General features: G+C 67.9%; 54 protein-coding genes and 1 pseudogene (2 of these 55 cut by a window edge). 32 read left to right on the top strand and 23 right to left on the bottom strand.

Annotation, left to right across the window (positions count from 1 at the left end):
• The 7 genes and pseudogenes from purU to glyA form a co-directional block, all read right to left on the bottom strand.
• Positions 1-404, bottom strand: the 5' portion of a protein-coding gene (gene purU, locus ACZYZ3_RS08665; protein ID WP_463963414.1) for a formyltetrahydrofolate deformylase. 481 nt of this gene lie to the left of the window's left edge; 404 of the gene's 885 nt are visible here — the first part of the coding sequence; the start codon lies at positions 402-404; its stop codon lies beyond the left edge, outside the window.
• A gap of 3 nt (positions 405-407) precedes the next feature.
• Positions 408-1,749: pseudogene (locus ACZYZ3_RS08660) on the bottom strand (L-serine ammonia-lyase).
• Positions 1,749-2,384, bottom strand: coding sequence for a sarcosine oxidase subunit gamma (locus ACZYZ3_RS08655; protein WP_463963413.1), 636 nt, complete (start codon positions 2,382-2,384; stop codon positions 1,749-1,751). The pseudogene ACZYZ3_RS08660 and the gene ACZYZ3_RS08655 overlap by 1 nt, the downstream one beginning before the upstream one ends.
• Positions 2,377-5,325 carry a sarcosine oxidase subunit alpha family protein gene (locus ACZYZ3_RS08650; protein ID WP_463963412.1) on the bottom strand — a complete coding sequence of 983 codons (2,949 nt, stop codon included), beginning with the start codon at positions 5,323-5,325 and terminating at the stop codon, positions 2,377-2,379. Before ACZYZ3_RS08650 ends, ACZYZ3_RS08655 begins: the two co-directional genes overlap by 8 nt.
• Positions 5,322-5,744 (bottom strand): sarcosine oxidase subunit delta, encoded by a 423-nt coding sequence (locus ACZYZ3_RS08645; protein WP_463963411.1) that lies wholly within the window; start codon positions 5,742-5,744, stop codon positions 5,322-5,324. The genes ACZYZ3_RS08650 and ACZYZ3_RS08645 overlap by 4 nt, the downstream gene beginning before the upstream one ends.
• 27 nt (positions 5,745-5,771) lie before the next feature.
• Entirely contained in the window at positions 5,772-6,992 is a 1,221-nt protein-coding gene (locus tag ACZYZ3_RS08640) for a sarcosine oxidase subunit beta family protein (protein WP_463963410.1), read from the bottom strand.
• On the bottom strand, positions 6,989-8,299 hold the full coding sequence (glyA, locus tag ACZYZ3_RS08635) for a serine hydroxymethyltransferase (RefSeq protein ID WP_463963409.1): 1,311 nt from the start codon (positions 8,297-8,299) through the stop codon (positions 6,989-6,991). Before glyA ends, ACZYZ3_RS08640 begins: the two co-directional genes overlap by 4 nt.
• Positions 8,300-8,524: 225 nt before the next feature.
• On the opposite strand from glyA, the gene ACZYZ3_RS08630 reads away from it, so the two are divergent.
• The 3 genes from ACZYZ3_RS08630 (at position 8,525) to ACZYZ3_RS08620 (ending at position 12,150) form a co-directional block, all read left to right on the top strand.
• Complete coding sequence (locus ACZYZ3_RS08630) at positions 8,525-9,919, top strand: MFS transporter (RefSeq protein WP_463963408.1); 1,395 nt, start codon at positions 8,525-8,527, stop codon at positions 9,917-9,919.
• Positions 9,920-9,981: 62 nt separating this feature from the next.
• Positions 9,982-11,238, top strand: coding sequence for an aminopeptidase P family protein (locus ACZYZ3_RS08625; protein WP_463963407.1), 1,257 nt, complete (start codon positions 9,982-9,984; stop codon positions 11,236-11,238).
• Between the two features lie 84 nt (positions 11,239-11,322).
• Positions 11,323-12,150: an IclR family transcriptional regulator gene (locus ACZYZ3_RS08620; RefSeq protein WP_463963406.1), complete on the top strand. Its 828-nt coding sequence runs from the start codon at positions 11,323-11,325 to the stop codon at positions 12,148-12,150.
• A 39-nt stretch (positions 12,151-12,189) separates the two neighbouring features.
• Here ACZYZ3_RS08620 and ACZYZ3_RS08615 read toward each other — a convergent pair whose 3' ends face one another.
• Positions 12,190-13,749: a PucR family transcriptional regulator gene (locus ACZYZ3_RS08615; RefSeq protein WP_463963405.1), complete on the bottom strand. Its 1,560-nt coding sequence runs from the start codon at positions 13,747-13,749 to the stop codon at positions 12,190-12,192.
• Between the two features lie 105 nt (positions 13,750-13,854).
• Between ACZYZ3_RS08615 and ACZYZ3_RS08610 the strand changes: the two genes are divergently transcribed.
• Positions 13,855-15,381: a purine-cytosine permease family protein gene (locus ACZYZ3_RS08610; RefSeq protein ID WP_463963404.1), complete on the top strand. Its 1,527-nt coding sequence runs from the start codon at positions 13,855-13,857 to the stop codon at positions 15,379-15,381.
• 16 nt (positions 15,382-15,397) lie between these two features.
• Positions 15,398-16,201 (top strand): creatininase, encoded by an 804-nt coding sequence (locus ACZYZ3_RS08605; protein WP_463963403.1) that lies wholly within the window; start codon positions 15,398-15,400, stop codon positions 16,199-16,201.
• A gap of 355 nt (positions 16,202-16,556) precedes the next feature.
• Here ACZYZ3_RS08605 and ACZYZ3_RS08600 read toward each other — a convergent pair whose 3' ends face one another.
• Positions 16,557-17,375: a CPBP family glutamic-type intramembrane protease gene (locus ACZYZ3_RS08600; protein ID WP_463963402.1), complete on the bottom strand. Its 819-nt coding sequence runs from the start codon at positions 17,373-17,375 to the stop codon at positions 16,557-16,559.
• A gap of 279 nt (positions 17,376-17,654) precedes the next feature.
• On the opposite strand from ACZYZ3_RS08600, the gene ACZYZ3_RS08595 reads away from it, so the two are divergent.
• The 9 genes from ACZYZ3_RS08595 to ACZYZ3_RS08555 all read left to right on the top strand — a co-directional run bounded on the left by ACZYZ3_RS08595 (position 17,655) and on the right by ACZYZ3_RS08555 (position 27,902).
• Positions 17,655-18,449: an IclR family transcriptional regulator gene (locus ACZYZ3_RS08595; protein ID WP_463963401.1), complete on the top strand. Its 795-nt coding sequence runs from the start codon at positions 17,655-17,657 to the stop codon at positions 18,447-18,449.
• 185 nt (positions 18,450-18,634) lie between these two features.
• Positions 18,635-19,912 carry a cytochrome P450 gene (locus ACZYZ3_RS08590; protein ID WP_463963400.1) on the top strand — a complete coding sequence of 426 codons (1,278 nt, stop codon included), beginning with the start codon at positions 18,635-18,637 and terminating at the stop codon, positions 19,910-19,912.
• A 5-nt stretch (positions 19,913-19,917) separates the two neighbouring features.
• Positions 19,918-21,096: a PEP/pyruvate-binding domain-containing protein gene (locus ACZYZ3_RS08585; RefSeq protein ID WP_463963399.1), complete on the top strand. Its 1,179-nt coding sequence runs from the start codon at positions 19,918-19,920 to the stop codon at positions 21,094-21,096.
• Positions 21,097-21,164: 68 nt separating this feature from the next.
• Positions 21,165-23,051 carry a PEP-utilizing enzyme gene (locus tag ACZYZ3_RS08580; protein ID WP_463963398.1) on the top strand — a complete coding sequence of 629 codons (1,887 nt, stop codon included), beginning with the start codon at positions 21,165-21,167 and terminating at the stop codon, positions 23,049-23,051.
• Positions 23,044-23,850, top strand: coding sequence for an SDR family NAD(P)-dependent oxidoreductase (locus ACZYZ3_RS08575; RefSeq protein WP_463963397.1), 807 nt, complete (start codon positions 23,044-23,046; stop codon positions 23,848-23,850). Before ACZYZ3_RS08580 ends, ACZYZ3_RS08575 begins: the two co-directional genes overlap by 8 nt.
• A 47-nt stretch (positions 23,851-23,897) precedes the next feature.
• A complete protein-coding gene (locus tag ACZYZ3_RS08570) occupies positions 23,898-24,218 on the top strand; it encodes a 2Fe-2S iron-sulfur cluster-binding protein (protein ID WP_463963396.1) in 321 nt (106 codons plus the stop codon).
• Between the two features lie 2 nt (positions 24,219-24,220).
• Entirely contained in the window at positions 24,221-25,570 is a 1,350-nt protein-coding gene (locus ACZYZ3_RS08565) for an NAD(P)/FAD-dependent oxidoreductase (RefSeq protein WP_463963395.1), read from the top strand.
• A 41-nt stretch (positions 25,571-25,611) separates the two neighbouring features.
• Positions 25,612-26,385: an HD domain-containing protein gene (locus tag ACZYZ3_RS08560; RefSeq protein WP_463963394.1), complete on the top strand. Its 774-nt coding sequence runs from the start codon at positions 25,612-25,614 to the stop codon at positions 26,383-26,385.
• A complete protein-coding gene (locus ACZYZ3_RS08555) occupies positions 26,382-27,902 on the top strand; it encodes an aldehyde dehydrogenase family protein (RefSeq protein ID WP_463963393.1) in 1,521 nt (506 codons plus the stop codon). The genes ACZYZ3_RS08560 and ACZYZ3_RS08555 overlap by 4 nt, the downstream gene beginning before the upstream one ends.
• Before the next feature lie 114 nt (positions 27,903-28,016).
• On the opposite strand, the gene ACZYZ3_RS08550 is transcribed toward ACZYZ3_RS08555, so the two are convergent.
• Positions 28,017-28,232: a hypothetical protein gene (locus ACZYZ3_RS08550; protein WP_463963392.1), complete on the bottom strand. Its 216-nt coding sequence runs from the start codon at positions 28,230-28,232 to the stop codon at positions 28,017-28,019.
• Between the two features lie 133 nt (positions 28,233-28,365).
• Between ACZYZ3_RS08550 and ACZYZ3_RS08545 the strand changes: the two genes are divergently transcribed.
• Positions 28,366-28,689, top strand: coding sequence for an antibiotic biosynthesis monooxygenase family protein (locus ACZYZ3_RS08545; RefSeq protein WP_463963424.1), 324 nt, complete (start codon positions 28,366-28,368; stop codon positions 28,687-28,689).
• Positions 28,690-28,778: 89 nt separating this feature from the next.
• Here the strand turns inward: ACZYZ3_RS08545 and ACZYZ3_RS08540 are convergent, their stop codons facing one another.
• The 4 genes from ACZYZ3_RS08540 to ACZYZ3_RS08525 form a co-directional block, all read right to left on the bottom strand.
• On the bottom strand, positions 28,779-30,059 hold the full coding sequence (locus tag ACZYZ3_RS08540; protein WP_463963391.1) for a Dyp-type peroxidase: 1,281 nt from the start codon (positions 30,057-30,059) through the stop codon (positions 28,779-28,781).
• Positions 30,056-30,664, bottom strand: a complete 609-nt coding sequence (locus ACZYZ3_RS08535; protein WP_463963390.1) for a copper chaperone PCu(A)C — start codon at positions 30,662-30,664, stop codon at positions 30,056-30,058. Before ACZYZ3_RS08535 ends, ACZYZ3_RS08540 begins: the two co-directional genes overlap by 4 nt.
• A gap of 53 nt (positions 30,665-30,717) precedes the next feature.
• A complete protein-coding gene (locus ACZYZ3_RS08530; protein ID WP_463963389.1) occupies positions 30,718-31,308 on the bottom strand; it encodes a copper resistance CopC family protein in 591 nt (196 codons plus the stop codon).
• An 83-nt stretch (positions 31,309-31,391) separates the two neighbouring features.
• Positions 31,392-32,003, bottom strand: coding sequence for a hypothetical protein (locus ACZYZ3_RS08525; protein WP_463963388.1), 612 nt, complete (start codon positions 32,001-32,003; stop codon positions 31,392-31,394).
• A gap of 294 nt (positions 32,004-32,297) precedes the next feature.
• Here ACZYZ3_RS08525 and ACZYZ3_RS08520 point away from each other — a divergent pair, with 294 nt between their 5' ends.
• Complete coding sequence (locus ACZYZ3_RS08520) at positions 32,298-33,077, top strand: GntR family transcriptional regulator (protein ID WP_463963387.1); 780 nt, start codon at positions 32,298-32,300, stop codon at positions 33,075-33,077.
• Here ACZYZ3_RS08520 and ACZYZ3_RS08515 read toward each other — a convergent pair.
• The 3 genes from ACZYZ3_RS08515 to ACZYZ3_RS08505 are packed head-to-tail and all read right to left on the bottom strand — an operon-like array spanning position 33,074 to position 35,296.
• A complete protein-coding gene (locus ACZYZ3_RS08515) occupies positions 33,074-33,616 on the bottom strand; it encodes a hypothetical protein (protein WP_463963386.1) in 543 nt (180 codons plus the stop codon). The genes ACZYZ3_RS08520 and ACZYZ3_RS08515 overlap by 4 nt on opposite strands.
• Positions 33,603-34,541, bottom strand: coding sequence for a cytochrome c biogenesis CcdA family protein (locus tag ACZYZ3_RS08510; protein ID WP_463963385.1), 939 nt, complete (start codon positions 34,539-34,541; stop codon positions 33,603-33,605). The genes ACZYZ3_RS08515 and ACZYZ3_RS08510 overlap by 14 nt, the downstream gene beginning before the upstream one ends.
• Complete coding sequence (locus ACZYZ3_RS08505; protein WP_463963384.1) at positions 34,541-35,296, bottom strand: DsbA family protein; 756 nt, start codon at positions 35,294-35,296, stop codon at positions 34,541-34,543. The genes ACZYZ3_RS08510 and ACZYZ3_RS08505 overlap by 1 nt, the downstream gene beginning before the upstream one ends.
• Positions 35,297-35,551: 255 nt before the next feature.
• Between ACZYZ3_RS08505 and ACZYZ3_RS08500 the strand changes: the two genes are divergently transcribed.
• Complete coding sequence (locus tag ACZYZ3_RS08500; RefSeq protein ID WP_463963383.1) at positions 35,552-35,977, top strand: DsrE family protein; 426 nt, start codon at positions 35,552-35,554, stop codon at positions 35,975-35,977.
• Between the two features lie 37 nt (positions 35,978-36,014).
• On the opposite strand, the gene ACZYZ3_RS08495 is transcribed toward ACZYZ3_RS08500, so the two are convergent.
• On the bottom strand, positions 36,015-36,560 hold the full coding sequence (locus tag ACZYZ3_RS08495; RefSeq protein WP_463963382.1) for a hypothetical protein: 546 nt from the start codon (positions 36,558-36,560) through the stop codon (positions 36,015-36,017).
• Positions 36,557-37,891 carry an MFS transporter gene (locus ACZYZ3_RS08490; protein WP_463963381.1) on the bottom strand — a complete coding sequence of 445 codons (1,335 nt, stop codon included), beginning with the start codon at positions 37,889-37,891 and terminating at the stop codon, positions 36,557-36,559. Before ACZYZ3_RS08490 ends, ACZYZ3_RS08495 begins: the two co-directional genes overlap by 4 nt.
• Positions 37,892-38,010: 119 nt before the next feature.
• Here ACZYZ3_RS08490 and ACZYZ3_RS20540 point away from each other — a divergent pair, with 119 nt between their 5' ends.
• On the top strand, positions 38,011-38,130 hold the full coding sequence (locus tag ACZYZ3_RS20540; protein WP_498049686.1) for a DUF8730 family Cys-rich protein: 120 nt from the start codon (positions 38,011-38,013) through the stop codon (positions 38,128-38,130).
• A gap of 217 nt (positions 38,131-38,347) precedes the next feature.
• Positions 38,348-38,947, top strand: coding sequence for a LacI family DNA-binding transcriptional regulator (locus ACZYZ3_RS08485; RefSeq protein WP_463963380.1), 600 nt, complete (start codon positions 38,348-38,350; stop codon positions 38,945-38,947).
• Between the two features lie 15 nt (positions 38,948-38,962).
• Here ACZYZ3_RS08485 and ACZYZ3_RS08480 read toward each other — a convergent pair whose 3' ends face one another.
• Positions 38,963-39,343, bottom strand: coding sequence for a helix-turn-helix domain-containing protein (locus tag ACZYZ3_RS08480; protein ID WP_463963379.1), 381 nt, complete (start codon positions 39,341-39,343; stop codon positions 38,963-38,965).
• Between the two features lie 178 nt (positions 39,344-39,521).
• Here ACZYZ3_RS08480 and ACZYZ3_RS08475 point away from each other — a divergent pair, with 178 nt between their 5' ends.
• The 3 genes from ACZYZ3_RS08475 to ACZYZ3_RS08465 all read left to right on the top strand — a co-directional run bounded on the left by ACZYZ3_RS08475 (position 39,522) and on the right by ACZYZ3_RS08465 (position 42,582).
• Positions 39,522-41,045: a SulP family inorganic anion transporter gene (locus ACZYZ3_RS08475; protein WP_463963378.1), complete on the top strand. Its 1,524-nt coding sequence runs from the start codon at positions 39,522-39,524 to the stop codon at positions 41,043-41,045.
• 148 nt (positions 41,046-41,193) lie between these two features.
• On the top strand, positions 41,194-41,634 hold the full coding sequence (locus tag ACZYZ3_RS08470) for a protein-tyrosine phosphatase family protein (RefSeq protein ID WP_463963377.1): 441 nt from the start codon (positions 41,194-41,196) through the stop codon (positions 41,632-41,634).
• Between the two features lie 207 nt (positions 41,635-41,841).
• Positions 41,842-42,582, top strand: coding sequence for a Type 1 glutamine amidotransferase-like domain-containing protein (locus ACZYZ3_RS08465; protein WP_463963376.1), 741 nt, complete (start codon positions 41,842-41,844; stop codon positions 42,580-42,582).
• A 13-nt stretch (positions 42,583-42,595) separates the two neighbouring features.
• Here the strand turns inward: ACZYZ3_RS08465 and ACZYZ3_RS08460 are convergent, their stop codons facing one another.
• The gene (locus tag ACZYZ3_RS08460; RefSeq protein ID WP_463963375.1) at positions 42,596-43,702 is read right to left on the bottom strand and encodes a GTP pyrophosphokinase; all 1,107 of its coding nucleotides are present in this window, start codon (positions 43,700-43,702) and stop codon (positions 42,596-42,598) included.
• A gap of 222 nt (positions 43,703-43,924) precedes the next feature.
• Here ACZYZ3_RS08460 and ACZYZ3_RS08455 point away from each other — a divergent pair, with 222 nt between their 5' ends.
• The 10 genes from ACZYZ3_RS08455 to ACZYZ3_RS08410 all read left to right on the top strand — a co-directional run bounded on the left by ACZYZ3_RS08455 (position 43,925) and on the right by ACZYZ3_RS08410 (position 54,142).
• On the top strand, positions 43,925-44,719 hold the full coding sequence (locus ACZYZ3_RS08455) for an alpha/beta hydrolase fold domain-containing protein (protein ID WP_463963374.1): 795 nt from the start codon (positions 43,925-43,927) through the stop codon (positions 44,717-44,719).
• A gap of 43 nt (positions 44,720-44,762) precedes the next feature.
• Positions 44,763-46,154 (top strand): TrkH family potassium uptake protein, encoded by a 1,392-nt coding sequence (locus ACZYZ3_RS08450; RefSeq protein ID WP_463963373.1) that lies wholly within the window; start codon positions 44,763-44,765, stop codon positions 46,152-46,154.
• A complete protein-coding gene (locus ACZYZ3_RS08445) occupies positions 46,147-46,842 on the top strand; it encodes a potassium channel family protein (RefSeq protein ID WP_463963372.1) in 696 nt (231 codons plus the stop codon). Before ACZYZ3_RS08450 ends, ACZYZ3_RS08445 begins: the two co-directional genes overlap by 8 nt.
• Positions 46,843-46,920: 78 nt before the next feature.
• Positions 46,921-48,270: a Na+/H+ antiporter NhaA gene (nhaA, locus tag ACZYZ3_RS08440; RefSeq protein ID WP_463963371.1), complete on the top strand. Its 1,350-nt coding sequence runs from the start codon at positions 46,921-46,923 to the stop codon at positions 48,268-48,270.
• A 179-nt stretch (positions 48,271-48,449) separates the two neighbouring features.
• Complete coding sequence (locus ACZYZ3_RS08435; RefSeq protein WP_463963370.1) at positions 48,450-49,823, top strand: MBL fold metallo-hydrolase; 1,374 nt, start codon at positions 48,450-48,452, stop codon at positions 49,821-49,823.
• A gap of 62 nt (positions 49,824-49,885) precedes the next feature.
• Entirely contained in the window at positions 49,886-50,887 is a 1,002-nt protein-coding gene (locus tag ACZYZ3_RS08430) for a carbohydrate kinase family protein (protein ID WP_463963369.1), read from the top strand.
• Positions 50,888-50,896: 9 nt separating this feature from the next.
• Entirely contained in the window at positions 50,897-51,409 is a 513-nt protein-coding gene (locus ACZYZ3_RS08425; RefSeq protein ID WP_463963368.1) for a YbhB/YbcL family Raf kinase inhibitor-like protein, read from the top strand.
• Positions 51,410-51,837: 428 nt separating this feature from the next.
• Positions 51,838-52,656 carry an HAD family hydrolase gene (locus ACZYZ3_RS08420; protein ID WP_463963367.1) on the top strand — a complete coding sequence of 273 codons (819 nt, stop codon included), beginning with the start codon at positions 51,838-51,840 and terminating at the stop codon, positions 52,654-52,656.
• Positions 52,657-52,888: 232 nt separating this feature from the next.
• Positions 52,889-53,137 carry a hypothetical protein gene (locus ACZYZ3_RS08415; protein WP_463963366.1) on the top strand — a complete coding sequence of 83 codons (249 nt, stop codon included), beginning with the start codon at positions 52,889-52,891 and terminating at the stop codon, positions 53,135-53,137.
• A gap of 261 nt (positions 53,138-53,398) precedes the next feature.
• Positions 53,399-54,142, top strand: a complete 744-nt coding sequence (locus ACZYZ3_RS08410) for a glycerophosphodiester phosphodiesterase family protein (RefSeq protein WP_463963423.1) — start codon at positions 53,399-53,401, stop codon at positions 54,140-54,142.
• A 16-nt stretch (positions 54,143-54,158) separates the two neighbouring features.
• Here ACZYZ3_RS08410 and ACZYZ3_RS08405 read toward each other — a convergent pair whose 3' ends face one another.
• Positions 54,159-55,220 carry an ADP-dependent NAD(P)H-hydrate dehydratase gene (locus ACZYZ3_RS08405; protein WP_463963365.1) on the bottom strand — a complete coding sequence of 354 codons (1,062 nt, stop codon included), beginning with the start codon at positions 55,218-55,220 and terminating at the stop codon, positions 54,159-54,161.
• Positions 55,198-55,507, bottom strand: the 3' end of a protein-coding gene (locus ACZYZ3_RS08400; RefSeq protein WP_463963422.1) for a histidine phosphatase family protein. 440 nt of this gene lie beyond the right edge of the window; the window shows 310 of its 750 coding nt (coding positions 441-750); its start codon lies off the right edge, out of view; it ends in the stop codon at positions 55,198-55,200. Before ACZYZ3_RS08400 ends, ACZYZ3_RS08405 begins: the two co-directional genes overlap by 23 nt.

The raw sequence follows: 55,507 nt of genomic DNA, 5'->3' as shown, positions 1-55,507 counted from the left end.
GGATGGTTCGAAACGACCCCGACGATGTCGATGGGCAGTTCCCCGATGCGGGCGCGGAACAGCAGGTCGTTGAGGCAGTGCTCGAATTTGGAGACCATGATCAGGACCCGGCGTTTCATCCCGTGGGGACGCAATTGCCACTGCATGCCGAATTTCTCGGCCACGGGCACGAAGGCCTCCTGGAGCGACTCTTGGGTGGCCGGTCCTCCGGGGGAGTCGTCGGCCGAGGCGAAGTGGATCCGCATGAAGAAGTGGCCGTCGTCCTGGGAGTCGAATTGCTTGCTTTCGAGGATGTCGCAGCCTTGTTCCAGCAGGAATCCGGACACGGCGTGGACGAGGCCCCGTGTTTCCGGGCAGTCGAGGGTCAGGACGTATTCGTTGGCGCTGCTAGTGAGGGTATTCACAGTTCAGCACTCGATCACGTTCACGGCGAGGCCTCCGCGGGAGGTTTCCTTGTACTTGGTTTTCATGTCCGCTCCTGTTTCACGCATGGTTTTGATGGCTTTGTCCAGGGACACTTTGTGGCTGCCGTCGCCGTGCAGGCAGAGGCGGGCGGCGTTGATGGCCTTGACGCTGGCAATGGCGTTGCGTTCGATGCAGGGGATCTGCACGAGTCCGCCGACGGGGTCGCAGGTCAGCCCGAGGTTGTGTTCGATCCCGACCTCGGCGGCGTTTTCCACCTGGGCGGGGCTGCCGCCAAGGACTTCGCATAGCCCGGCTGCCGCCATGGAGCAGGCCGATCCGACTTCGCCCTGGCAGCCGACCTCCGCCCCCGAGATGGAGGCATTTATCTTGAACAAGATCCCGACGGCGGCGGCTGTGAGCAGGAAGCGGATGACGCCGTCGTCGTTGGCCCCGGGGACGAACTTGACGTAGTAGTGCAGGACGGCGGGCACGATCCCGGCGGCACCGTTGGTGGGGGCGGTGACGATCCGGCCCCCGCGGCGTTCTCCTCGTTGACGGCCAGGGCGAACAGGTTCACCCATTCCATGGCGAGCAGTGGGTCCGCGGGCACCTGGACTGGGGACGGGTTCCTCGCTTCGGCTTCGGCGCTGACGGCGAATGCTGCCAGCGTCCGGAACAAGGCCGGGGCACGGCGTTTGACGTTCAGCCCGCCGGGCAGGATTCCCTCGGCCGCGCAGCCGTTCTCGACGCACTGGCGCATGACCGCCCAGAGGGCCAAGAGCCTGTCCCGGAGTTCGGCTTCGCTGCGCCAGACGAGCTCGTTGGCGAGCATCACGTCGGCGATGGACATGTTCTCGCGGGCACAGATTTTCAGGAGCTCGTCGCCCGAAGTGAAGGGGTAGGGCAGCAGAAGCTTCGTTCGCTGAGGACCGTCCCGCCGTGGTCGAGGGCCCGGAAGGTCATGCCGTTGGGGTGGGCTGGGAGGGACTTGCGGCGGTGCAGCACCACGTCCTCGTCCCAGTTGAAGTCCACCCGATGCTCTCCGCCGATCCGGAGTTCGGCATCGAGCGCGGCGGCCGCGACCTGGTCATCGGCGGTGGAGGTGTCTACAGTCTCCGGGTCCAAACCCTGGAGTCCGAGTACCACGGCCTTGTCGGAGCCGTGGCCCCGGCCGGTGGCACCGAGGGAGCCGAACAGTTCGGCCTGGACGCGTTTGGTGGCGCTCAGGTGGCCGTCGCCCTTGAGTCCGTCGGCGAACAGCTTTGCCGCCCGCATCGGGCCGACCGTGTGTGACGACGAGGGCCCGATGCCAACGGAAAAGAGATCCAGGACGCTGAGCGCCATCAGGGGACCTCGGGGGAGGCGTATTCGCGCATGGCGTCCAGGAGCCAGCGGCCCAGGAAGTCCGCGAACGATGCCCGGGGGAAGATCCGGAAGCTGTCCTCCCCGGTCTTCTGCAGCACCACGGGGATGTTGCCGACTTCGGTGGTCAGCGCCGTTCCGTGGGTGAAGCTGCGGGGGTGCAGGTCAAGGGCGCAGCCCTTTTCCAGGACGGCCCGGGCGCGCGGGCCGGAGAGCTCGAACGTGGTGCGGTTGGCGGAGAGGTCCACTACCTGGCCCGGGGCGTCGCCCAGTGCTTCCACGAGGGAGCCGATGAGGTTGCCGCCCAGGGAATCGTGGGCGGCTTCCGGTGCCACTGCCATGAACTCGGACGGTCCGAGCCAGAGGACGCTGATGCTGTCCGTGCCGGTCACTTCGCCGCAGTGTGCCGGCAGTCCGCCGGTCACGGCGGCGATCCGTGCGCCTGCCTCGGAGCGGGGGTCCACGCGGATTCCGGCCATGGTCTGGAAAGGGCCTTCGGTGAGGACGACCTTGCCCGGTACGGAGCCGGCCGCCAGCGCGTCGGCCAGGTGGGAGGCGGGGCTGCGGCGGATGTCCTGGAGTCCATTGATGCCTGTCAGTGCTGCTGTATTAGCCATCTTTGCGGGTCCCTTCGGGGTCAAAAAGTACGGTTTCTGCGATAACGACATCAACCAGCTGGTCGCCGGCGGCGGCCACGAGGGTCTCGCCGATGCGGTTGCGGCCATTCTTGATCAGTGCCAGCGCAAAGGAACGGCCCAGGGCCGCGCTGTGGTAGCTCGAGGTCACGAAGCCCTGCATGGGGACGGGGCCGTAGGCGGGGCTGGTGGGGATGCCCTTTTCCACCAGCTGGGTGCCTTCGGGCAGCCGGATTGTGCCGTCCACGGGAAGGACGCTGACCAGGTGCCGGCGGTCCTCGCGCTTGGCATCGGCGCGGGCGTAGGATCGCTTGCCGATGAACTCTTTAGCCTTGGAAACCACCCAATCCATGCCCGCGTCCTGCGGGGTGACGGTGCCGTCGGTGTCCTGCCCGACGATCGGGTAGCCCTTTTCGGCGCGGAGCACGTGCATGGTTTCGGTGCCGTAGGGGGTGATATTGAATTCGGCCCCTGCGGCGGCCACGGCCTCCCAGGTGTTCAGCCCGTACCAGGACGGGATGTTGATTTCGTAGGCCAGTTCGCCGGAGAACGAGATCCGGCAGACCCGGGCCTGCACGCCGGAGGCGAGGGTGGTTTCGCGGAAGGTCATGAACGGGAAGGCTTCCGCTTCCAGCCCGCCGTCCGCGGCAAGCTGCGGTGCCAGCTTTGCGAGAACGGCGCGGGATTTGGGCCCGACGACGGCAATGGTGCTCCACTGTTCGGTGACGGAGGTGCAGTGCACGTCCAGTTCAGGCCATTCGGTCTGCAGCCATTCCTCCAGCCAGTCGAGCACCTTCGCGGCGCCGCCGGTGGTGGTGGTCATGAAGTAGCGGTCCTCGTCGAGACGCAGGGTCACGCCGTCGTCGAAAATCATGCCGTCTGCCATGCACATCACGCCGTACCGGGCGGAACCCGGGGCGAGTTTTTTGAAGGCGTTGGTGTAGATCCGGTTGAGGAACTCACCGGCGTCCTTGCCGCGGATTTCGATCTTGCCCAGCGTGGTGGCGTCCATGAAGCCCACGGAGTCGCGGACGGCGGCGCATTCGCGCAGCACTGCGGCGTCCATGTCCTCCCCCGCCTGCGGGTAGTACCAGGGGCGCTTCCACTGCCCGACGTCCTCGAACAGGGCACCCTGGGCGACGTGCCAGGGGTGGATGGAGGTGACGCGGGCGGGGTCGAACAGTTCGCCGCGCTGGCGTCCGGCGAGTGCCGCGAACGCCACCGGGGTGAACGGAGCCCGGTAGGTGGTGGTGCCGATGTCGCCGATTCCGCGCGAGGCTTCCCCTGCCTGGCGGAGCGCAGCGGCGATGACGCCGATCGCGTTGACGCCGGAGGTTTTACCCTGGTCGTTGGCGGTGCTGATCGAGGTGTAACGCTTGATGTGTTCCACGGACCGCATGCCGGCTCCGGTGGATCGCAGCACGTCGGCCACAGACTGGTCACGCTGGAAGTCCACGAAGTGGTGGTGCCAGTTATCCGGGGTGCCTTCCTGGCCCGGGACCAGCCACAGCTGCCGGGTCGGGGCGGACGCCTTGGGTTCGCCGATGGGGGCGGGCTCGACGGAGGATGCGAAGCCTGCGGCGGTGGCGGCAGAGGCTCCGGCGGAGATGCCCTCGGCCACGCAGTCCTCGAGTTCGAAGCTGCCGCGGCCGGAACCGATGCTCTGCTGGTTCGGTACCACGGTGCTCGGTACGAAAGCGGCGAGCTCGTCGTCCCAGCGCAGCTTGCCCTGCCGCTGGGAGTGGAGGTGGACCAGCGGGCTCCAGCCACCGGACACGGCCAGCAGATCGCAGGCGATCTCCTCGACGCCGGAGGTGAGTTCGCCGTCGGCGTTGATGCTGCGGACGGTGACGGCGTTGAGCCGGCCGTCGCCGGAGCCCGGGGCGGCGGTGTTGGCAACGGCGCTGCCGATCAGCACCCGGGTGCCGGTTTCGACGGCGGCCGCAGCAACGTCCGTGAGCTTTTCACGGGCGTCGACGACGGCGGCGACCTTGACGCCGGCGGCCTGCAGGTCCGCCGCCAGGGCGTAGGCGCTGTCATTGGTGGTGCTGATGACCACGCGCTGCCCCGTGGCAACGCCGTAGCGGTTGAGGTAGCTGCGGACGGCCGAGGCCAGCATGATGCCGTTGCGGTCGTTGTTCTCGAAGACCAGCGGGCGTTCGTGGGCGCCGGGGGCAACCACCACCTGGTTGGCGCGCACGTGCCAGATCCGCTGCCGGGACACGCCGGGGGCGGCCGGGCTGGACAGGTGGTCGGTGCGGTTCTGGACCGCGATGACATAGTTGGCGTCGTAGGCGCCGAAGGCGGATGTCCTGTTCAGGACGGTGCTGTCGGCTCCCGAGACGAGTTCCGCTTCCACGTCCGCTACCCATTCCAGGGCCGGTTTTCCTTCGATGGTCTCAGCCAGCCCGGGCGCGGTGGCGCCGGAAAGGAGGGACCCGCCCAGTTCGGGCTGGTCGTCCATGAGGATCACGCGGGCGCCGGTGCGGACGGCCTCGCGGGCCGCAGCGAGGCCGGCGGGGCCGCCGCCGATCACCAGGACGTCGGTGTGAACGTACTTCTTGTCGTACTCGGCACGGTCCTCCTCCGGGTCCAGCTTGCCCAGGCCGTTGAGGAGTTCGGCTTTCAGACCGTCCACCAGGGTGACCGTGGTGGCGGGGAGCATGGACTCGGCAACGTCGCCGGGGAAGCGCGCAGCAATCTTGACCATGGCGTTGGATTCCTCCACGCCGGCGGACATGATGCCCCGGGCCCGGTCCTCGTAGAGGGAGTTGCCGGCAGAGATGCGGCCGTTCGCGATCAGGGCCGAGGCGAGGGTGTCGCCTGGGTGGCCGGTGAACTCCTCGCCGTCCACGGTGAAACGCCAGGAGATGGTGCGGTCGATTCGTCCACCGGCGGCGAGGCGGGCGTTCTGGGAAGTCACTTGGTTGCTCCCTTCGGGGCGGTGGTGCTGGCGGGTGTTGCGGCCGGGGCGATGCTGGAAGCCGAGATGCTGGGCGCCGAGTCCCCGGTGGTGGTGCTGTCAGCAGCGGTGCTGGCAGTGCCGGATTCATTGGCGGCCTGGACCGTCACATCGGGCCGGGGCGTGCCCATCGGGTAGATGGCCTGGATGTCGTAGGTGAGCGTGTCGCGGAGCATGTTGAACCACTGGCGGCAGCCGGTGCTGTGCAGCCAGCGTTCGGCGAAAATGCCTTTGGGGTTTTCGCGGTAGAACAGGTACTGGGCCCATTCCTGGTCATTCAGGTCGTTCGGGTTCTCCGGGTACGGGACGTGGGCCTGGCCGCCGTAGTGGAACTCGGTCTCGTCGCGCGAGCCGCAGTTGGGGCAGGAGATAAGCAGCATGTGCGTCTTCTTTCTAAGGGACGGCGGCTAGTGGGCGACGGCGGCGGCGCCGTGTTCGTCGATGAGGGCCCCGGTTACGAAGCGTTCCAGGGCGAAGGGCTTGTTCAGGGCGTGCGGTGTGCCGGTGGCGATGGTGTGCGCGAACGTCAGCCCGGCGGCGGGGGTGCCCTTGAATCCGCCGGTTCCCCAGCCGCAGTTCACGAACATGTTCTCCACCGGGGTGGTGCCCACGATCGGGGAGGCGTCCAGGGTGGTGTCCACAATCCCGCCCCAGGTCCGGAGCACATGTGCCCGGGCGAAGATCGGGAAGAGTTCGACGGCGGCTGCCATCTGGTGCTCGATCACATGGAAGGATCCGCGCTGGCCATAGCCGTTGTAGGAGTCCACGCCGGCGCCCATGACCAGTTCGCCCTTGTGCGCCTGGGAGACGTAGACGTGGACGTGGTTGGACATGACCACCGTGGGGTGGACCGGTTCGTGCAGTTCGGAGACCAAGGCCTGGAGCGGGTGGGACTGGATGGGGAGCTTGAAGCCGGCCATTTCGGCCAGGACCGAGCTGTGTCCGGCGGCGCAGAGGCCCACCTTTTCGGTGTTGATGGTGCCTTGGTTGGTTTTGACGCCGACAACGCGGTTGCCGTCCTTGAGGAAGCCGGTGACCTCGCAGTTCTGGATGATGTCAACACCGAGTTCGTCGCACTTGCGGGCGAAGGCCCAGGCGACGTGGTCATGCTTGGCGATGCCGGCGCGCGGCTGGTAGGTGGCGCCCATGACGGGATAGCGGATGTTGTCGCTGATGTTCAGGATGGGGCAGAGTTCCTTGACCTGCTGCGGGTCCAGCCATTCGGCGTCCACGCCGTTGAGCTTGTTCGCCCCCACGCGGCGCATGCTTTCGCGGACGTCGCCCAGGGTGTGGGCGAGGTTCATCACGCCGCGCTGGCTGAACAGGAAGTCGTACTCAAGTTCCTCCGGCAGGATTTCCCAGAGCTTCAGGGCGTGCTCGTAGATCGCCGCACTCTCGTCCCAGAGGTAGTTTGAGCGGATGATGGTGGTGTTCCGGGCCATGTTGCCGCCGGCAAGCCAGCCCTTTTCCAGGACGGCGATGTTGGTCATCCCGTGGTTCTTGGCCAGATAGTAGGCGGTGGCGAGGCCGTGCCCGCCGCCGCCGACAATCACGGCGTCGTAGGAGGACTTGGGCTCCGGGTTGCGCCAGAGGAAATCCGGGTGCTCCGGAAGCTGTTCCGTGCTCATTGTGCAACTCCGTTCGGGGTGGTTCCGGCTGTTCCGGAAAGATTCGGGTAGAGCGGAAGTTTCTCGGCGAGGACCAATACCCGGTCGCGGAGCAGTACGGCCGACTCGTCGCTGAGCTCGCCCTTGATGGCTTCGGCGATGATGTCGGCAACCTCGGTGAATTCGGCCGGCCCGAAGCCGCGGGTGGCCAGGGCCGGTGTGCCGATCCGAAGCCCGGAGGAGACCATGGGAGGGCGGGGGTCGAACGGGACCGCGTTGCGGTTCACGGTGATGCCGATTCGGTGCAGGCGATCCTCGCCCTGCTGCCCGTCCAGCGCAGAATTGCGCAGATCCACCAGGACCAGGTGCACGTCGGTGCCGCCGCCCACTACGGAGATCCCATATTCGGCGACGTCCGGTGCGAGCAGGCGCTCTGCCAGGATCTTGGCCCCTTCTAGGGTGCGTTGCTGCCGGTTCTTGAACTCATCGCTTGCGGCGATCTTAAAGGACACGGCCTTTGCGGCGATCACGTGTTCCAGCGGCCCGCCCTGCTGGCCCGGGAAGACGGCGCTGTTGATCTTGCGGGCGTACTCCTCTTTGCTCAGGATCACGCCGCCGCGCGGGCCGCCGAGGGTCTTGTGCGTGGTGGTGGTGACGACGTCGGCGTACGGCACCGGGTTCGGGTGCAGTCCCGCGGCGACGAGGCCGGCGAAGTGGGCCATGTCGACCATGAGGTAGGCGCCCACGGCGTCGGCGATCCGGCGGAACTCCGCGAAGTCGAGCTGGCGCGTGTACGCGGACCAGCCAGCCACGATCATCTTCGGGCGGTGCTCCAGGGCAAGGGCCTCGACCTCGGCCATGTCCACGGTCATGTCCGATTCGCGCACATGGTAGGGGACGACGTTGTAAAGCTTGCCGGAAAAGTTGATGCGCATCCCGTGGGTGAGATGTCCGCCGTGCGCCAGCGAGAGTCCCATGATCGTGTCGCCCGGATCCAGCAGGGCAAACATCGCGGCGGCGTTAGCCTGCGCACCCGAGTGCGGCTGCACGTTCGCGGCTTCCGCGCCGAACAGAGCCTTGACCCGGTCGATCGCGAGCTGCTCGATCACGTCAACGTGCTCGCAGCCACCGTAGTAGCGCTTGCCCGGGTAGCCCTCGGCATACTTGTTCGTCAGGACGGAGCCCTGCGCCTCCATGACCGACGCAGGAGCGAAATTCTCCGAAGCGATCATCTCCAAGGTCGACTGCTGGCGCGCCAGCTCGTGGTCAATGGCCCGGGCGACGTCAGCGTCGACGCTGGCCAGGGGTTCATTCAGGGTGCCCGTCATGGCGGCCTCTTTCGGTTCAAAAAACAGTAAGGGGAATGCAACAGTGTTGCGTTGGTTGCAACTTTAGATCGCCAGCGGTGTTGCGTCAATGGCTTTTTCGGCGCGAACGTTTTAAACATATTTCTTACCAGGCGGGTAAAAATCCCTTGACTGTGCTTCAGCTCACGCATAATCTGATGCAACAGCGTTGCGTTCAGTGCAACCCAAATTTTCATTGGTGGACATATGAGTAACGAACCAAGCAAAGCGTCAACCATCCCGGATCACACCTCACGGCGGGCTCCGGACCCAGGCTCACAGCCTCCGACGGCCGGGGGGTCCGGCCCGGGTGGGGAACACTCCGCGGTCAGCAAGGAAACCCGGCGCCGGGTGGTCGCGGCGAGCTTCATCGGAAATTTCGTCGAGTGGTTTGACTACGCCGTGTACGGCTACCTGGCCGTCACCATCGCCGCGGTCTTCTTCCCCGAATCCGATCCCCAGACAGGTCTGCTGCTGACTTTCGCCCTGTTTGCTATCTCGTTCCTGGTACGGCCCCTTGGCGGCTTCGTGTGGGGCCACATCGGCGACCGGGTCGGGCGCCGGACTGCCCTCTCCCTGTCAATCCTGATCATGTCCGGAGCGACGTTCTGCATCGCACTGATACCTGGCTACGACACAATCGGTATCTGGGCGCCGATCCTGCTCCTGATCATCCGCGTCGCCCAGGGCTTCTCGGCCTCCGGTGAATACGCCGGCGCATCCGCCTTCCTCGTGGAGTACGCCCCCGCCAACAAGCGCGGCCTCTACGCCGCCGTCGTGCCCGCCAGTACCGCCGCCGGCCTGCTGCTCGGCTCCCTGCTCGCGGGGCTCCTGACCACCCTGCTCAGCACCGACGCAATGCAAAGCTGGGGGTGGCGCCTGCCGTTCCTGCTAGCGGCCCCGATGGGCCTCATCGGACGCTACATCCGCACCAAGCTCGAAGACACCCCGGTATTCCGCGAGCTCGCAGCAGAGGACCAGACCGTCAAGGCCCCCGTATTCGGGCTCTTCCGCAACCACTGGCGGCTGCTGCTGAAGGCTGTAGGGGCGGTGCTGCTCAACGCCGTCGGCTTCTACGTGATCCTCAGCTACATGCCGACCTACCTGTCCTCCGAACTCGGACTCGGGGCAACCGAATCCTTCCTCGCAACCACCATCGCGCTGCTGACGTACATCGGGTTCATCTTCCTCACCGGAATGCTCTCGGACCGCTACGGCCGCAAGAAGGTGCTCATCGCCGCATCCCTCAGCTTCATCGTGCTGACCGTTCCCGCCTTCGCCCTGCTGGGCACCGGAAACTTCCTGGTCATCGTCCTCGTCCAGATCCTGCTGGGCGCCATGCTCACCCTCAACGACGGGACGCTCCCGAGCTTCCTGGCGGAGATGTTCCCCACCCGGGTCCGCTACAGCGGCTTCGCCGTCAGCTTCAACCTCTCCAACGCGCTCTTCGGCGGCACCGCGCCCTTCATGGCCACCCTCCTCATCGCCACCACAGGCAACGACCTGGCCCCGGCCTGGTATCTCGTCGCCGCGGCCGTCATCTCCCTGATCGCCGTCGCACTCTCCCGTGAAACCAGCAAGGAACCGCTGACTCACGAATAAACCCAGTCCGCTCCCAAACTTTCCTCACGAAAAGAACAACACCGAAGAAAGGCACCACCATAATGACTGTCACAACATCTGCCAACGCCTCATCGATCTCCGATCTGGAGCGACTGAAAGTCCTGCACAACGGACAGAAGGAAAAGCTGACCTTTTCCGACGCCGAGTTTGAACGCCGGCTGTCCGGCCTGCGCCGCATCATGGCGGAGAAAAGCCTGGACGCCGTCGTCCTGACCAGCTACCACTCCATCAAGTACTACTCCGACTTCCTGTTCACTTACTTCGGCCGTTCCTACGCCATGGTGGTCACCAAGGACGAAACCGTGACCGTCACGGCCAACATCGACGCCGGCATGCCCTGGCGCCGCAGCTACGGTGACAACGTGGTCTACACGGACTGGCGCCGCGACAACTACATCTTCGCCATCCAGGAGGTGCTGCGCACCCGCGGCATTTCCCCGCGCCGGATCGGCGTCGAAGACGATTCGCTCCCGCTGGACAACCGCAACAAGATCCAGGCCGCCTTCGAATCCGCCACCCTGGTCGACGTCGCCCAGGCAGCCATGCGCCAGCGGATGATCAAGTCCGCTGAAGAGATCGAGGTCATCAAGCACGGGGCCCGCATCGGTGACCTGGGCGGGGAAGCCATCCGCAATGCCATCACCGGCGGGATCACCGAATACGAGGTTGCACTGATCGGCACCGAAGCCATGGTCCACGAAATCGCCCGGACCTTCCCGGATTCCGAAATCCGGGACACCTGGGTCTGGTTCCAGTCCGGCATCAACACCGACGGCGCCCACAACTGGGCGACCACCCGCAAGATCCAGGAACACGACATCCTGTCCCTGAACTGCTTCCCGATGACCTCCGGCTACTACACGGCCCTGGAACGCACCCTGTTCTACGGCGAACCCGATACCCGCTCCCTGGAGCTGTGGAACATCAACGTGGAAGTCCACAAGCGCGGCCTCGAACTCATCAAGCCGGGCGCGGTCTGCAAGGACATTGCCGCTGAACTCAACGAGATCTACGTCGGACACGGCCTGCTGGCCAACCGGACCTTCGGCTACGGGCACTCCTTCGGCGTCCTCAGCCACTACTACGGCCGTGAGGCCGGACTCGAGCTCCGCGAGGACATCGACACCGTGCTCGAACCTGGCATGGTGGTCTCCATGGAACCGATGATCACGGTCCTGGATGGACAGCCGGGCGCCGGCGGCTACCGTGAGCACGACATCCTGGTGGTCGGCGACGACGGCGCAGAGAACATCACCAAGTTCCCGTTCGGTCCCGAACACAACATCGTGGGCGCCTGACCATCTTCTGACCCGCACTGAAGCGGCGCCACGTTCGACGTGGCGCCGCTTTTCGGGCCCCCGTAAGGAATGATGGAAGTCACCATGAGTCCAGAAGAATCTGCTGACACCACCGGAAACGGCGACACCAAGGGCACCTCCGTCATCGTCAACGCCATCGCCGTGCTGCGGACTTTCACCGCCGACGAGCCGCTGCTCGGGGTCACCGAGATCGCCAGCCGCGTCGGCCTGCACAAAAGCACCGTGTCCCGGATCCTGGCCACGTTCGAGCAGGAACACCTCGTGGAGCGGGATCCGGAGACCCGCCGGTTCCGGCTGGGCCTGGGCCTCATCGCCGTTGCCGGCCCGCTGCTCGCGGAACTGGAGGAACGGCGCGTGGCCTACCCGGTCCTGCGGGAACTCACCGAACAGACTGGCGAAACCAGCGCCCTCATGGTCTGGAACGGGTCCGAATCGATGTGCGTGGAACAGATCGCCAGCCACCACCAGATCAAGCACACCACCCCGCTGGGAGCCCGCTACCAAGACGCCATGAGCGCCTCCGTGCAGGTGTTTCTCTCCGCCGAACCGGCCGAGCGTGTCCGCGGCCTGCTCCGAAGCGGAGCCATCACCTATCCGGGGCTCGATGATGCCAGCCTCGACGGCTATCAGATCAAACTCGGCGATGTGGCCCGCCGGGGCTGGGCCATCAACTACGGTGAATCATCCATCGACGAAGTCGGCGTGGCCGCGCCCGTCTATGACCACCGCGGCGACATCGTGGCCGCCGTCCTGATCCCGGCCCCCCGCTTCCGCGTCTCCCGCGAGCGGCTGCAAAGCCTGGGCGAGGCGTGCGCGGCTGCGGCAGGCCGGGTCACCACGCGGCTCGGCGGACGTCCGCCGAGGAGGCCGGAGCAGGCCGGCCCCGGGTAGGACCCCGGCCGGCCGGGCGACACAGGGCAGCTTAACTAGTCAGGCCAGCCGGGCCAGCCGGGCGGCCAGATGCAGTGCCGCCAGCCGGCCCGAGTCCCGGGGGTCACCGCCGCACAGCTCGAAGATCCGCCGCAGCCGCTGGTGCATCGACTGCCGCTCCACATGAAGCTCGCGGGCCGCGTGGGCGGTGTTGCAGCCGCAGTCCAGCCACGTGGCCAGGGTGTCGAGCAGCCTCGAATTTCGCTGTGCATCGTGATCCAGGAGCGCGCCCAGTTGCTGGCGCACGAAGTTCCGCCGCTGGTACGGGTCCAGCGATTGAACGGTGAGACGTTCCACCGCGAAAGCCTCGGCGTCGATCACGGGACCGTGCACGCCGCCGCTTCCCGGGCGGGCCTGCTCCGGGGAAGCCGCCAATTCCAGCGTGAGCTTGGCTTCGGACAGCGACCAGGGAGCGTCCGAAATGCCGGCCACCAGGGGGCCCACGGCGGCGAGCGTTCCGTCCATGGCGGGCAGCTCCGAGAGGTCTGCCAGGAGCCGCTGCCGGCTCTCTTCCATGGCATCCCCGGCCAGGCTGGCTATGGCGAGAAGCTCGGCGTTGTCGACGTAGGTGGCGTGGGACTGCGCCGCCCGGGACAGGTGCTGCTCCAGGGATGTCCGCAGCTGTTGGGAGATATCCGAGCGCACCACCACGGCCACGAGCGGGGCGGAGACCGGAATTCCGGCGGCTGACGCCAACTGCTGCAGCCGCCAGGGCTGGCTGCCCGAATCGATCGCGCGGATCAGCGCAGCTCCGGCAACCTCCCGCAGTCCGGGCGACATCCGCTGCAGCATGGCCAGAGCCAGAATGTCCACGGAGCGTTTTCCGGCTGTCCGGGCAAGGTTCTCGTCCTCGTCCGCCGGGACCCGGAGCAGGAGCTGCGCGGCAAGGATGCCACGGACCGGAACGTCGATGTGGATCAGGCGTGCATGTTCCGGCATCGCGGGTTCGTTCGTCCCGGGCTCGGGCGCGCCGTCGTCGGCGGTCTCGGCGTGTGCTGGCGCTGCACTGGCCAGGGGCGCGCCGGTGAGGGACGCCAAGGTCACCTCACTGTGGGTGATTTCGGCGAGCACGGCCAGGATGCGGTCCAGGCTGCCGCCGTGTGCGAGCTCGACGGCCATCGCGTGACTGGCCTCATCGGCCCGCCGCAACTGCGAGACCGACTCGCTGACCAGTGACGAGTTGATGGCCTGCATAACACTGACAAACGGCACGACCTTGCGCAGTTCGATCAGCGGAAGGCCGGCAGCCTCGGCAGCGGCAACCATCGAGGACGGGAGTGATGGGAGGGCGACGCCGGTTTCGATGGCCAGGGCCGCCACCCCGCGCTCTGCCAGTTGGCGGATGTAGGTGACCCGCCGTTCCTCGGAGGCGAGGGCGAGGGCCTCCCCTCCCGTCAGCAGGAGCTCCCCGCCGTCCAGTAACGGCGCGATGTCCAGAATCTCACTGGAGTGGATCCAGCGGAGCTGGGTCCTGGCCGCGGTACCGGCCGCCGCCCGGACCACGGGATCAGCGGCGGAGAGAGTCGGGTGGGCTAAGACATCTTCAAGACGTATTGACATGACACTCCGTCGCGTAAAGCAAGGATTAGATAGACAGATCATATATAGCCGGATGTGGCATGCGCCACATAATCTTGAAGGACCCACTCACTCACGGAGGCTCCAATGCGTGAAAAACCCCCTTTGATTTCGGCCAGCCCCGCTCCCGCAGTTGACGAAGACTGCGAAGCCTGGCTCCAGCCCATCCCCGAATCCCAGCGGACGCGGAAGGTCTCAGGCCAGTTCTGGATTTGGGCCGGTGCCAACCTCGCCCCGATCAACTGGGTGCTTGGCGCCCTCGGCATCCACCTCGGCCTCGGCTTCGCCGACACCGTCACCGTTCTGGTTTTAGGGAACCTGATCGGCATGCTGCTCTTCGGCTGCTTTGTGCTGCTGGGCCAGAAGACGGGGGCGACCGGCATGGTCCTCGCCCGGGCCGCATTTGGCCGGCGCGGCAACTACCTTCCGGCAGCCATCCAGGCACTGCTGGTCATCGGCTGGTGCGCGGTCAACACCTGGATCATCTTGGACCTGGTGATGGCGCTGTTCGGAACCCTCGGATGGGTTGACCCGACGGCCCAAAACTACGCCTGGAAGATCGGCGTCGCCACGGCGATCATGGCCGCGCAGGTCGCCATCGCATGGTTCGGCTATAAGGCCATTGCGGCCTTTGAAAAGTGGACCGTGCCGCCCACCATCATCATCCTCGCCGTGATGTCCGCCGTCGCCTGGTTCGGCATGAAGATCAATTGGTCCTACGCCGGACCGGCCGGCAATATCCTAGAAGGCTCCGAGCGCATCGCGGCGATGAGCGCGGTCATGACGGCGATCGGCATCGGCTGGGGCATCACCTGGTTCACCTACGCCGCCGACTACTCCCGCTTCGTCAGCACCGAAGTGCCCAAGCGCAAGGTCTACCTCGCCTCGGTTCTGGGGCAGTTCATCCCCGTCGTTTGGCTCGGCATCCTGGGCGCCAGCCTGGCCACCAACAGCGGCGAGATCGACCCCGGCAAACTGATCGTCCAGAACTTCGGCGTCTTGGCCCTCCCGGTACTCCTGATGGTCCTGCACGGGCCCATCGCTACCAACATCCTGAACATCTACACCTTCTCCGTCGCGACGCAGGCCCTCGACATCACCATCAGCCGCCGCAAGCTCAACCTATTCGTCGGAGTGTTCTCGCTCGCCGCCGTCGTCTTCTTCATTTTCCAGGAGGACTTCGCCGCCGTCCTGGACGCGTGGCTGATCGGACTCGTAGCGTGGGTGGCCGCCTGGGGCGGTGTGATGCTGGTGCACTACTTCTGGATTGAGAAGCGTTGGCCCAGCGACCCGGCCCGGCTGTTCGACGCGGTGGGCACTAAGCGCCTCCCGGGCGTGAATCCCGCCGGCATCGCATCCCTGCTCATCGGAATCTTCGCCACCTGGCTGTTCATGTACGGACTGGTACCGGCAATGCAGGGCCCGATCGCCGTCGCCCTCGGGGGATGGGACCTGTCCTGGCTGGCCGGCGGACTGTCCAGCGCCACGGCCTACGCCCTGATGGGGCCGCGCTTCCACCGGAAGTACCTCACGGTGCTCGGCGCCGACGAGGCTGCCCCGGTTTCAGCCCAGCCTCGCGTCAGCGACCTCTCCGCCGCCACCACAGCCCTCTGACCAGGAGTTCACCAGCATGGACAAGTCAGTATTTCTGGAAGACCTGGATGCATTTGCCTATCGCGAAGCCTTGGCATCCGGGGAGGCGCTCGTCCTCATTCCCGTCGGGTCCCTGGAGCAGCACGGCCCTCATCTCCCGCTCGGAACGGACACCATCCTGGCCTCCCACTTTGCGGAGGGTGTCGCCCGCCGGCTGGGTGCACTGGTTGCCCAGCCGATCGCCTACGGGTACAAGTCGCAGCAGAAGTCCGGCGGCGGCGACCACCTCTCGGGTACTGTCAGCCTGGATGGCACCACCCTCATCGGCGTGGCGCGCAACCTGGTCAAGTCATTCCTCAAGCAGGGCGTCCGGCACCTGGTCTTCGTCAACGGCCACTTCGAGAACTACCAGTTCCTGTACGAGGGAATCGACCTGGCCCTGGCCGAACTGGGGATTGAGCCCGGGGCAGAGCAGAGCGTGCTGCTGCTGTCGTATTGGGACTTTGTCAGCCAGGACACGCTGACGCAGGTCTACCCCGATGGCTTCCCGGGCTGGGACATCGAGCACGGCGGGGTCCTGGAAACCTCGCTCATGCTCCACCTCGAACCGGCCCGGGTTGCCATGGACCGCCTGATCGACGGTCCTGCCGCGGTCCTGCCCCGCTTCGACAGGCTGCCGGTAGTGCCGGCGCGGACACCCGCCACCGGTTGCCTGTCATCGGCCGCGGGCTCCAGCACTGCCAAGGGCGGGCTGCTGTACGAGCGCGTGGTGGGAGATCTGGCCGTCGACCTCGCAATCGAACTTGTCCGTGAACCCGCGCCCGCAGTTGTTCCGGCGTAGGGCACAACGATCCACATGGCAACGCGATTCAGACAGTAGACAAAGGCGCCGCGGGGAGACTTCCCCGCGGCGCCTTTCCTGTCACGGTGGAACTGCGCTCCTGCCCAGTTACCATTTCGGAGGAGGCCCGGCCACGGCGTGTCGCCTGGTCCGGACCGCTTCCTGGGCTAGTAACTGGGCGGGAGCGCGGGATCCTCCGCTCACTCTGAGTTGGCTGCCCGGCTGCCCGGCCGCCCGGCTGCCCGGCTGCCCGGCCGCCCGGCCGCCCGGCTGTCCGGCAAGCCGCGACCACGCCCTCGAGGTGCTCGCCGACAGCCGGTACCACCTGCTCTGCGACGAAGGCTAAAGGCAGCGCTCAGTACAGGAAGATCGGCAGCCAGTCGCGGTTGTGCGCGTGCACCAGCGCGAGGAACAGGACGAAGTCGAAGGTCAGGTGCACCGTCACGACGTAGGTGAGGGACTTCGTCAGCTTGAAGGTGTAGCCCTGCAGCAGCGCGAACGGGAACGTCAACAGTGGCCCCCACGCCTGGTAGCCGATCTCCCACAGGAACGACGAGAAGACCACGGCCTGCAGGATGTTGGCCAGCCAGTCCGGAAAGTGCCGCCGCAGCAGTGCGAACGTGGTGCAGATAAAAAACAGCTCATCCCAGATGCCAACGGCGTTCACGCCGAGAAAAAGTTTCCAGAAGATGGCCGGGTCGGAGGCGTCCGGCCAGTTTTGGTAGACCCCGGTGCTGATCAGGTACACGGGCAGAATGAAGTATCCGAGCAGGACCACGCCGATCAAATACAACCTCGCGGTCAACGGCCATTTACGGCCGGTGTTCACCGGAAATGTGATGATGTCCTCGCCGTAGACGAACCGCGACACCAGCCATGGCACCAGCACGGCCAGGGCGAGGGCGCCGCCCATGAGGACCATATGCCGGGTGCTCAAATCAGCGTTCAGCGGAACCACGCTGATGATGACCATTCCCGCCGCGATCAGCGCGAGGTGCCGCATCAATTCGCGGTCGATGAAAGCCGCCGTGGCCACGCCCATGGCCAGCAGGCCGTAGCCAGGAAGGTCATTCTCGGCGCCAAACAGCAGCACGCCGGACACCGAGACAAGCGCCGCCGGCACCAGCTTCCAGCTGAGCGCCGTACGTTGACTGTCCGTCGAGGTCGAAGTCACCTCACCAGCATGCCAGTGCCGTCCGCGGTGCGGAACGGTTTGCGGGCCGTCACCTTGGGGCGCGGGCGGCTGGCTCCCCGGTCCATCCCTGGAAGAACGACGGCGGCGCGCACCGAGAAGGCCGCATGCCGCCGTCGTCGTCGCTGTAAGTGACCCCGCGTTGCTTGATTGGGGCGGCTCCGAGCCCTTTGACGCCACTCCGGACTAGACTCCATTCCGGGTGGCCACCGGCCTCACGACGGCAGGGAATGCATCCAGCACCCGCGACAGGAGGTCAGGATGGCCGGCGGCAGCCGCGAACCCGGCAGGACCGTGGCCTCGAAGGTCCTCGCCATCCTGGAGGCCTTCGAGAAATCCCGGGGCGCCCTGAGCCTGACCGACATCGCCGAAAGATCCGGGCTGCCGCTGAGCACCGCGCACCGCCTGGTCAATGAGCTCACCGATTGGGGATTCCTCTCCCGCGAACCGAACGGCCGCTACCAGCTGGGCATCCGGCTCTGGGAACTGGCCCAGAACACCGGGCGGCAGCTCCGCGACGCAGCCCGGCCCTACATTCAGGACCTCTTCTCGCTCACCGGCGAAACCGCCCACCTGGCGGTCCGGGCCGGCCACGAGGTGCTTTACATTGACCGCGTCTACGGCTCCAAACGGGTACCCCGCGCCAGCAGGGTCGGGGGCCGGCTTCCCATGCACGCGACCGCTGTCGGGAAGGTCATCCTGGCCTTCGAGGAGGACTGGGTCCGGGACGCGTACCTGAACCGGCAGCTGGAACGGCACACGGCCCATACCCACGTGGACCCCAAGAAGCTGGCCGCGGAGCTGACCCAGATCCGCGAACAGGGCTACGCCACCACGCTGGAGGAGGTCCGGCTGGGATCCTGTTCGATCGCCGTCCCGGTCTTCCACACCGGCAGGATCGGTGCCGCAATCGGCCTGGTGCTGCCCACCAGCCAGGCAGCCACAATGACCCGCCACCTGCCGGTCCTGAAGGGCATCGCCGCCCAGATTGAGCGTGCCACGGCCAGGATTCCGCTGGAGACGCTGCTGGGCAGTCACATCGCCGGCACGGACTGAGCCGGCAGCCCTCGACTTGCGGCCCGGACCGCGGCCAGCACCCGCGCCACGGGGCACGAAAACAACTGGTTTCCACTCAGTGGAAGCCAACCCTGCCCTCGGAGAGTGATCGGGGCCACACTGGGAAATAAGAACCCCCGGCAGGCACCGCCGCCGCCGGCGGGACCGAAAACCAAGGAGCCCAGATGTCATCGTCGACTGAAACGGCCGGCCGCTGTCCCTTTGGCCACGGCGCCGAAGCCCCCGCCGGGCACCACGGCTACGAGCCGTTCCAGATGAAGGATCCTTTCCCCGCCTACGCAGAACTCCGGGCCGAGCAGCCCGTCATGTTCGACGAGCGGGTCGGCCTCTACGTCATCTCCCGCTATGACGACATCAAGGCCGTCTTCGATGACTGGGAGACCTTCTCCAGCGAAAACGCCCAGGCCCCCGTCCGCGAACGCGGCGCCGCAGCGAAGAAGATCATGGAAGACGGCGGCTTCACCGCCTACTCCGGCCTGTCTGCCCGCCGCCCTCCGGAGCACACCCGCATCCGCGCCGTGGTCCAGAAGGCCTTCACGCCCCGCCGTTACAAGGCCCTGGAACCCTTCATCCGGCAGAACGTCGTCGAGCTGCTCGAAACGATGCTTGCCCGCCCGGAACACCGCGGCGACATGGTCAAGGACCTTGCCTACGACGTCCCCACCATCACCATCCTCACCCTGATCGGCGCGGACGCCTCCCAGGTGGACACCTTCAAACGCTGGAGCGATTCCCGCGCCGCGATGACCTGGGGCGACCTCAGCGACGAGGAACAGATCCCGCACGCCCACAACCTCGTCGAGTACTGGCAGGAGTGCCTGCGCCTGGTCAAGGTGGCCCACGAGGAAGGCGGCGACAACCTCACCGCGGACCTCGTGAAGTCGCAACAGGAAGGGGCCGAGATCTCCGACCACGAGATCGCCTCCGTCCTCTACAGCCTGCTCTTCGCCGGCCACGAGACCACCACCACGCTGATCTCCAACGCTTTCCGCGAGCTCCTGGCCCGCCCCGAGCAGTGGAAGCAGCTCGTCGAGGACCCGAAGAAGATCCCTGCCGCCATCGACGAGGTCCTCCGCTACGCCGGCTCGATCGTCGGCTGGCGGCGCAAAGCCCTCAAGGACACCGAAGTCGGCGGCGTCGCGATCGAAAAGGGGGCGCAACTGCTCCTCCTGATGGGCTCCGCCAACCGGGACGGGAACAAGTTCGACGCCGGCGAGGACTTCGAGATCACCCGCCCCAATGCCCGCGAGCACCTGTCCTTCGGGTACGGCATCCATTACTGCCTGGGCAATATGCTCGCCAAGCTCCAGGCCAAAATCGCCCTCGAGGAAGTCGCCCGGCTCGCCCCGGAGCTGCAGCTGGAGAAGCCGGAAGCCATCAGCTTCCGCGAAAACCTCTCCTTCCGCGTCCCCGAGACCGTCCCCGTCAGCTGGAAGGCCTGAGAAATATGCAAAGCAACGAATACATCCAGTTCTTCGACGGCGGCATCGAACCGAAGCTCGAGAACCTCGGCGGCAAGGGCGCGTCCCTGGTCACCATGACTGAGGCGGACATGCCCGTCCCGCCCGGCTTCGTCGTCACGACGGCCCAGTTTGATGCGTTTATGGAGGAGGCCGGCATCACCCTGCATATCCACCAGCTCCTCGCCGATCTGGACCCCGAGGACATGGGCCAGGTGGACAAAGTCTCCGCCGCCATCCGCGAGGATATCTGCTCCCGGGCGGTGCCGGAGGAGATGCGCGAGCTCACAGTCGGTGCCTACGAGGCCCTGATGTCCCGCTTCGAGGCACCCGTCCCGGTGGCTGTCCGCTCCAGCGCCACCGCCGAGGACCTGCCGGACGCCTCCTTCGCCGGGCAGCAGGACACCTACCTCTGGCTCGACGGCGTCAAGGCCGTCACCGAGCACATCCGGCAGTGCTGGGCCTCGCTCTTCACCTCCCGCGCCATCATCTACCGGCTCAAGAACAACATCCCCAACGAGGGCCTCTCGATGGCCGTCGTGGTGCAGAAGATGGTCAATGCCCGCGTCTCCGGCGTCGCAATCACCATGGACCCCACGAACGGCGACCGCTCCAAGATCACCATCGACTCCTCCTACGGGGTCGGCGAGATGGTGGTCTCGGGCCAGGTCACCCCGGACAACATCATGCTGGACAAGGTCACCCTGACCGTCATCTCCGAACACCTCGGCGACAAGCACGCCGAACTGGTCCCCGTCGCCGGGGTTCGCGGCCTCGTCGAACGGGAGGTCGACGCCGAACGCCGCGGCCGCCGCAGCCTCACCGACGCCGAACTCACCGCCGTCGCACAGATGGCCAAGCGCGCCGAAAAGCACTACAAGTGCCCGCAGGACATCGAATGGGCCCTCGACACGGACCTGCCCGACGGTGACAACCTGCTCCTGCTGCAGTCCCGCCCGGAAACCGTCCACTCCTCCAGACCGACGGTGGTCACTCAAACAGCCCCGTCCTCGGCGGCCGCCGGCGGCTACTTCAGCGGACTCAGCCCCGCGCCCGCAGCACCCGCGCCCGGCTCCCCGACGACGGCGGCCGGCCCGGCGCCGTCGTCCGCGTCCGGCTTCAGCCTCGGAAGCATCACCGCTTCCCTGCTCAAGCCCTCCGTCTGAGAAGTTTTGACCCGCTCGTCCGCTCCGTCACCCAGGCTCAACGCCGAGCCCGTATTGAAAGGACCGCCATGTCCCTGAAGTCCTTCCCCAAACCCTCCGAGCTCGCGGTACCCGCCGGGGCCGAGGGCTGGGAAAAGATCTACCCGTACTATCTGGTCTTCCAGGACAAGCTCAAGGAGCAGGAGGACGCCAAGTTCTGGTTCTGCGACAGCCAGCACTGGCCCACCGTATTCAAGCCCTTCGAGACCATCGGCGGCGAATTCGCGGTCAAATGCCTGGGCCAGTACAACGCCCGGCACCTGATGATCCCCAACGCCAACGGCATCGAATTCCGCATCCACCTCGGCTACCTCTACATGTCGCCGATCCCGGTGCCGGAGGACCAGATCGCCGCGCGGGTGCCCCTCTTCGAGCAGCGCGTGGGCCACTACTTCCAGAACTGGGAGCAGCTGCTCAAGCAGTGGCACGTCAAGGTCAAAGGCACCATCGACGAGATGGAAACCATCTCCTTCCCCAAGCTCCCGGACGTGGTCCCGATGGAGGACATCCTCTCCGGCAAGGGCAAGGACGGCTCCGAGAAGCTGCTGGAGAGCTACGACCGGCTGATCCAGCTGGCGTACCAGAACTGGCAGTACCATTTCGAGTTCCTCAACCTCGGCTATATCGCGTACCTGGACTTCTTCAACTTCTGCAAGCAGGTCTTCCCCAACATCCCGGACCAGTCCATCGCCACCATGGTGCAGGGCGTGGACATGGAGCTCTTCCGCCCGGATGACGAGCTTAAGCAGCTCGCCAAGCTCGCCGTTGAGCTCGGGCTCCAGGCGCACTTCGGGAACCCGGACGACGTCGACGCCACCCTGGCCGCCATCGCCGCGGCCCCCGGCGGGGACCGCTGGACGGCCCAGTACGAGACCGCCAAGGACCCGTGGTTCAACTTCACCGTGGGCAACGGCTTCTACGGCCACGACAAGTACTGGAACGAACACCAGGAGATCCCGCTCGGCTACATCGCGGACTACATCCGCCGTGTGGACGAGGGCCAGGAAATCATGCGCCCGACCGAGGCCCTGATCATTGAGCGCGACCGCATCATCGAGGAGTACCGGGACCTGCTGGAAGGCGAAAACCAGGCGCTGTTTGACGCCAAGCGCGGGCTCGCCGCGACCGCCTATCCCTACGTGGAGAACCACAACTTCTACATCGAGCACTGGACCATGGGCGTGTTCTGGCGCAAGATCCGTGAACTCAGCCGCATGATGCAGGCCGAGGGCTTCTGGACCGAGCCGGACGACCTGCTCTTCCTGGGCCGCAACGAGGTCCGCGACGCGCTCTTCGACCTGGTCACCGGCTGGGGCGTCGGCGCCAAACCAATCGGCCCGGACTACTGGCCGGAGGAGATCGAACGCCGCCGCGGGATCGTGGACGCGCTCAAAACCGCCCGTCCCGCCCCGGCGCTGAACACGCCGCCGGAGATCATCACCGAACCCTTCACCCGGATGCTCTGGGGCATCACCACCGAGCAGGTCCAGCAGTGGCTGGGCGCCGGCGAAGCGGTGGAGGGCGGCGGACTGCGCGGCATGGCAGCCTCGCCCGGCGTCGTCGAAGGCCTGGCCCGCGTGGTCACCGACGCGGACCAGCTCTCCGAGGTGCAGCAGGGCGAGATCCTCGTCGCCACCGTCACGGCACCGTCCTGGGGTCCGATCTTCGGCAAGATCAAGGCCACGGTCACGGACATCGGCGGCATGATGAGCCACGCGGCGATCGTCTGCCGCGAGTACGGACTCCCGGCCGTGACCGGGACCGGCTCGGCCTCGACCACCATCAAGACCGGCCAGCGGCTGCGGGTGGACGGGACCAAGGGCACCGTCCAGATCCTCGACGCGCTGATTCCCGGTGCCGGGGATCCGGAGCTGCAGGTCGCCGGGCCCGGCGCGCACAGCCACAGCCATGTCTGACGCGAATATGCCTGCTGCGGCATATGACGGTGCGGGCCAGTTGGGCCAACCGGGCCAGGCCGCCCGCACCGTCCTGATCACCGGAGCAGCCGGCGGCCTGGGCCGGGCATTCGCGCTCGGCTTCGGCCGCCGCGGCTACCGCGTGGCGGTGGCGGACGTGAACCTCGACGGCGCCGAGGAAACCGCCAAACTGGTCCTCGACACCGGAGCCGACGCGGCCGCCTTCCACGCCGACGTCACCAGCGTCGACTCCACCGAAGCCCTCGCGAAAAGCTGCGCGGACTTCGGCAACGGACGCATCGACGTCCTGCTGAACAACGCCGCGGTGTACGCGGGGGTGACCCGCAGCCCGTTCGAGGACATCGATCCGGCCGAATGGGACCTGGTGATGAACGTGAACCTCAAGGGCCCCTGGCTCGTGACCCGGGCCGCCAGCCCGTACCTGCCCGAGGGTGGGCGCGTCATCAACCTCTCCAGTGCCACGATCTTCAGCGGCTCGGAGCAGTGGCTGCACTACGTCGCCTCCAAGGGCGGGGTGGTGGCCCTGACCCGGGTGATGGCCAAGGAACTGGGCCGGCGGGGGATTACGGTCAACGCGATCGCCCCCGGCTTCACCCTCACCGAGGCCAGCTACGGGCTGATGGAGAACGCCGAGAACTACGGTGTGGACCGCGGTGCGATCAAGCGGGCCAGCCAGCCGGAGGACATTGTGGGCGCGGCACTGTTCCTGGCCGGGCCGGACAGTTCCTATTACACGGGGCAGACCATGGTGGTCGACGGCGGCCGCCAGTTCATCTGACTATGCCCTCTTTGCCAACTTTCCGACTTCAACCCCAAGGAGAACCAATGCCAACGGTTCATTTCACCGACGCCGAGGGCGGCATCCGCGACGTCCAGGGCAATCCCGGCGACTCCGTCATGGAAACCGCGGTGCGCAACGGCGTCCCCGGCATCGTGGCCGAATGCGGCGGTTCGCTGTCCTGCGCCACCTGCCACGTCTTTGTCCGCGAGGACTGCCTTTCGAAGCTCGCCCCGATGGAGGACATGGAGGACGAGATGCTCTACGGAACCGCCGTGGACCGCGAGGACAACTCCCGGCTGTCCTGCCAGCTCCGCCTGACCGACGAGCTGGAACTGTTCGTCACCACCCCGGAAACCCAGGTGTAGTGATGGGCACCCATGTCGCTGCTGCCGCGAACACCGCCGCTGCACAGGCCGCCGCCGGCGGCGCAGCGCAGCCGCACAGCCCCACCCGCACCGGCCTGCTGATCATCGGCGCCAGCCAGTCCGGCGTCCAGCTCGCGGTGTCCCTGCGGGCGCTCGGCTTCGACGAGCACATCACCTTGCTCGGCGACGAGGACCACCGCCCCTACCAGCGCCCGGCACTGTCCAAGGAGTTCCTGCAGGGCACGGTGGAGAGCGAATCCCTGATTTTCCGCTCCAATGACTACTGGGCCGAGCACAACGTGAAGCTGGTCAAGGGCGAATACATCGTCAGGATCGAGAAGGAAGCGGACGGCTCCGGCGTCGCGCATTCCTCCTCCGGCAAACAATTCCCCTTCAAGCGCCTCGCCCTCACGGTGGGCGCCCGCGCCCGGAAACTGGAGATCGAGGGCGGGGACCTGGACGGCGTGCTCTACCTGCGCAACGCCGACGACGCCCTGGCGCTTAAGGCCCGGGTGGGGGACGCGCAGGACGTCGTGGTGATCGGCGGCGGATTCATCGGCCTCGAAGCCGCATCCAGCCTGCAGAAGATGGGCAAGAACGTCACCGTGCTGGAATTCGGCCCACGGCTGGTGGGCCGCGCCGTCGGCGAGGAAACCGCCGAGTACTTCCTGCAGGCCCACCGCGCCCGCGGCCTGGACATCCGGCTCAACACGAGCGCCAATCGCTTCACCGCAGCCGCCGCCGCGGCTGGGGACGGTCCCGCCGCCGTTGTCGGCGTCGAACTGCAGGACGGCACCGTGCTGCCCGCGCAGATCGTGCTGGTCGGCATCGGGGTGATCCCCAACATCCAGCTGGCTGAACAGCTCGGCCTCACCGTGGACAACGGGATCGTCGTGGACCGCTTCGCGCTCGCCTCGGACGGCACCACGGTGGCGATCGGCGACTGCGCCAACATGCCCAACCCGGTGCCCGGCGCGGAACCCGGCGAGCGGATCCGGCTGGAAAGCGTCAACAACGCGATCGAACACGCCAAGGTCGCCGCCTACTCGCTCACCGGCCGGCGCGAGGAATACGCCGGCATCCCGTGGTTCTGGTCCAACCAGGCCGACCTCAAACTCCAGATCGCCGGACTCTGCAACGGCTACGACCGGACCGTGCTGCGCCGGGACGAGGAACGCGGCAAGTTCAGCGTCCTCTACTACCGCCAGGGCCAGGTCATCGCCGCGGACTGCGTCAACGCCCCGCTGGACTTTATGGCCGTAAAGAACGCCCTCGCCAAAGGCCAGAACGTCCCGGCCGACGCCGCCTCGGACCCGGCCACACCCCTCAAGACGATCACCACGGACAGCTAACTCCACTCAGACAGTAAGTTGGCCCCACCCGAAGGAGCATTATGAGCACCCCCAAGACCCCGGTAGCCGGCACCGGCACCGCGACGCCGGTTTCCGGCAACCCGGCGGCTGTTGATTCCGCGACAGTTGAATCCGCGGGCGCGGAGTTCGACGCCGCGTACCCGGTCCGGCCGGTTCCGGCGCCGGGACCGGTGGACACCACCCCGATCGCCACCACCCCGGCGGCGCTCGTGGACCTCGACGGGCTGTGGCGGGCCGTGGTGCACGAGACCCGCACCCGCGGCAACGACATCCACCTGCCGATCTCCCTCGCCTTCGCTGAGCGGCTCTGCCGCGCCTACCCCGAGGCCGACGCCGAACTGGTCCGGGTGGCTACCCTGCTGCACGACACCGGCTGGGCCCACGTGGACGAATCCCGCATCATCTCCGAGGGCTTTACTGGCGACTGGCGCAAGGCCACCATCCGCTACGAACACGAAAAGCAGGGCTGCGAGGTGGCCCGCCGGGTGCTGCCGGGTCTGGGCTACTCCACGGAATTCATCGAGCGCGTCTGCGGGATCATCGACGGCCACGACACCCGGCCGGTGGCCCAGTCGCTGGAGGACGCGCTGGTGCGCGACGCCGACCGGCTATGGCGCTTCGACCAGGCCGGGATTGCCCTGGCCTCGTCCTGGTTCAAGATGGACCCGGCCACCTACACGGACCGGCTGGCCACGGAAATCGTGCCCGAACTCATCACCCAGGCCGCCCACGACATGGCCACCGCCGACCTGGACCGCTCCACCGCCCTGCTCAAGACGGGGGTCATCCGGTGACCGCCGCGACACACGACACTCCGGCCCGGGCCGCGCGCGCCGCGCTCAGACTGCCGTACACGCATGTGGACGACATCTTCGTCGACGGTGCCTGGACCCCGGCTCGGGGCGCGGGCCGGAACCCGGTCACCGATCCCGCCACCGGCGAAGTCTGGGGAACCGTCCCGGACGGCGCCCCCGAAGACGTGGACGCCGCCGTCGGCTCCGCCCGCCGGGCCTTCGACGACGGCGGGTGGCCGCGGCTGGCGCCCTCCGAACGGGCTGCGTACCTGCTGCGCGTCGCCGAGGAAGTGGAGAAGCGGGCCGAGGAACTCTCGCTGACGAACACCCGCGAGAACGGATCGCCGGTCTCCGAATCCGCCGGGGCCGCGGCCAACGCCGCGGGCATCTTCCGCTACTTCGCCACCCTCGCCGACTATCTGGAGCGCGAGGACGTGCGGGCCTTCCCCAAGGGCGGCGGCGAATCCGTGGTCCGGCGCGAACCGATCGGGGTGTGCGCGCTGATCGCTCCCTGGAACTTCCCGATCAACCTGGTGGTGATCAAGCTCGCCCCGGCGCTGCTGGCCGGCTGCACCGTGGTGATCAAGCCGGCGTCGCCCACCCCGCTGTCGCTCCGGGTGATCATCGATGCGGTGGCCGCGGCCGGCGTCCCGGCCGGCGTCGTCAACCTCGTCACCGGGTCCGGCCGGCTGGGGGATGCGCTGGTGAAGCACCCGGGCGTGGACAAGGTGGCGTTCACCGGTTCGACGCCGGTGGGCCGGAAAATCGCGGCCGCCTGCGGCGAGTTGCTGCGCCCCGTCACGCTGGAGCTCGGCGGCAAGTCCAGCGCGATCGTGCTGCCGGACGCGGACCTGGACGCGATGTCCAAGGTACTGATCCGCTCCTCCATGCGCAACACCGGGCAGACGTGCTACATCTCGACCCGGATTCTGGCCCCCGCCAGCCGCTACGAGGAAGTCGTGGACATGGTCACTTCCACCATTGCCGCCGGCAGGCAGGGCGACCCGCTGGACCCGGAAACGGTCTTCGGGCCCTGTGCCACGGAATCCCAGTACCGCACCGTGCTGGAATACGTGGAGTCGGGGCTGGCCGAAGGCGCCCGCGCCACCACCGGTGGGCGCGCGGCATCACTGGGCGGCGGGCTGGAGGGCGGGTATTTCGTGGAACCCACGGTCTTCGCCGACGTGACCCCGGACATGCGGATCTCCCGGGAGGAGATCTTCGGCCCGGTGATCTGCATCCTAAAGTACAACGACGCCGACGGCGGCGCGGACGAGGCCGTTGCCCTGGCGAACAACACGGAGTTCGGGCTCGGCGGGCTGGTGTTCGGCGGCGATCCGGACGCGGCGCTCGCCGTGGCGGACCGGATGGACACCGGCTCCGTGGGCATCAACTTCTTCGCGTCCAACCACGCCGCACCGTTCGGCGGCCGGCACGACTCCGGCCTCGGCACCGAATACGGCATCGAGGGCCTCAACGCGTACCTGAGCTACAAGTCGATCCACCGCAAGGCCTGAGCTTCGCCCCCGCCCGGAGACTCCACCGCCGAACCCCAACGCGGGGTCACCTAGCGCCCATCCCACGGCCTCGGATGGGCGCTAACTGACCCCGCGTTGCTTCATTGGAGGTGCTCAGGCCATCAGCGTGAGCACTGGAATCCGGTAACCCTCGGCCGAAGCAAAGAACTCCCCGGTCTGGCGCGAGTCGCGCACCGGGATCGACGTACCGGGGAACAGGATGAGCGAGGGCACCGCATACATGCCCGCGATCGCTGAGGAATCGCGTGCCAGCGGCGCCGCGGCGTAGCGCGCGAAGAACCCGTCCACCTGCTCCTTCGTCTCACTCATTGCATCCCCTGCAAATCCGCCGGGTCCCGCGCGGGGGACATTCTGCAGCCGGGACGGCCCTCCCACGGGTAAATCGGCACTACCGGCGTCTCGGGCCGGGGCCGATAATCGGGGTATCCACCCCGTGCAGACTATGGAGGCGATCGACGTGTCGGTTTATACGCTGGGAATCTGGCTGGTACACCCGGGCCGCGAGAACGATTTCGTGCAGGCCTGGCGGGATCTGGCCCGCAAAACCCAGGAAGACTTCCCGCACGCGAAGGCCGTGCTGATGCATGACCACGACGTCCGGAACCGGTTCATCAGCACCGGCCCGTGGGAATCCCTGGAACAGGCCGAGCAGTGGCGGGCGTCCGCTACGTTCAAGCAGAGTATGGAGGGAATGCGTGACATGTTGGAGCATTTCGAGGCACGCACCCTGGACGAGGCCGCCAGCATCGGCTGGGATACGCCCTAGCCCGCCCGCTTCCCAAACCCGACGCGGGGTCACTTAGCGCCCGTCCGAGGCCTCGGGATGGGCGCGGAGTGACCCCGCGTCGGGGTGGATCAGGCGAACAGGCCTTCGCCGACGAACCCGCCCTCTCGGCACCCCGGCGGGATGGCGAACACGGCCGAGCCGATCGGCGTCGTCCATTGATTGAGCATGTCCATTGCATCGAGCCGGCGCTGGATGGGCGTGAACTGCCTGTCGACGTCGGCCTGGTAGGACACGAAGATCAGCCCCGAGTCCGAGACCCCTCCGGCGCCGGGGGCGGCATCGTAGTTGTACGCCCGCCGGAAGATCCGCTGGGAACTGTCCTCGGGCCGGGCCCGGCGCAGGTGCGAGACGTCCGAGATCACCGGGAACCCGAGCTTGGACACGGCGGCGAAGTCCGGCTCGTCGTGCTCCTGCGACCCGGTCAGCGGTGCGCCGTTGGACAGCCGGCGGCCCACGGATTCCTCCCGGCCCACGCTATCCACCTCATCCCACTTGTCCAGGTTCATCGCGATCCGTCGAATGACCACCGAGGTGCCGTTGTCAGTCCACGCCGGGATATCCCCGCCGCCCCAGACCACGCGTTCTGAGTCCGTGGTGTCCGGCGCCGGGTTCGAGGTCCCGTCCACCTGGCCGAAGAGGTTCCGCATGGTGGTCCCGGGCTTCTCGCTGCCATACGAACGCCGGAAGCCGGTCTGCACCCAGCGTACGGTCGCGAAGCTCCGGCTGTCCTTGAGCAGCATCCGTTGGGCATGCGCCACGGTCAACGGATCATCCGCGCAGATCTGCAGCAGCAGGTCACCGTCGGAGAACCCGGGCTGCAGCCGGTCGATACTGAAGGACGGCAGCGGCTTCAACCAGCCCGGCGCCCGGGCGGGGTCCACCGCGGCAACCAGCCCGGGCCCAAAACCGAACGTGACGGTCAGCCGGGCCGGCACCTGGGCGAGTTCGCCTTCAGTGTCGGCCAGCGCCGGTTTTCCCGCGGAGAGATTCGCGGCATCGTCGCTGAGGAGCCCCAGCAGAGCCCTGACCCCGGCGCGCGTCGTTCCCGGCAGCAGATCCAGCGCAACAAAAACGCCGTGGGACTGCGCCGCCGTCGTAATTCCCGCCTGGCGGGCGCCGTAAAAGGGGACGACCCCGCCGCCGTGGACGCTCTCCGCGGGCTGGGCCGCTGCAGATTTCCCGGCCCCCTGGGCGCCCGCCCCGGCGAGGTGGGCGCCGGCCGCGGCCAGCGCCCCGAGCCCTGCGGCGGCGCCGCCGAAGAGCAGTCCGCGCCGCGGCAGTTTTCTCGGGGCGCCGGGCCCGTCACTGCCCGCGGTTGGACCCGCGGGCTGCTGGTCCCCGGCCGTCACTTCGAAGTCGGCGTCGGCGCGGAACTGGTGGCGCCGCCGGGGGTGCCGGAGGGCTGGCCGTGGGACATGCCGGCGCCCCCCTCTTCGACATAGTTCTCATTGGCGCCGCTGAAGTCCTTCGCCACGGCGGAGAATTCGAAGGTTCCGCCGTCCGCCAGAACCAGCGTGAACGTCACCTCAGTGCCGGCAGTAATGGGCTCGGCAAGACCCATCAGCATGAGGTGGTTGGCGCCCGGCTTCAAGGCCAGTTCGCCGCCGGCCGGGATGACAAAGCCGCCCTGTTTCGCCTGCATCTGCATGGCGCCGGTGGATCCCGCGACCGTTTCGTGCAGTTCGACCATCCGGGCCGCGGCGGTCGAGGCGCCGGTGACGGTGATGTCGGCGGCGGAGGTGTTCTTGATGACGCCGAATCCACCCGTCATGCCGGAAGCGGCGACTTTGACCCAGGGCTGGCTGACCGCCAGTGCGGCGGAGGAACTGGACGGGGTGGCGGCGCCGGCAGACGCGGACGGTGCCGGCGCCGAGGCTGAGGGGGCGCAGCCGGTGAGTGCCAGGGCCGCGGCGGCGAGAACGGAAAGGGCGGGGTACATGAGCTTCTTGGACATGGTAGTGCTCCTGAATCGTGGCAGGCGGGCCCACGGGGCCGGCCTGGAAAGTGCTATTCGCTGGGGGACTGGGTGTTGCGCTTGATGCGCCGGAGGCCTGCAAAGACCAGGAAGAGACCAAGACCTGCGGCCGCAGCGATCCCGGTGGCCGGCAGCCAGCCGGGCATACCGGCACCGTCCCCGGTGCCGGTGGCGGCAGCCGGGGTGGTTTCCACGCCGGCCGTGGGGCTGGCGGAGGCTGCGGGTGCAGCGGCGGCAGGATTGCCGACGTGGAACGCGTAACTGCCGCTGATCGGGTGACCATCCGCGGAGACCACCCGCCAGCTGACCTGGTAGCCGCCGTCGGGGAGTTCCGGGAGCGCCTGGGTCAGCGTTTCCCGGCTCAGTACCGCGGCGCCGCCGACCCAGTTCTTGGCGTTGTCATCGACAACACGGACCTCGTGGCCGAGCTCGAGCAGGGGCGAACTAAAGGCCAGGATGATGCTGGCAGGGGTCTTGTCCAGGCGCTCATCGGGCGCCGGGCTGGACGAAATCAGCTGGTCGTGGGCGAAGGCCGCCGGTGCTGCTGGGAGGCTGGCGCCTACGCAGAGCAGGAGGGCGGCGAGCAGGGTTGCTCCCAGACCAGGATTCCGCCATGTTTTCAAGGGTTTTCTTGTCATGGCTGCTTCCCGCCCCGGCGCTGTCTTGACAGCGTGGCGGGGCTTATCGGGTGAAAGGCGACGGGCGCCTAGGACACGAGCGGAAGCAGGGGAGGCCCGCGGTGGCGCATCACCAGCAGAGGCGCGCCGAGGTTGCGCAGCGGCCTGACGGGCCGGTTGGCGGGCAGGGTGGCCGGGGCCGGGCGCACCGGCAACGGCTGGAAAAGTGGGAGGAAGAAGGCCGTCACGCGCAGGCGCATCGCCTGAAGCAGACGGACGACGGCGGACTCGCCGCGGCGCAGGATGGCCACGGTCAGGACGGCAGCAACGGCGTGGCCCAGCCACATCAGTGGCGACGCATGGTCCGCCGCGGAGGAGAGGAGCGTACCGGCAGGTTCCAGCGCGGTCGAGTGGGCCAGGTGGCCGCCGGCCGGGGCGCTGGAGCCATGCGGCGCCGCCGCTCCGCCGAACAGCCAGTGGAAGAGTCCCTGGCTCAGGCCCACCCCCGCCGAAAGCCGCCACAGGGACAGCCCGCGGCCGGTAAGGGCGGTACAGGCAAGACCGGACAGTGCCAGGGTTAGCAGGAGAAGGGGAAGTTCGGGGGCGTTGCCGCCGGCCAGGACGTGCGACCCGGCCGCGATGGAGGTGGCGACGACGGCGCCGATCCAGCCGCGAACAAGGCGCAGGCCGCGTGCCGTCATATTTCCTCCTTGCTCACGGGTAATTCTACAGGCTGTCGAAGATGCCTTTGAAGCCACCGGGGGTCAGCGACGTCACCGCCGGCGCAGGGAACTGGGGGCCGCCGGGGATTGTCCCGTCGGCGCCGAGCGGTGAAACACAGGTGGACGCCAGTATCTCACATACCCTTGGGGGTATAAAAGCTGCCGGGGCGGAATCGGACACGAGCAGGGGCATCCGGCGCGGAGGCCAAGGCTGTGTCATGCAGTAACGTCGTAATGCCAGCAGCTTTGTGGAGTGGATCGGTCGGGAGCGATGTGAAGGATGACCAGGGGCCAGCGCGCGATTCCCGCGCGAAGGGTGCTGCTGAACGGACCAAGGGCAGCCCGCTCTGGAGAACCGTCAGCGCCGAGCTCCTGCAGGAAGTCCTCGCTGGGGAGTTTGTGGCAGGGTTCCCAGGCGAACTGGAACTGGCCCAGCGCTATGGAGTGAGCCGGGGCACGATCCGGGCCGCCCTCAAGCCCCTGCGCGACGCCGGCCACATCACCGCCCACCCCGGAAAGAAGCCCACGGTGGTTGCCGGAAGAAGTACGGCTTACGGGCCGATCTACAGCGTCCTGGCGTCCATCCGGGAGTCCGGAATGACACACCGCAGTGTGGTTCTGGAGCAGCACCTGGTGGTGAACCCGGAGGTGGCGGCAAAGCTTTCCCTGCATTCGGACGCGGAGCTCTTCCACCTCTCGCGGGTCCGCCTCGCCGACGGTGAACCGGTCGGCCTGGACCAGGTCTGGCTCCCCGCAGCGACCGCCGAGAACCTCCTGGAAGCAGACTTCCGGGACGCGTCCCTTTACGGGGAGCTCGACCAGCGCTGCGGCGTCGTGCTGGACGGCGGTACGGAGCAGCTCACTGCCGTGCTCGCCACTCCCGAACACGCGGCACTGCTCGGGTGTCCGGAGGGTTCCCCGCTGTTGTTGATCGAGCGGACCGGCTGCCACCGGGCGCGCGACCTCGAATTCCGGCGCAGCTATGTCCTGGGCGACCGCGTGGCAATTGCGACCGCCTTCGGCTGCAAGGCCACTCCGTCCCGTCGGGACTAAGCGGCCGCAGGCGTGCGAGGCACGGGGCAGCGATCCTCAGAGGTTGCCCTCTTCACGAACGCCCACAGCAGCAGGGCGATGGAGAGTCCCGCCAGCAGGGGCTGTATCGGTTCGAAGTACTGCATGGCCCCGGAAGTGCCGAGTGCCAGCAAAACGAGCTTGTTGCAGACCGGGCAGCCCACGGCAAAGAAGGAAACGATGGTGCCGGCAGCCCCGAACCGGCCGTTGCTGTCGGACTCGCCGGCGGCCGCCCCGCCGCCGGCGGCCGCCCCGCCGCCGTCCGTCCCACCGCCGGCCGAGGGTTCACGCAAAACATAGGTGGCCAGCAGCAATCCGGTGAGGACGGCCGTGACGCCAAGGACCGGGAAGGACCACCAGGTCGGCGGGACCTCGCGGCTGAAAAGCGGCGTGTCGATCAGGTCCGTGGGCACAGCCACCACGAGGTAGGTAAGAGCGGCGGCAACAGCCGCGGCCAGCCAGCGCCGCGCAGGCCACTGCGCCAAGGCGGGTATCAAGGCTTCGTATTTACTGCGGATCATCGGGCATCCCTGTCTTTTGTCGGCCCGGGCCAACGGCACTGGCGGCCCGGGGGGTCGAGGACTCCGGCGCACTCTGTCGGTCGACGGCTCCGGGGGCGTTTCGGGGGGTGATCGCCGGTTCGTTTCGCCGGCTCTTGAAATACAGTGCGACGCCGATGGCGAGAACGAGGGTTGCGGCCCCGGCGACGACAAGGTCGGGGATGCCGGCGGCAGCCTCGGTGGCGGCCGACTCTGCCCGGAACTGCTCCTGGACCGTCAGCACGCCGCCTAGCCCCGCCGTCCCGTCGCTGACCAGCAGGAGCACGCCGATGCCGACGGAAATGAGCCCGGAAATGATCATCAGCCAGGAGTTCGACCACGGCCCGATGGTGAACGGACGCGGCCGCAACCAGCGGCGGCCGGAGATGCCCAGCCGGTCCCACACGAGGGCCAGGACAAAGAGCGGCAGGGCCATTCCGAGCGCGAAGACGGCCAGCAGCGCGCCACCGTAGAAGGCGTTGCTGCCCACTGCCGCCACGGTCAGGATGGAGCCCAGGATGGGCCCGGTGCAGACCCCGGCGACGCCGTAGACCGTTCCCAGGGCGAAGACGGACAGCCGGGATGACCCGGTGCCGGCAGTGGGCGTGAGGGCCGAGGGCAGCCGGATTGCGGCGATCTGGGCGACGCCCAGGAGGATCACCAGGGCCGCTGAAACGCTGATCAGGACTGGCCGGTGTTGCGTGACGAGGGAACCGAGCACCCCGGCAAAGATGCCCAGCGGCACCAGGGTGCTCAGCAAGCCCAGGTAGAACAGCCCCGTCCGTGCCACTAGCCGGCTCTTGGTGGAGAAGGCGTAGGCAAAGAAGGCCGGCAACAAGAGTGCTGAACATGGGCTCAGCAGGGTAAGGACGCCGCCTAGGAACGCGCCGGCGTAGCCGATATCCATCAGTTGCCCCCGGCCGATTTCAGGGCGGCTTCGACCGCCTTCTCAAAGGTGGCCAGCGGCTGCGCACCAACGAGTGGGGTGTCGTTGACAAGGAAGGTGGGGGTGCCGGTGGCGCCCAGGGCCGCGGCCTCCTGGGCATCCTTTGACACAGCGGCCTTGAGCTCTGCGGAGTCAAGGTCCGCTTCGAACTTCTTCAAGTCAGGGACTCCGGCGTCACCGGCAAGCTGGATCAGCCGCTCCCGGGGCAGCTTGGCGTGGCCGCGTTCCGGCGCGATGGCGAAGACGGCCTTGTTGAATTCCCAGAACCGTCCCTGCTCGCCCGCCGCGCGTCCGGCGACGGCGGCGGCGGATGATTCCGCCCCAAAGACCGGCAGGTCACGCCACTCCACTCTCAGGTCGCCACTGTCGACGTATTTCGCCACCAGCGGAGGAAGGGTGTCTTGGGAGAAGAGCGCGCAGAAGGGGCAGCGGTAGTCCGCGTACTCCACCAGGACCACCGGGGCATCCGGGCTTCCAATCGCAGTCGGATCGTCCGCTATCCGGCGGGACATGTCCAGTTTTTCGCCGGCGGGGCTCTTAGGGTCCTGGGACCCCTGCTGTTGTTCGGTGGCGTCTCTTTGGGCCGCTCCACCTTGGTAGGACAGCAGTCCCACGAACAGCAGCAGCACTGCGATGCCCAGTGCCGGCAGGACGAACGATGCGGTGCGGCGGCGTGGCTTCGCGGCTGCAGCCTCGGGCTTGATCAGCGTGGGCATCCGGGCTCCTCAAGCGTTCCGGTGACGGAACGAAATGTTTAGACATTTAGTAATGTGCGAGGCTACGTCACCTGCGCGCCGTTGTAAAACGCAGGAAATCCCGCGGCAGCACCCCGGCCGGGAGCCTGGACCGCTCACGGCCTGCCCGCCATTGGAGGAATGTTTGTACATTTCCGCACCGCGGCCGCTAGCATGCAGGAAACGGCCCGGACCGGCTCTGAAGCGGGCGGGTCCGTCCGCGCCAAAGGAGATTATGTGTCTGATGTTGCAGCCGACAACCGTTCCGGGGGCGCCGCTGAAAACGGCCGGCCCCGCCCGGCGGATCATCCAGACCCGGGCCGGCCGGGTCTCGTGGCCCATTCGGCCGGCCCTTTGCCGGACGGGGCCCTGGCCGGGGCGCTGAGGAGCAGCCAGAACGCCGTTGCAGCGCTCGGACCAAAGGTGCCCGTCGAGGCTGTCTTCCAGGGACCCGGTGTGGCCCTCCTGGCGGAGGGCTCGGCCTGCGGCGATGCCATCTCCAGTGCTGTCGCCAGCGGCGTCCGGGTGCTGGCCTGCGGGAACAGCCTGCGTTCGGCGGGGGTCCCGGCAGAGGGCCTGCTGCCCGGCGTCGGAATAGTTCCGGCGGCCATCGCCCATCTCGCCAAACGTCAATGGGAGGGCTGGGCCTACGTCCGCCTCTAACCAGTGACCGGCCGTCCAGCGCCCGGCGGCTGCCGGATTAGCCCCGGGGCCGCGGTTTGGTCGGGAACAGCGGGCGGCAGTCGGTGCAGACGTCGACGTCGGCATCCGGTGATCCGCTGCGGCCGAGGGTGACCTTGCGCTCCAGCTCCAGGCGGCCGTGCAGGGCCCATGCCATCACGGCCAGGGACAGGATGCCGACGGCGATTTGGGCTGCCGGAAGCGCCTCCCTCGCTGAGCTGGCCCACACCACGCCGAAGAGGCCCAGGACGGGCCAGCGCAGATCGCACAGCGTGGCGGCTGCGCCGATCGGCGCGTTTACGTAGCTGCCCGCCAGGAGGCCAACCACAACCGACCCCGCACCCACCAGGGCGTAGCCCGTCCAGCCGGTGCCGGTGCCGGCAATCATGCCGTTGGCGGCCATCAGGAAGACGGCGGCGATGCCGGCGGCGACGACGGTCGCCGCCACCCGTGACCGGGACCAGCTGCGGAGCACCTGCGGGAGCTGCCGGACGCGGTTTGGTTCGGCGGGTGCCTGCTCCGTGCCCGGGGGGAGGCGCTCTTCGGGCTTGCTGTTGACTGTCATGGCTGTTCCTGTTCCTGTTCCTGTTCCTGTTCCTGGACGGGGCGTCGTGGTTGCCGTGCGGTCCAGATGATCACGGTGACCACCAGGGCGATGGAGAGGAAGCCGAGCCCGGAATACCCGACGGCGGCCAGTACCGGGCCGGCCAGCGCGCCGCCGGTCGCCCCGGCTGCGTTCATGCTCAGGTCCGAAACGCCCTGGATCGCCGGCCGGTCCTGCACATGGGCCGACTCGGCCACCAGGGCAGAACCGGCAACCACCGAGGCGGACCAGCCCAGCCCCAGCAGGATCAGGCTCGCGGTCACGGCGGTTCCGGAATCCGGTGCGACGCCGGCCAGCACCAGCGAAACCAGCAGCATGCCCTGGCCCAGCAGGATGGTTGGCAGCCGCCCTGCCTTGTCCGCCATCCAGCCGAAAACGGGCGACAGGGCGTACATGCCGGCGATGTGCAGGCTGATCGTCAGGCCGACCACCGTCAGGCTCGCCCCGTGGTCGCGCAGGTGCACCGGTGTCATGGACATGAGCGCCACCATCGTGGCGTGGCTGAGGGCGACGGCTGCCACGGCGTACCGCGCCCTGGGGTTGCTTCGCAGAATCCGCAGGCCGCTCTTGGGCTGCGGTGCTTCCAGGTCGGGCACGCGGGAGGCCATCGCGGTGAGGAGGGGGTCAGGCCGCAGGCCGGTCGCATAGACGACGGCGGCCGCGAGCTGGGCTGCCACGGAGAAGGCAAACGCGCCGGTCAGCGGGGGCAGGCCAAGGGCGGCGCCGACGCTCTCGCCGGGGCCGAAGAGGTTCGGGCCCAGGACGGCGCCGATCGTGGTGGACCACACCACGATCGAGAGGTCCCGGCCGCGGGACCCGGGGCGGGAAAGGTCGGTGGCGGCGAATCGGGCCTGCAGATTCACGGCGGAGCCCGCACCGAGGAGCATGAGGCCCAGCAGCAGCAGCGGAAAGACGCCCAGCGCGGCTGAGGTGATAGCCGTGACGGCGCCCGCGCCGGCAATCAGGGCGCCGGTGGAGAGTGAGATCCGCCGGCCGCGGGCCTGGGCAAGCCGGGCCAGGGGGACGGCGGCGAAGGCGGCGCCGAGGGTGCTCATGGTGGCGGCCATGCCGGACCACGCGTTGGACCCGGAGAGCTGGGCGGCCAGCAGGGAGCCGAGGGAAAGCGTCGCTCCCATGCCGATGCCGCCAAGGATCTGGCCGCCGACGAGGACGGAGACCACACGCCGCTGGAGGCGCTGGTTTTCCAGTCCGGGCGGGGCGGTGGGGGCGATGTGCCCGGGCGTGTTGGCCTGGTCCGGCGTCGAGCCTTCCGGCAGTTTTTGCGTATCCATGCTGGTCCTTCGGGCTCCCGGGTAGCTCCCCTGCGGCCGGGGACTCCTTCAATATACCCTATGGGGTATTATTGCTGTATCAGGTGCGGCACCCGCTGCACCCCGAAATTGGAGTTCATATGTGCGCTGCAGTTCGTTGTAATCGTTGTGGAAAAATCACCTGGGCCGGCTGCGGCGAGCACGTCGACTCGGTCATGGCCGATGTGCCCCAGGACCAGCGCTGCACTTGCGGCAACTAAGCCAACAAGCCTCTCAACGGTAAGGCGCACGCGCCGCCGCCGTCCGGATAAACACCAACGCGGGGTCACTTCGCGCCCGTCCAAGGCCTCAGGATGGGCGCGAGGTGACCCCGCGTTGGGGTTGGGGGATAGAGTTCACAGGGGGCGTCCACCCCCAGAACGAAGCTTTTCAGCAACCGCCGCTAATCCGTGGCGAAGAAGTACCCGGGAGTCACCAGTGCGGCACGGATCCAAGCCCACCATCCGCGACGTTGCGGAGATGGCAGGAGTGTCCCTGACCACGGTCTCCTACGTGTTGTCCGGCCGCCCCGGCGGGAATACTCGGATCAGCCAACCCACGCAGGACCGCGTCCATGCCGCGGCCCGCGTGCTCGGGTATGTGCCCAACCGGGCCGCCCGCGGGATGCGTCGCGGACGCACCGACGTCGTGGCCGTGGCGATCACCGACCTCGACGATTCCCGGGACCGTGCGCTTGCCGCGGCGGCCGCCAGGATCCTGCCCCCGCACGGCTACCAGCCGGTCATCCTGGTGGGCGCAAGCTGGCGGCAGTTCATGCTCGCCGGCGGGGCCGACGGCGTCATCCTCGGCTCGGTGCCGGCGGACCGCGCCGCCGTCGACGTCGAGACGATGGCGGAACTCGTCGGGCGCGGCGTCGCCCTGGTGGTGTTCTCGGACGCCTTGCAGCCGGACGGTGTCGATATCCTGGCGCAGGGGACTGCCGGGACTGCCGGGACTGCCGGGACTGCCGGGACGGCGGAAGCCGAAGCGCTCGTCGAGCAGGCCGTCGCGGCGTTGATCGGCCGGTTGCGTGCCTGAGCTGAGTCGTGGCTGCTAGGCGCCGAGGCGGCGCAGCATGGAGATGAAGTCGTCCGCCTGTGCCAGGTTGCGGGCCATTTTGGCGCGCTGGTGTGCTGCCTGTTCCAGGATTTCCGCGATCCGGACGGCGGACCCCGGTGCGCCCGGTCCGTCCGTGAGCAGGCCCAGGATCTCGGCCATTTCCTCCAGTGGGAACCCCAGCGGCTTCATCTGCTTGATGACCATAAGCCGTTCGAAATCATCCTGCGAGTACACCCTGAAGCCGCCGTCCGTCCGCGCTGTCGCGGGCAGGAGTCCCACGTCGTCATAGTGGCGGATGGTCCGCAGGGACAGTCCGGTCCGCTCGGCCAATTCGCCGATGTGCATGGTGCTGGCGCTGCTGGTTTTGGCCGTCATCAGGGTCTCCGTCCTGTTCGGATTTAAACCCTACCATCACGTTAGGGTAGGGTTTGGATAGTGGGGTTGAGAACTTTCAGACTGGTTTCCCCCTTGCCGGCGCGGCGCTGCGCCCCTCATTCATTAGCAAAACGGAGCCGCTGACGCGCGTCTTCTTGACCATGATCGGAGCCAGAAAATGGCCGTCACCAAAGCCGAACACCCCCCGGTGTTCACCCCGGAACAACTTCAGTCCGTCCGGGGAACCCTTAAGTCACCGCGCCGGCTGAAGACCGAGGTCCTCGCCGGATTGGTCGTCGCCCTGGCCCTGATCCCGGAGGCGATCGCGTTCTCGATCATTGCCGGAGTCGATCCGCGCCTGGGGCTGTTCGCCTCCTTCACGATGGCCGTCACCATCGCCTTTGTCGGCGGCCGCCCGGCGATGATTTCCGCGGCCACCGGTGCGATTGCCCTCGTCATCGCCCCGCTGGTGAAGTCCCACGGGGTGGATTACTTCATCGCCGCCGTGATCCTCGCCGGTATCTTTCAGATCGTCCTGGGCCTCTCCGGCGTCGCGAAACTCATGCGGTTCATCCCGCGCTCGGTCATGGTCGGCTTCGTCAACGCCCTGGCCATCCTGATCTTTCTGTCCCAGGTTCCTGAGCTGCTGGGTGTCCCGTGGCTGGTCTACCCGCTCGTTATCCTTGGCCTGGTCATCGTGTTCGGCCTGCCGAAGCTCACCAAAGCCGTGCCGGCCCCGCTCGTCGCGATCGTGGTCCTCACTCTGATCACCGTGTTCGCCGCCGTCGCGGTTCCGACCGTGGGCGACAAAGGCGAACTCCCTGATTCCCTGCCGTCACTGTTCATCCCCAACGTGCCGTTCAGCCTCGAGACCCTGCAGATCATCTTCCCCTTCGCCCTCGCCATGGCGTTCGTTGGGCTGCTCGAATCCCTCATGACGGCCAAGCTCGTCGACGACGTCACGGACACCCGATCCCACAAGACCCGCGAGGCCTGGGGCCAGGGCGTCGCGAACATTGTCACCGGCTTCTTCGGCGGCATGGGCGGCTGCGCGATGATCGGCCAGACCATGATCAACGTCAAAGCCTCCGGCGCGCGGACCCGGATCTCCACGTTCCTCGCCGGTGTCTTCCTGCTCATCCTGGTGGTGGTCCTGGGTGACATCGTCTCCCTGATCCCCATGGCCGCTCTGGTGGCCGTCATGATCTTCGTCTCGGTCGCGACCTTCGACTGGCACAGCATCCACCCCCGCACCCTCAAGGTGATGCCCAAGAGCGAGACCATCGTCATGGTTGCCACCGTGATCGTCACCGTCGCCACCCACAACCTCGCGATTGGCGTCGGCGTTGGCGTGCTCGTGGCCATGGTGATGTTCGCCCGCCGGGTCGCCCACTTCGTCACGGTCGAACGGTCCGTCAAGACCATTGGCGGCCACGAAACAGCAACCTACGTGGTGGACGGCGAGCTGTTCTTCGCCTCCTCCAACGACCTCTACACGCAGTTTGAATACGCGCTGGACCCCGAGCACGTGGTCATCGACATGCACGCCTCCCACCTCTGGGATGCCTCGACGATCGCCGCCCTGGACGCCATCACCGCGAAATACCGCCACCACGGCAAGGTCGTGTTGATCATCGGGCTCAACGACGCCAGCATCCTGATGCGCGAACGTCTCGGCGGAAAGCTCGGCGCCGGCCACTAGGCTGCGCTCCAGCCCAGTTACTTCTGTCAGGACCCGGAAAAGTCCGGCTTGCCCCCGGATTCGCAGTGTTTTCCGGGTGCGGCCGTGGAGTAACCGGGCAGGAACGCAGGCGGTGCGTGTTGCCGGCGGAAGGTCTACGCTCAGAAACATGACGCAGACCTGGGACCCGGACCGGGGCGGAGTCCTGGAACTGCCGTCCGGCCGACTCATCCGCGGCCGCGGGCTGCTCAAGCCGCTTCCTGCGGGGCCGCGACCCGAGTTTGGCCTGTACCTGCTGGGACGGCGCCCGGCCCCGGTGCCGTGGGATTCGCGGTGGGTCCGCTGGCGGGACCTGCGCCTGCCGGTCGACGACGCCGACACCCTGGACGCGCTCCAGGAGGCCTGGCGCCGGGCCGAGACCGAGCGGGTGGAAGTCGCCTGCTGGGGCGGCCGCGGCCGGACCGGCACCGCCCTGGCCTGCCTCGCGGTCCTGGACGGCGTGCCGCCCGCGGAGGCCGTCGCCTTCGTGCGGGAGCGCTACCGCCGGGGCGCCGTCGAAACTCCGTGGCAGCGAAAGTACGTCGCACGGTTTCAGGGCCCCGGGGCATAAGATGCCAGCTGCAACCCGGCGACAAGGCCACACGATTGGCGCCGACGATCATGCCTCCTGGGTCGACAACGCCGCTTGCCTCACCTACGCCCGCAGTTAGGGCAGCCGCCGACTTTTTCCGGCTGGCTCGCCGGAAACCTGCCGGGCGATTCCGCGGGCTTGGGTAGTCTCAGAGCCGAGACAGTATTCCCGACCCAGGAGAATTTCATGGCTGCCGGAAGTCCGACCATTCTTGCGACCTCCGGGGGATACAAGCCGGGGGAGCGGACCCGCCTGGAGTTCAACAAGCTGGTCCATCACGCCGTGGATTTGTCCGGTGTCACCGGGCGGACGCCCAGGGTTGCCCACGTCGGCACCGCCAGCGGCGATCAGCGGTGGTTCAACAACGAAATCAGCGAAGCGGGCAACGCTGCCGGCTTCCAGCTCACGCATCTGAACCTGTTCACCATGCCCAACGTTGCCAACGTCGAGGAATACCTGCTCGGCCAGGACCTCGTCTGGGTCAACGGCGGTTCCGTCGTCAACCTCCTCGCCGTCTGGCGCGCCCATGAGTTGGACTCGATCTTCCGGCGCGTCTGGGAAGCCGGGGTGGTGTTGGCCGGCGTCTCGGCCGGGTCGATCTGCTGGTTCAATGGCGGGACCACCGACTCATTCGGGCCCGAGCTGCGCGCCGTGGACAACGGACTGGGACTGCTTCCCTACGACAACGGGGTCCATTACGACTCCGAAGCCGCACGGCGCCCGCTCGTGCACCGCCTGGTGGCGGACGGAACCCTGGGGGAGACCCACTGCACCGACGACGGCGTGGGCCTGCTCTACCGCGGGACCGAACTGGTCGGGGCGGTCACCGAAACGCCCGGCAAAGCCGCCTACCGGGTTCGGCTGGTCCACTCCGGGGACTCAACCGCTGACGTGCTCGAGGAACGCCTGGAGCCAACCGAACTGTAGGGACGGCGTTCCGCTACCCCTGGGTCAGGCGGTAGCGCTCGATCTGCTTGAGCCGCCGCTGGAGGCTGTCGCGCCGCGGGTGCGGGACGGCGTCGGCCGCTTCGGCGGTGAGTTCGATGTGTTTGGTGCCGTACTGCCACAGCAGCAGGTCATCGAGGAGCCGGTCCGGTCCGGGGGAGTAGCGGTGGTCCAGGGCCCTGCGGACCTCGGTGATCCGGTTGGCGCTGAGCAGCCCGGCCAGCTGCATGGTCTGGTTGAGGCCGTGGGCGGCCATCAGTTCGGCAGCCCAGCCCCAGTCGTCGTCGACCTTCCGGTCCACGTGCGGCAGCAGCGTGCGCCAGACGTCGCGGATCCGGTTCGGCGTGAGCTGCGTGGCGCCTTCGCCGTCCATGTCCCAGTAACTGCGGACCTCTTCGTAGCGTTCGTGAAGGTCAGCGAACGCACCCTCCACGGTTTCCAGCATTGCGGCGGTGGCGGTGAACTGGCGGTCGAAGTGCGGGGTCCAGGCCCGCGGGTCCTCGGCCTTGAAGCGGATGTCGTGCTCGATCTCGCTCCAGGCGTGCGCGAACACGGTGCGGATCTGGCATTCGAAGAAGTAGCTGCCGTTCGACTGGACCTCCGAGTTGAAGACCTGTTGGTACTCCTTGACGGCCTCGTTCTGGATGGTCCGCAGGATCAGGTGGCGGCTGGAATAGCCGTAGGTCCCCGACTCGATCGAGCCGATGTCCTTCTCGCGGTCGCCGCGGCAGTCAAAGAGCTGGCGCTGGCGCTTGATCAGGTTGGCCACCACCGCGTTTTCCGCCGGCAGCTTCGTGATCACCCGGATCCCCACCATGTCATTCAGGGTCCGGAACGGATCCGGGAACTTCAGCACGGGCGGGCCGCCCGGTTCCAGCGGCTCCTCAATGCGGGAGATCTTTTCGCGGAAGGATTCGACCGTCTTCGTGCGGCCGGTAACGAACAACGGCGTCACCTCGGTGCCCTTGAGCATGCTCCGCAGCGTCAGCAGGACCTCGCGGGTGACCAGCTTCAGGGCAGGGCGCACCCGCTCGTAGAGTTCCACGTTTTCCTGCACGGACTCGCGCAGTTTCGGGTCCAGTCGATCCCAGTTGCTCGCCATGCATCCAGCTTACGGCCGGGGTGCGACGGCGGAGGGGGTGACACCCCCGCACGGATAGGCCCGGGAACCCGGGCCGGTGCCGCCTTACGCCGTGCCGCGCAGCGCTCAAGGTAGGCTCCTCATATGGCTGATGTGCGGCGTCGGGCTTTGATCGCGGCCGCAGCGACGGTGACTTTGGGGGCAGCCACCGCCGCCTGTTCACCGGGCCCCAAGGAGGACACTGTGAAGCGGCATAGGTACAGCTACGGCGACGATCCCAGCCAGTGGGGGGAGCTCTTCCTGCCGGCGGCCGACGGCACCAAGGGCGTGGTGGTGGTCATCCACGGCGGCTACTGGCGCTCGCAGTACGGCGCGGAACTCGGCGAACCCCTGGCCAAGGACCTCGCGGCGCACGGCATGGCCGCCTGGAACCTGGAGTACCGCCGGGCCGGGAACGGCGGCGGCTGGCCCCATACCTTCTCCGACTTGCTCGCCGGAATCGACAAGCTCGGCGACGTCGCCGGCGAACATGGCCTCGGCCTGGACCGGGTCGTGGCGCTGGGACACTCCGCGGGCGGGCACCTTGCGGTCTGGGCTGCGGGACGGGCCCGACTCGCCCAGCTCGGCGCCCCGGACGCGGACCGCCAGTTGCTGCGCAGGGGCGACGCCGGCGCGGTGCACCTGACCGGCGTCGTCAGCCAGTCCGGGGTCCTCAACCTCGCCGAAGCCGAACGCCTGAACCTCAGCAATGGCGCGGTCAGTAACCTGCTGGGCGGCTCCTCCGAGAGATACCCGAAACGGCATAAGTATGCGGACCCGATGAGCGCAGTGCCGCTGACGGTCCCCGTCTATGCCGTCCACGGCACGGACGACGACGACGTTCCCGCCAGCCTGTCGGACACCTACGCGGCAGCGGCCAAGTCCGCCGGAGCCCCGATCCAGCTCCTGAAGGTCCCGGGCGACCATTTCGCCCTGATCGACCCGAAGGCCGCCGCCTACCGGAAGTGCCGCGAACTCGTGCAGCTGCTGCTCGGCTGATTCCCGTCCGCAGCGGCCGGTGCCCGGTGGTAGCGTGGCGCCTATGCAAGTCGAAGTTCCCGCGGTTCCGCGCGCCCTGGCTGCGGGCCTCACCCGGTTCCTCCGCGTGTTCGCGCCGCGCCACCCGGCCCAGGTGATCGTAATGGGCTTCGCCGCTGCCGTCGCCGTGGGGACCGGGCTGCTGCTGCTCCCGGTGGCCAAGGCAGGCGGAGGCGGGGCCAGCCTGCTGGAGGCGCTGTTCACCGCCACCTCCGCCGTCTGCGTCACCGGCCTGATCACCGTGGACACACCCGTCTTCTGGAGCGGCTTCGGCCAGGTGGTCATCCTGGTCCTCATCCAGATCGGCGGCTTCGGCGTGATGTCCTTCGGCACGCTACTCGGGGTCCTGACCGCACGCCGGCTGGGCCTGAAGTCCCGGATATCCGCCGCCACCGAAACGAAGAGCAGCGGCTTCGGTGACGTGCGCCGTGTGCTGGTCGGCGTCCTGCTCATCAGTGTGGCCGTGGAAACCGCGCTGGCGCTGATCCTCACGGTCCGCTTCATGGCCGGGTACGGCTATGCGCTGGGCGAGGCGCTCTGGCATGGCGTATTCCACTCAATCTCATCCTTTAACAACGCAGGGTTTGCCTTGTACTCGGACAACCTGATGGGGTTCGTCGGCGATCCCTGGATCTGCCTGCCGATAGCCGCCGCCGTGATCATTGGCGGACTCGGGTTCCCGGTCCTCTTCGAACTCGGCCGCCAGTACCGGCGTCCTATCCACTGGAGCATGAACACCAAACTCGTCCTCGTCGGCTCGGGGCTCCTCCTGGCCGGCGGGACCGTCTTCCTCACCGCCGTCGAATGGGCCAACCCGGCGACCCTGGGCGGCCTCCATCCTGCCGAGCGCATGCTGGCCGGCTTTTTCCAGTCGGTCATTACCCGCACCGCAGGCTTCAACAGCATCGACATCGCCCAGATGAATCCCGTGTCCTGGCTGGGCATGGACATCATGATGTTCATCGGCGGCGGCCCGGCAGGCACGGCCGGCGGCCTGAAAATCACTACGTTCGCCGTTCTGTTCTTCATTCTCAGCACCGAGCTGCAGGGCGGAACGGCCGTGAACGTCTTCGGCAAGCGGCTTTCCCGCGCGGTGCACCGCCAGGCCATTACCGTAGTGCTGCTGGCGATCGCCCTCGTCACCGGCTCCACGATGTTCCTGATGCTGATCACCGACTTCGGACAGGAACGGATTCTGTTCGAGGTCATTTCGGCCTTCGCCACGGTCGGGCTCTCCACCGGCATCACCGCCGGCATGCCGCCCGCCGGCCAGCTCGTGCTGATCCTGCTCATGTTCGTCGGGAGACTGGGTCCGGTCACGCTGGGCGCAGCCCTGGCCCTGCGCGAACGACCCCTGCTCTTCGAGTACCCCAAGGAAAGGCCCCTCATTGGCTAGGAATATCTTCTCGTCCCACTCCGCTGCCGCCAGTGACAAGGCGTCCTCGGTGGTGGTCATCGGCCTGGGCCGCTTCGGCGGCTCGCTGGCCCTGGAACTGGAGGCGCAGGGTACCGAGGTGCTCGGCATCGACGCCAGCGCAGAAATTGTCCAGTCCTACAACGGGCGACTCACCCACGTGGTCAGGGCCGACTCCACCAAGGAAGAGGTGCTGCGCCAGCTCTCGGTCCATGAATTTGACCGTGCCGTGGTCGGCATTGGCTCGGACATCGAAGCCAGCATCCTGACCACATCGCGGATCCTGAAGTTCCAGCGTCCCCAGATCTGGGCGAAGGCCATTAGCGAACCGCACGCCGAGATCCTGGGCCAGCTCGGCGTCGAGCACGTTATCCGGCCCGAACACGACATGGGCAAGCGCGTCGCACACCTGGTCCTGGGCTCGATTCTTGACTATGTGGAATTCGAGGACGACTTCGTCATGATCCGCACCAGCCCGCCGGCCGCCGCCCGCGACCGGCCGCTGGGCGTGCTTGCGCTCCGGGACAAGTTCGGCGTCACCATTGTGGCCGTGAAACGACCCGGCGGCACTTGGGGCCATACCACCGCTCAGACGGTGCTTTACGACGACGACCAGATCATCGTCCAGGGCAGGAAAGCCAAGGCCGAACGGTTCAGCACCATGCAATGACCCACTAGACTGGGTTGCAGGTGCGCCGGGAAGTCTGGTCGGCATAGTTCTGTCGACCCAACTTTTAGGACTCCCCGCATGAGCCCCACGCCTCCCCCCACCCGGCCGCGCATGACGATCTTCGGCCGTGGCAGCTACGCCGAATCCCTCCGGATCGGAGAGATCCTCCGGAAGGAGACCGTCGGCGGCGCCCTTCTGGTTGCCGCCGCCGTGATCGCCCTGGTCTGGGCCAACTCGCCGGTTTCCGAGAGCTACTTCGCCCTGCGGGACTTCAAGTTCGGTTACGAACCGTGGCATCTGGAACTCAGCCTGGGCGCCTGGGCGGCCGACGGGCTGCTGGCGATCTTCTTCTTCCTGGTCGGACTCGAACTCAAACGTGAGTTCGTCGCCGGGGACCTGCGGCAGCTGAACAAATCGATCGTTCCGGTTGCAGCGGCCGCCGGCGGGGTGATTATCCCGGCGCTGATCTACATGGTCGTCAACCTCGCAAGCCCGGAGACCCTGCGCGGCTGGGCCATCCCCACCGCCACGGACATCGCCTTCGCCGTCGCCGTGCTGGCCATCATCGGCTCGCATCTGCCCAGCGCCCTGCGGATCTTCCTGCTGACCCTTGCCGTGGTGGATGACCTGATCGCCATCACCATCATCGCCGTCTTCTACACCAGTGACCTCCAGCTGGCACCGCTGCTGCTCGCCCTGATTCCGCTGGCCCTTTACGCCTTCCTGGCGCATAAGTACCGGCGTTTCTTCGGGATGAAGGCCCCGGCCGCGTGGCTGATTCTGCTGCCCATCGGTGCGGTTGCCTGGGCCCTCGTCCATGCCTCGGGAATCCACGCCACCGTCGCCGGTGTACTACTCGGCTTCGCGGTTCCGGTCCTTCGCTCCCAGGCCAGCGGCGGCCCGGAGGCCGGTCCGGGACTCGCGGAGATCTTCGAGCACCGGTTCCGCCCAATCTCGGCCGGCGTCGCCGTGCCGATCTTCGCGTTCTTCTCCGCGGGTGTGGCCGTAGGCGGCTGGAACGGGCTGGTTTCGGCGCTGACCGACCCGGTGGCCGTCGGCATCATCATGGCGCTGGTTCTCGGCAAGCCCATCGGCATCATGGGCACCACCTGGCTGCTCACCAAGGTCACCAAGGCCCGGCTGGACACCAGTTTCAAGTGGATTGACGTCTTCGGAGTGTCCCTGCTGGCCGGCATCGGCTTTACCGTCTCGCTCCTGGTGGCCGAGCTGAGCTTCGGCCAGGGCAGTGTCCCCGACGACCACGCCAAGGTGGGCATTCTGGCGGCATCCGTGCTGGCCGCCCTGCTGGCCATGTTGGTGCTGCGGACCCGGAATCGGCAGTACCGGGAGGTCCAGGAAGCGGAGAGCGTCGACGCGGACATGGACGGGATTCCCGACGTCTACCAGCAGGACGACCCCGCACGGTAGCCCCGCCGGGCCGCGCCGGTTGGGCGGCACGGTTGGGCGGCACGGTAGCCCCGCCGGGCCGCGCCGTTCTGCTGTGACGGACCAAGGGGTTGCGTTCATACCCCAGGGGGTTTGATCATGGAGTGTGCGCAGCCGGCCGCCCCGCGGCCGACCGTTCCTTGACCAGCCAGGAGTGAATCATGGACGTCATTGTCATTGAGACCACCGAACTCGGGGACCGCAGCTACCTCGTCCATGACGGCTCCGTGGCGCTGGTCATCGACCCGCAGCGGGACACGGACCGCGTCGACGAGGCCGCCCGCGAAGCCGGCGTGATCATCACGCATGTCGCCGAAACGCACATCCACAACGACTACCTCACCGGCGGCCTCGAACTGGCCCGCACGCACGGCGCGATGTACCTCGTGAACGCCGCCGACCCGGTCGAATTCGAGCGGCAGCCGATCACGGACGGGCAGACCGTCCGGGTCGGTGCGCTGACGGTCAAGGCCGTCGCTACCCCCGGGCACACCCACACCCACCTGTCCTTCATCGTTGACGACGGCCGGCAGCAGGCCGTCTTCTCCGGCGGAAGCCTGCTCTACGGCTCGGTCGGACGTACTGACCTTGTCGGCGCCGGGGACACGCTCGGCCTGACGCATGACCAGTACACTTCCGTGCGCCGTCTCGTCGGGGAGGCCACACCCGAAGCCGCCTTGTTCCCGACCCACGGGTTCGGCTCGTTCTGCTCCTCCGGCCCGGCCAGCGGCGCCGGATCCTCCACCATCGGCGAGCAGCTCACCAGCAACCACGCCCTGACGGACCCGGACGAGGACCATTTCGTCCAGGAACTCATCGCGAACCTCACGGCCTATCCGTCGTACTACGCCCACATGGGCGTCGCCAACACCGCCGGCCCCGGCCCGGCGGACCTGACCGTGCCGGAGGCCCTCGACGCCACGGAACTCATGCGCCGGCTGGAGGACGGCGAGTGGGTGGTGGACCTGCGCCGCCGCGTGGCCTTCGCCAGCAACCACCTGCTGGGCAGCGTGAGCTTCGAATACGGCACCAACTTCAGCACCTATCTGGGCTGGATCCTGCCGTGGGGCGAGCAGCTGACTCTCGTGGGATCCCGCGAGGACGTGGAAAACGCCATCCGCGACCTTTCCCGGATCGGCATCGAGTCCCCGGATGCCGCGCTTGGAACGGACCCGCATGCCCTGGCGCCCCGCGCAGCGCTGGCCTCCTACCCCCGCGTGGACTGGGACGGGGTACTCGCCGGCCGGTCTCCCGGCGACATGGTCGTCGACGTGCGGCGGGCCGACGAGTACGCCGCCTCGCGGGTGGCCGGAGCGGTCAATGTCCCGCTGCATGAACTGCTGCGGCGGCTCGATTCCGTCCCCGCAGGGAAGCTATGGGTGCACTGCACCTCCGGCTACCGGGCAGGCATCGCGGCCAGCCTGCTGCAGCGCGCCGGCAGGGACGTGGTCCACATCGACGCGGATTTCGACGAGGCCGGGCCCGCCGGCATCCCGGTGGACAGCGCCCCCGGCTCCGCTGCCTTCCCGGCCTGAACGGAACAGCCGCGCACCGAAACACTGGGGCGCCGTTCCCCGTTCTCTGGCAGAGTATGAGCATGCTCACAGTTATTGGCGAGGGCCTGGTCGATGTGGTCCAGCGTTCCTCCGGTGTCCAGGCCCATGTCGGCGGCAGCCCCCTTAACGTCGCCGTGGGGCTGGCCCGGCTGGATCATCCGGTGCAGTTCATCGGCCGCTACGGCCGCGACGCCTACGGCGAATCGCTGGCCGCCCACCTGAAGTCCAGCTCGGTACTGCTTCCGCTGGCCCCTGACGGGCTCCCGACGTCCGTCGCCACCGCCCTGATCGACGACGACGGCGCCGCCAGCTACACTTTCGAGCTCGCCTGGGAACTGCCCGGACTCGCGGACCGGCTGCCGCTCATGCTGCAGGCAACAACGCTCCTGCACACCGGCTCGATTGCCACCATGCTGGCTCCCGGGGCCGCAGAGGTGCTGGCCGCCGTCGAGCACGCCCATCCCTCGGCGACCATCAGCTTCGACCCCAACTGCCGACCCAGCATCATCACCGACGTGGACTACGCGCGCCGGCAGGCGGAGAAATTCGTCACCCTGGCGGACGTGGTCAAGGCCTCGGACGAGGACCTCGAATGGCTCTACCCGGGCGAGAATCCGCTGGACTCGGCCCGGCGCTGGCTGAAACTCGGCGGCTCGGAGGGCCCGGCGATGGTGGTGGTCACCCGCGGCGCCGAAGGCCCCTGGGGCGTGAATGCCGCCGGCGAGGCGCACTTCCCGGCGCCGTCCGTGATGGTCGCGGACACCGTCGGCGCCGGGGATTCCTTCATGGCAGCGCTGCTCTCCGGCGTGGTGGACCTGGGCCTGGCCGGGGCGCAGAACCGCAACGACCTGCGCGAGCTTTCCGCCGAAAGCCTCCGTGGCCTCCTCGCCCACGCCGCGCGTGCTGCCGCCGTCACGGTGTCCCGGGCCGGCGCCAACCCGCCCACCCGTGCGGAACTGACCCGGACGGAGCAGCGCGCGCAGGCTCCCCACGCCACGGACTCCCGCAGTGACCCTCAAAGTGCAGAACTCCCCAGCAACTGAAAGGCAGCCATGGCACACCACGATGCCCCGTCCTTCCGCGTCAGCAGTGAGTCATTCCAGGACGGCCAAACCCTGCCGACGGCCCAGCGCGGCGCCTCTACCGGGGCCGGGGCCAAGGACGAGTCCCCGCAGCTGACCTGGCGAGGCGCGCCGGCCGGAACGCGGGGCTACGCCGTCACGGTGTTCGACCCCGACGCCCCCGGCCACGGTGGCTTCTGGCACTGGGCCGTGCTGGACCTCCCCTCGGACATCACGTCCCTGCCGGCCGGGGCAGGCTCACGCCAGGGCGGACACCTGCCGCCGGGCGCCTTCCAGCTCAAGAACGACGGCGGCAGTACCGGCTATCTGGGGGCTGCCCCGCCCCGAGGCCATGGCCCGCACCGGTACATCGTGACGGTCCACGCCCTCGACATCGCGACTTCCGGGTTCGATGCCGGAGCCCGCCCCGCCAAGCTCGAAGCGCATCTCGCCCCCCACACCCTGGCCAAGGCAAGCCTGACCGGCATCTTCGAACGCCACTAGCCCCGGGCCGCCGTCTACGTCGGTCGCAAGCGCCCCAGCCACGCCGGCGCCGCAGCCACCCCATCGCCGCTGCCCCCGCCCTGGCCGTCGCCGCAGCCACCCCGGCCCCGGCCGTCGAATTCGCCGCTGCCGCCCCCGCCCCGGCCGTCGAATTCGCCGGAAGCCTGCCCGCTCGCCGTAACGTTCCGGCGACGGGGCACCGGTCCCACGATTTCGACGTCGGCCGGCCGCCACGCCAGCCGCCACCACTACCTGCCCCCTCCACCGAATTCGCTGGAGACCTGCCCTGTCGCCGTAACGTTCCGGCGACGGGGCACCGGTCCCACGATTTCGACGTCGGCGCGCGCCGGTTCGGGCAGGCGCGGGCCGCTGTAGGCGACGTCGCGCGCCGGGAAAGCGCCCCGGCACCGCCAACGTAGACTGGCAGTATGCGGCTGGTAGCAAGTGACATCGACGGAACGATCCTCGGCCACGACGGCAAGATCAGTGACCGGACCGTCCGGGCGTTCCACGCGTGCCGGGACGCCGGCGTCGAACTGGTCTTCGTCACGGGCCGCCCTCCGCGTTGGCTTCACCCGCTGCAGGACCGGCTGGGCCACTCCGGAACCGTCATTTGCTCCAACGGCGCTGTCGTCTGGGACCTTGAGGCCGACCGCCTCGTTTCGTCCCGGGGCCTGCAGCTCGACGCCGTCTTTGAGGCACGCCGCATCATCCAGCGGCTGCGCCCTTCGGCCGTCTTCGCCGCCGAGACCCTGACCGGCTTCCACCTGGAACCGGGGTTCCTCAACACCGGCAGCAGCCCGTCGCTGGCCGAGCTCACTCCCGCGCCGCTGCACAGCACCCTTACGGCCTCGGATTCCGTGGTGAAGTTAATGGCCATCGTCCGGGAGGGCACGGCCGATGAGTTCCTGGCTGAGGTGACCCCCGCCGTCGCCCACCTGGCCGCCGCGACGCACTCGGCGCCGAACATGGCCCTCCTGGAGCTGTCCTTGCCCGGTGTGAACAAGGCCGTCACCCTCGCCGAATACGCGGCCACCCTGGGCATCAACGCGGCCGACGTCGTGGCGTTCGGGGACATGCCCAACGACATCGAGATGCTGCGCTGGGCCGGAGACGGCTACGCGATGGCCAGCGGCCACCCGGAGGCAATCCTCGCCGCCGGACAGCAGGCCCCGCACTTCGACGACGACGGCGTCGCGCAGATCCTCGAGGCCAAGCTCGCAGCACTAGGCGCCCGGCTTCGCTGACCAGGGCTTCGCTGACCAGCTTCCGGGATCCAGCGCCCCTGGCCCGGCACCCCCGGCCCGGCTGCCATGACCAGCGCCCCAGCCCCGCACCTACGCCCGCCACCTCGCCAACCCGCCCCGCAGGAGCCGGCCCGCGCAGGCACCGTACTCCCAGCTGGCGGTCAACTGGCGTTCATCTTGGCGTCCTACGTTGGAATCTCACGACGGATCAGCTGACTGACGGTGGGACATCATGGCCAGGTACCGCACGAAAAACATGGACGACACGCCCCTGCGCCCGGCGGCGCCTGACGCGCACTGGAAGAGCCTGCAGCAGGGCGACCGCGTCAGTGTCCGGCTGGCGCCCGGCTACGAAACCGGGGGCCGGGTGGACGCCGTCACGGCGGACCGCACCGCGGTCTGGGTGGACCTCGACGGCGGCCGGGGCCGCACGCTCCTGCACTGCAGCGACGGCGTGATGATCCTCCCGCCCGCCAGCTGATCCAACCCTCCAACGGATCCAGCCCTGCCGGCCCCTTCGCCGGCCGCCCTGCCGGCCCCTTCGCCGGCCGCCCTGCCGGCCCCTTCGCCGGCCGCCGCGTGCCGAGCCGAGCTTTGCCCTGCCGCCCCGCGCCGAGCCGAGCTTTGCCCTGCTGCTCCGTGCGCAGCCGCGCTCGGCTCCGCAGGACTCGGATAGGCTTCAGGAGTGAGCACCCCGCACCCCTTTTTTGCCTCCGGTGACGGTCCGGTACGTCCCGTGGCCATGGCGCACCGGGGCTTCTCCCGGGACGGTCTGGAGAACTCCATGGCGGCGTTTAGCGCCGCCGTCGACCTGGGTTTCCGGCATCTGGAGACGGACGTGCACACCACGGCCGACGGTGTGTTGTTGGTGTTCCACGACGAAACTCTGGACCGGGTCACGGACGGACGCGGCCGGATCTCGGAACTCCCGGCCGAGGCTGTGGCGCGGGCGAGGATAGGCGGCGCGGAACCCATCCCGCTGTTTGAGGAACTCGCCGCGGCGTTCCCGGACGTCCGTTTCAACCTCGACGTCAAGGACTGGAATTCGGTGGACACCGTGGCCGCGGCGATCGAACGGTTCGGCCTGCATGACCGCATACTGATTGCCAGCTTCTCGGACCGCCGGCGCCGGGCCGTGCTGAAGCAGCTGAGCCGCCCCGTTGCGAGTTCGGCCGGCCTTGTGTCCAACGCCCTCTTCGTCCTGCTCGGACCGGTGCTCCCCGCACCCCTGCTTCGCCTCACGGCCGGTCGTGCGCTCCGCGGCGTCGACGCCCTGCAGGTTCCGGTCCGCTACGGCGCCGTGACCGTGGTGACCCCCGGCTTCGTCCGTCGCGCCCACCGGCACGGGCTGCAGGTGCACGTCTGGACCGTGAACGACCCGGTGGAAATGCACCGGCTGCTTAACCTCGGCGTGGACGGGATCGTCACCGACCGCGCGGACCTACTTAAGGAAGTCCTGCAGGAACGCGGCGACTGGAGCGGCTGAGCCCGGTCGGGAAGGCTCAGGAGCCGAGCTCCACCATCAGCGGCGGCAGTTCCTCCGTGAGTTCCCGGGCGAGATAGCCGAGGCCGCCCAGACGGCTCGCGAGCCGGTCGCCGGCGCTCGCATGCAGGTGGGTGCCCCAGCAGGCGGCCTGCCCGTCCGTGGCGCCCCGCGCCCGCAAACCGGCAATCGTCCCGGACAGCACATCGCCGGAGCCCGAGGTGCCCAGGCCGCTGTGGCCGGTGGTGATTTCCCACAGCGATGCCCCCGCTCCAGAGTCCGCCCCGCCGGCAGCCCTGCCGCCCGCCCCGCCGGCTGCCTTGCCGCCCGGCCCGCCGGCAGCCCTGCCGCCCGCCCCGCCGGCTGCCTTGCCGCCCGCCCCGCGGGTTGCCTTGTCGCCGGCCCCGCGGGGCCGCGCGATCACACCCTGGCAGCTCACCACCGCGCCGTACTTCTCCGCGAGTTCCGGCACGTCCCGGGCGAGGTGCCCGGCGTCGCGCCCCAGCAGGATGCCCGCCTCGGTGACGTTCGGGGTCAGGATCAGCCGGCCCGCCCAGGGGCCCAGCTCGCCGGCCAGCTCGGGCAGGCTGCCCAGGGCGAAGGCGTCGAGGATGATGGCCGGCGGCTGCTTCCCCGCGGGCACCTTGAGGAGCCCGCGGAGCAGGGCGGTGGCCTCGTCCTTGTCGTCGAGGCCAGGGCCGATCAGGACCGCGTCCGCGGACTCAACCGCGGAGGCCAGGACAGCGGCTGCCGCGGAGCCCTTGACCGTGCCCGACGCGGTTTCAGGCAGCCTGAGCACGCCCGCCTCGGGCAGCGCGACTGCCAGCTGCACGGCCACGGATTCCGCCACGGCCAGGGTGAGCCGGCCGGCGCCGGAGCGGAGCGCGGCCACTCCGGCGAGCAGCGCGGCGCCCGGCGTCATCCGCGCCCCGCCGATTACCAGCACCGATCCGCGGTCGTCCTTGCCGGAGCCCCCGCCGGGCAACGGCCAGGCCCGCAGCAGGGTCGGCGTCACGGATTCGGGGCGGGCCGACTTCGGCCCGGACCCGGAGGCAGTCTTACCGCGGGTGGACACTGGCATCTCCGGCATGTTCGGTCACGGGGACTCCCTCGCTCATCAGGTGGTCTGCCACGTTGAAGCTTTCCAGCTGCCACGGGCCGGTGCCGCCGGGCCGGACAAAACGGCTCACCGACGCATTGAGAATGGCGGTCGTGGCGGCGATGTCCAGCAGTTCGCGCTCCGTCAGTCTTTCCAGGACGTAGCGGATCAGCAGGATGACCGCGTCGTGGCAGACCAGCAGCACCCCCTGGCCGGGGTACAGGCGGTCCAGATCGGCCAGCAGGGAGCGCAAGCGGAGGACGACGTCG

Source organism: Pseudarthrobacter linnaei (assembly GCF_055412825.1).
This window is presented reverse-complemented; position numbering and strand designations above follow the sequence as displayed.

Excerpts from the sequence above, each read along its gene's own strand:
- ACZYZ3_RS08655 (WP_463963413.1), bottom strand. The coding sequence starts at position 2,384 with ATGGCTAATACAGCAGCACTGACAGGCATCAATGGACTCCAGGACATC.
- ACZYZ3_RS08645 (WP_463963411.1), bottom strand. The coding sequence starts at position 5,744 with ATGCTGCTTATCTCCTGCCCCAACTGCGGCTCGCGCGACGAGACCGAG.
- ACZYZ3_RS08640 (WP_463963410.1), bottom strand. The coding sequence starts at position 6,992 with ATGAGCACGGAACAGCTTCCGGAGCACCCGGATTTCCTCTGGCGCAAC.
- glyA (WP_463963409.1), bottom strand. The coding sequence starts at position 8,299 with ATGACGGGCACCCTGAATGAACCCCTGGCCAGCGTCGACGCTGACGTC.
- ACZYZ3_RS08630 (WP_463963408.1), top strand. The coding sequence starts at position 8,525 with ATGAGTAACGAACCAAGCAAAGCGTCAACCATCCCGGATCACACCTCA.
- ACZYZ3_RS08625 (WP_463963407.1), top strand. The coding sequence starts at position 9,982 with ATGACTGTCACAACATCTGCCAACGCCTCATCGATCTCCGATCTGGAG.
- ACZYZ3_RS08620 (WP_463963406.1), top strand. The coding sequence starts at position 11,323 with ATGAGTCCAGAAGAATCTGCTGACACCACCGGAAACGGCGACACCAAG.
- ACZYZ3_RS08615 (WP_463963405.1), bottom strand. The coding sequence starts at position 13,749 with ATGTCAATACGTCTTGAAGATGTCTTAGCCCACCCGACTCTCTCCGCC.
- ACZYZ3_RS08610 (WP_463963404.1), top strand. The coding sequence starts at position 13,855 with ATGCGTGAAAAACCCCCTTTGATTTCGGCCAGCCCCGCTCCCGCAGTT.
- ACZYZ3_RS08605 (WP_463963403.1), top strand. The coding sequence starts at position 15,398 with ATGGACAAGTCAGTATTTCTGGAAGACCTGGATGCATTTGCCTATCGC.
- ACZYZ3_RS08595 (WP_463963401.1), top strand. The coding sequence starts at position 17,655 with ATGGCCGGCGGCAGCCGCGAACCCGGCAGGACCGTGGCCTCGAAGGTC.
- ACZYZ3_RS08590 (WP_463963400.1), top strand. The coding sequence starts at position 18,635 with ATGTCATCGTCGACTGAAACGGCCGGCCGCTGTCCCTTTGGCCACGGC.
- ACZYZ3_RS08585 (WP_463963399.1), top strand. The coding sequence starts at position 19,918 with ATGCAAAGCAACGAATACATCCAGTTCTTCGACGGCGGCATCGAACCG.
- ACZYZ3_RS08580 (WP_463963398.1), top strand. The coding sequence starts at position 21,165 with ATGTCCCTGAAGTCCTTCCCCAAACCCTCCGAGCTCGCGGTACCCGCC.
- ACZYZ3_RS08575 (WP_463963397.1), top strand. The coding sequence starts at position 23,044 with ATGTCTGACGCGAATATGCCTGCTGCGGCATATGACGGTGCGGGCCAG.
- ACZYZ3_RS08570 (WP_463963396.1), top strand. The coding sequence starts at position 23,898 with ATGCCAACGGTTCATTTCACCGACGCCGAGGGCGGCATCCGCGACGTC.
- ACZYZ3_RS08565 (WP_463963395.1), top strand. The coding sequence starts at position 24,221 with ATGGGCACCCATGTCGCTGCTGCCGCGAACACCGCCGCTGCACAGGCC.
- ACZYZ3_RS08560 (WP_463963394.1), top strand. The coding sequence starts at position 25,612 with ATGAGCACCCCCAAGACCCCGGTAGCCGGCACCGGCACCGCGACGCCG.
- ACZYZ3_RS08550 (WP_463963392.1), bottom strand. The coding sequence starts at position 28,232 with ATGAGTGAGACGAAGGAGCAGGTGGACGGGTTCTTCGCGCGCTACGCC.
- ACZYZ3_RS08545 (WP_463963424.1), top strand. The coding sequence starts at position 28,366 with ATGGAGGCGATCGACGTGTCGGTTTATACGCTGGGAATCTGGCTGGTA.
- ACZYZ3_RS08535 (WP_463963390.1), bottom strand. The coding sequence starts at position 30,664 with ATGTCCAAGAAGCTCATGTACCCCGCCCTTTCCGTTCTCGCCGCCGCG.
- ACZYZ3_RS08525 (WP_463963388.1), bottom strand. The coding sequence starts at position 32,003 with ATGACGGCACGCGGCCTGCGCCTTGTTCGCGGCTGGATCGGCGCCGTC.
- ACZYZ3_RS08515 (WP_463963386.1), bottom strand. The coding sequence starts at position 33,616 with ATGATCCGCAGTAAATACGAAGCCTTGATACCCGCCTTGGCGCAGTGG.
- ACZYZ3_RS08510 (WP_463963385.1), bottom strand. The coding sequence starts at position 34,541 with ATGGATATCGGCTACGCCGGCGCGTTCCTAGGCGGCGTCCTTACCCTG.
- ACZYZ3_RS08505 (WP_463963384.1), bottom strand. The coding sequence starts at position 35,296 with ATGCCCACGCTGATCAAGCCCGAGGCTGCAGCCGCGAAGCCACGCCGC.
- ACZYZ3_RS08495 (WP_463963382.1), bottom strand. The coding sequence starts at position 36,560 with ATGACAGTCAACAGCAAGCCCGAAGAGCGCCTCCCCCCGGGCACGGAG.
- ACZYZ3_RS08490 (WP_463963381.1), bottom strand. The coding sequence starts at position 37,891 with ATGGATACGCAAAAACTGCCGGAAGGCTCGACGCCGGACCAGGCCAAC.
- ACZYZ3_RS20540 (WP_498049686.1), top strand. The coding sequence starts at position 38,011 with ATGTGCGCTGCAGTTCGTTGTAATCGTTGTGGAAAAATCACCTGGGCC.
- ACZYZ3_RS08480 (WP_463963379.1), bottom strand. The coding sequence starts at position 39,343 with ATGACGGCCAAAACCAGCAGCGCCAGCACCATGCACATCGGCGAATTG.
- ACZYZ3_RS08475 (WP_463963378.1), top strand. The coding sequence starts at position 39,522 with ATGGCCGTCACCAAAGCCGAACACCCCCCGGTGTTCACCCCGGAACAA.
- ACZYZ3_RS08470 (WP_463963377.1), top strand. The coding sequence starts at position 41,194 with ATGACGCAGACCTGGGACCCGGACCGGGGCGGAGTCCTGGAACTGCCG.
- ACZYZ3_RS08465 (WP_463963376.1), top strand. The coding sequence starts at position 41,842 with ATGGCTGCCGGAAGTCCGACCATTCTTGCGACCTCCGGGGGATACAAG.
- ACZYZ3_RS08460 (WP_463963375.1), bottom strand. The coding sequence starts at position 43,702 with ATGGCGAGCAACTGGGATCGACTGGACCCGAAACTGCGCGAGTCCGTG.
- ACZYZ3_RS08450 (WP_463963373.1), top strand. The coding sequence starts at position 44,763 with ATGCAAGTCGAAGTTCCCGCGGTTCCGCGCGCCCTGGCTGCGGGCCTC.
- nhaA (WP_463963371.1), top strand. The coding sequence starts at position 46,921 with ATGAGCCCCACGCCTCCCCCCACCCGGCCGCGCATGACGATCTTCGGC.
- ACZYZ3_RS08435 (WP_463963370.1), top strand. The coding sequence starts at position 48,450 with ATGGACGTCATTGTCATTGAGACCACCGAACTCGGGGACCGCAGCTAC.
- ACZYZ3_RS08430 (WP_463963369.1), top strand. The coding sequence starts at position 49,886 with ATGCTCACAGTTATTGGCGAGGGCCTGGTCGATGTGGTCCAGCGTTCC.
- ACZYZ3_RS08425 (WP_463963368.1), top strand. The coding sequence starts at position 50,897 with ATGGCACACCACGATGCCCCGTCCTTCCGCGTCAGCAGTGAGTCATTC.
- ACZYZ3_RS08420 (WP_463963367.1), top strand. The coding sequence starts at position 51,838 with ATGCGGCTGGTAGCAAGTGACATCGACGGAACGATCCTCGGCCACGAC.
- ACZYZ3_RS08415 (WP_463963366.1), top strand. The coding sequence starts at position 52,889 with ATGGCCAGGTACCGCACGAAAAACATGGACGACACGCCCCTGCGCCCG.
- ACZYZ3_RS08410 (WP_463963423.1), top strand. The coding sequence starts at position 53,399 with ATGGCGCACCGGGGCTTCTCCCGGGACGGTCTGGAGAACTCCATGGCG.
- ACZYZ3_RS08405 (WP_463963365.1), bottom strand. The coding sequence starts at position 55,220 with ATGCCAGTGTCCACCCGCGGTAAGACTGCCTCCGGGTCCGGGCCGAAG.